The organism is Treponema parvum (assembly GCF_017893965.1).
Taxonomy (GTDB): domain Bacteria; phylum Spirochaetota; class Spirochaetia; order Treponematales; family Treponemataceae; genus Treponema_D; species Treponema_D parvum.
The window spans coordinates 691,345-749,015 of sequence record NZ_CP054142.1 but is presented as its reverse complement, the minus strand read 5'-3'; the positions used below and the strand labels follow the sequence as shown (position 1 = coordinate 749,015).

Annotated in this window: 44 protein-coding genes and 1 tRNA gene (2 of these 45 only partly in view); 19 read left to right on the top strand and 26 right to left on the bottom strand. The window is 45.4% G+C overall.

Annotated elements, in window-relative coordinates; genetic code table 11:
• Both HRQ91_RS03405 and HRQ91_RS03400 read right to left on the bottom strand, forming a co-directional pair.
• A protein-coding gene (locus HRQ91_RS03405) for an Ig-like domain-containing protein (RefSeq protein ID WP_210120270.1) crosses the window boundary here: on the bottom strand, positions 1-1,491 show its beginning. It extends 3,114 nt beyond the left edge of the window; 1,491 of the gene's 4,605 nt are visible here — the first part of the coding sequence; its start codon is at positions 1,489-1,491; the stop codon falls past the left edge of the window.
• A 359-nt stretch (positions 1,492-1,850) separates the two neighbouring features.
• Positions 1,851-2,648: an HAD-IIA family hydrolase gene (locus HRQ91_RS03400; protein WP_210120269.1), complete on the bottom strand. Its 798-nt coding sequence runs from the start codon at positions 2,646-2,648 to the stop codon at positions 1,851-1,853.
• Between the two features lie 307 nt (positions 2,649-2,955).
• On the opposite strand from HRQ91_RS03400, the gene polA reads away from it, so the two are divergent.
• From polA to HRQ91_RS03380, 4 genes are all read left to right on the top strand, one after another.
• On the top strand, positions 2,956-5,832 hold the full coding sequence (gene polA / locus HRQ91_RS03395) for a DNA polymerase I (RefSeq protein ID WP_210120268.1): 2,877 nt from the start codon (positions 2,956-2,958) through the stop codon (positions 5,830-5,832).
• Positions 5,829-6,551: a dephospho-CoA kinase gene (gene coaE / locus HRQ91_RS03390; RefSeq protein WP_210120267.1), complete on the top strand. Its 723-nt coding sequence runs from the start codon at positions 5,829-5,831 to the stop codon at positions 6,549-6,551. The genes polA and coaE overlap by 4 nt, the downstream gene beginning before the upstream one ends.
• A 181-nt stretch (positions 6,552-6,732) precedes the next feature.
• A complete protein-coding gene (locus HRQ91_RS03385; protein WP_210120266.1) occupies positions 6,733-7,599 on the top strand; it encodes an SPOR domain-containing protein in 867 nt (288 codons plus the stop codon).
• Positions 7,600-7,773: 174 nt separating this feature from the next.
• Positions 7,774-9,291, top strand: a complete 1,518-nt coding sequence (locus HRQ91_RS03380) for a hypothetical protein (protein WP_210120265.1) — start codon at positions 7,774-7,776, stop codon at positions 9,289-9,291.
• Between the two features lie 120 nt (positions 9,292-9,411).
• On the opposite strand, the gene nagB is transcribed toward HRQ91_RS03380, so the two are convergent.
• Positions 9,412-10,206 (bottom strand): glucosamine-6-phosphate deaminase, encoded by a 795-nt coding sequence (nagB, locus tag HRQ91_RS03375; protein ID WP_210120264.1) that lies wholly within the window; start codon positions 10,204-10,206, stop codon positions 9,412-9,414.
• A gap of 206 nt (positions 10,207-10,412) precedes the next feature.
• On the opposite strand from nagB, the gene HRQ91_RS03370 reads away from it, so the two are divergent.
• Genes HRQ91_RS03370 through HRQ91_RS03355 form a run of 4 tightly spaced genes read left to right on the top strand, consistent with a single transcriptional unit; the run spans position 10,413 to position 14,954 of the window.
• Entirely contained in the window at positions 10,413-11,444 is a 1,032-nt protein-coding gene (locus HRQ91_RS03370) for a BMP family ABC transporter substrate-binding protein (protein WP_210120263.1), read from the top strand.
• 50 nt (positions 11,445-11,494) lie between these two features.
• A complete protein-coding gene (locus tag HRQ91_RS03365; protein WP_210120262.1) occupies positions 11,495-13,078 on the top strand; it encodes an ATP-binding cassette domain-containing protein in 1,584 nt (527 codons plus the stop codon).
• Entirely contained in the window at positions 13,075-14,130 is a 1,056-nt protein-coding gene (locus tag HRQ91_RS03360) for an ABC transporter permease (RefSeq protein WP_210120261.1), read from the top strand. Before HRQ91_RS03365 ends, HRQ91_RS03360 begins: the two co-directional genes overlap by 4 nt.
• On the top strand, positions 14,127-14,954 hold the full coding sequence (locus tag HRQ91_RS03355) for an ABC transporter permease subunit (RefSeq protein WP_210120260.1): 828 nt from the start codon (positions 14,127-14,129) through the stop codon (positions 14,952-14,954). The genes HRQ91_RS03360 and HRQ91_RS03355 overlap by 4 nt, the downstream gene beginning before the upstream one ends.
• 100 nt (positions 14,955-15,054) lie before the next feature.
• Here the strand turns inward: HRQ91_RS03355 and lysS are convergent, their stop codons facing one another.
• The 15 genes from lysS to HRQ91_RS03280 all read right to left on the bottom strand — a co-directional run bounded on the left by lysS (position 15,055) and on the right by HRQ91_RS03280 (position 33,007).
• Positions 15,055-16,653 carry a lysine--tRNA ligase gene (gene lysS / locus HRQ91_RS03350; RefSeq protein ID WP_210120259.1) on the bottom strand — a complete coding sequence of 533 codons (1,599 nt, stop codon included), beginning with the start codon at positions 16,651-16,653 and terminating at the stop codon, positions 15,055-15,057.
• 38 nt (positions 16,654-16,691) lie between these two features.
• Positions 16,692-17,762 (bottom strand): SPOR domain-containing protein, encoded by a 1,071-nt coding sequence (locus HRQ91_RS03345; RefSeq protein WP_210120258.1) that lies wholly within the window; start codon positions 17,760-17,762, stop codon positions 16,692-16,694.
• 9 nt (positions 17,763-17,771) lie between these two features.
• Positions 17,772-18,098, bottom strand: a complete 327-nt coding sequence (locus tag HRQ91_RS03340; protein ID WP_210120257.1) for a lipopolysaccharide assembly protein LapA domain-containing protein — start codon at positions 18,096-18,098, stop codon at positions 17,772-17,774.
• A 247-nt stretch (positions 18,099-18,345) separates the two neighbouring features.
• Complete coding sequence (gene gltX / locus HRQ91_RS03335; RefSeq protein WP_210120256.1) at positions 18,346-19,920, bottom strand: glutamate--tRNA ligase; 1,575 nt, start codon at positions 19,918-19,920, stop codon at positions 18,346-18,348.
• A 172-nt stretch (positions 19,921-20,092) separates the two neighbouring features.
• A complete protein-coding gene (locus HRQ91_RS03330; RefSeq protein ID WP_210120255.1) occupies positions 20,093-21,694 on the bottom strand; it encodes an insulinase family protein in 1,602 nt (533 codons plus the stop codon).
• A 6-nt stretch (positions 21,695-21,700) separates the two neighbouring features.
• A complete protein-coding gene (locus HRQ91_RS03325; protein WP_210120254.1) occupies positions 21,701-21,892 on the bottom strand; it encodes a heavy-metal-associated domain-containing protein in 192 nt (63 codons plus the stop codon).
• 44 nt (positions 21,893-21,936) lie between these two features.
• Positions 21,937-22,275, bottom strand: a complete 339-nt coding sequence (locus HRQ91_RS03320) for a metal-sensing transcriptional repressor (protein WP_210120253.1) — start codon at positions 22,273-22,275, stop codon at positions 21,937-21,939.
• A gap of 9 nt (positions 22,276-22,284) precedes the next feature.
• Positions 22,285-24,723 (bottom strand): heavy metal translocating P-type ATPase, encoded by a 2,439-nt coding sequence (locus HRQ91_RS03315; protein ID WP_210120252.1) that lies wholly within the window; start codon positions 24,721-24,723, stop codon positions 22,285-22,287.
• Between the two features lie 180 nt (positions 24,724-24,903).
• Positions 24,904-26,358, bottom strand: coding sequence for an ATP-binding cassette domain-containing protein (locus tag HRQ91_RS03310; protein ID WP_210120251.1), 1,455 nt, complete (start codon positions 26,356-26,358; stop codon positions 24,904-24,906).
• The gene (locus HRQ91_RS03305; protein ID WP_210120250.1) at positions 26,355-27,161 is read right to left on the bottom strand and encodes a hypothetical protein; all 807 of its coding nucleotides are present in this window, start codon (positions 27,159-27,161) and stop codon (positions 26,355-26,357) included. The genes HRQ91_RS03310 and HRQ91_RS03305 overlap by 4 nt, the downstream gene beginning before the upstream one ends.
• Positions 27,145-28,029: an ABC transporter permease subunit gene (locus HRQ91_RS03300; RefSeq protein WP_210120249.1), complete on the bottom strand. Its 885-nt coding sequence runs from the start codon at positions 28,027-28,029 to the stop codon at positions 27,145-27,147. The genes HRQ91_RS03305 and HRQ91_RS03300 overlap by 17 nt, the downstream gene beginning before the upstream one ends.
• Before the next feature lie 8 nt (positions 28,030-28,037).
• Positions 28,038-29,630, bottom strand: coding sequence for an ABC transporter substrate-binding protein (locus HRQ91_RS03295; protein ID WP_210120248.1), 1,593 nt, complete (start codon positions 29,628-29,630; stop codon positions 28,038-28,040).
• Positions 29,630-31,081: a hypothetical protein gene (locus HRQ91_RS03290; RefSeq protein ID WP_210120247.1), complete on the bottom strand. Its 1,452-nt coding sequence runs from the start codon at positions 31,079-31,081 to the stop codon at positions 29,630-29,632. Before HRQ91_RS03290 ends, HRQ91_RS03295 begins: the two co-directional genes overlap by 1 nt.
• Positions 31,078-32,703: a formylglycine-generating enzyme family protein gene (locus tag HRQ91_RS03285; RefSeq protein ID WP_210120246.1), complete on the bottom strand. Its 1,626-nt coding sequence runs from the start codon at positions 32,701-32,703 to the stop codon at positions 31,078-31,080. The genes HRQ91_RS03290 and HRQ91_RS03285 overlap by 4 nt, the downstream gene beginning before the upstream one ends.
• A gap of 230 nt (positions 32,704-32,933) precedes the next feature.
• Positions 32,934-33,007, bottom strand: a tRNA-Pro gene (locus HRQ91_RS03280).
• Positions 33,008-33,381: 374 nt separating this feature from the next.
• On the opposite strand from HRQ91_RS03280, the gene HRQ91_RS03275 reads away from it, so the two are divergent.
• The 5 genes from HRQ91_RS03275 (at position 33,382) to HRQ91_RS03255 (ending at position 40,864) form a co-directional block, all read left to right on the top strand.
• Positions 33,382-34,512 carry a 30S ribosomal protein S1 gene (locus HRQ91_RS03275; protein ID WP_246473268.1) on the top strand — a complete coding sequence of 377 codons (1,131 nt, stop codon included), beginning with the start codon at positions 33,382-33,384 and terminating at the stop codon, positions 34,510-34,512.
• Between the two features lie 97 nt (positions 34,513-34,609).
• The gene (locus HRQ91_RS03270; protein WP_210120245.1) at positions 34,610-36,694 is read left to right on the top strand and encodes a sodium-translocating pyrophosphatase; all 2,085 of its coding nucleotides are present in this window, start codon (positions 34,610-34,612) and stop codon (positions 36,692-36,694) included.
• 6 nt (positions 36,695-36,700) lie between these two features.
• Entirely contained in the window at positions 36,701-37,663 is a 963-nt protein-coding gene (gene rsgA / locus HRQ91_RS03265) for a ribosome small subunit-dependent GTPase A (protein ID WP_210120244.1), read from the top strand.
• 6 nt (positions 37,664-37,669) lie between these two features.
• Positions 37,670-40,132: an endonuclease MutS2 gene (locus HRQ91_RS03260; RefSeq protein ID WP_210120243.1), complete on the top strand. Its 2,463-nt coding sequence runs from the start codon at positions 37,670-37,672 to the stop codon at positions 40,130-40,132.
• 261 nt (positions 40,133-40,393) lie between these two features.
• Positions 40,394-40,864 (top strand): arginine repressor, encoded by a 471-nt coding sequence (locus tag HRQ91_RS03255; protein WP_210120242.1) that lies wholly within the window; start codon positions 40,394-40,396, stop codon positions 40,862-40,864.
• Positions 40,865-40,950: 86 nt separating this feature from the next.
• Here the strand turns inward: HRQ91_RS03255 and HRQ91_RS03250 are convergent, their stop codons facing one another.
• The 4 genes from HRQ91_RS03250 to HRQ91_RS03235 form a co-directional block, all read right to left on the bottom strand.
• Complete coding sequence (locus tag HRQ91_RS03250; RefSeq protein WP_210120241.1) at positions 40,951-41,811, bottom strand: TatD family hydrolase; 861 nt, start codon at positions 41,809-41,811, stop codon at positions 40,951-40,953.
• 133 nt (positions 41,812-41,944) lie between these two features.
• Positions 41,945-42,745, bottom strand: coding sequence for a hypothetical protein (locus HRQ91_RS03245; RefSeq protein ID WP_210120240.1), 801 nt, complete (start codon positions 42,743-42,745; stop codon positions 41,945-41,947).
• The gene (locus tag HRQ91_RS03240) at positions 42,742-42,930 is read right to left on the bottom strand and encodes a hypothetical protein (RefSeq protein WP_210120239.1); all 189 of its coding nucleotides are present in this window, start codon (positions 42,928-42,930) and stop codon (positions 42,742-42,744) included. The genes HRQ91_RS03245 and HRQ91_RS03240 overlap by 4 nt, the downstream gene beginning before the upstream one ends.
• A gap of 186 nt (positions 42,931-43,116) precedes the next feature.
• The gene (locus HRQ91_RS03235) at positions 43,117-44,148 is read right to left on the bottom strand and encodes a GumC domain-containing protein (RefSeq protein WP_246473267.1); all 1,032 of its coding nucleotides are present in this window, start codon (positions 44,146-44,148) and stop codon (positions 43,117-43,119) included.
• A 178-nt stretch (positions 44,149-44,326) separates the two neighbouring features.
• Here HRQ91_RS03235 and HRQ91_RS03230 point away from each other — a divergent pair, with 178 nt between their 5' ends.
• A complete protein-coding gene (locus HRQ91_RS03230) occupies positions 44,327-45,331 on the top strand; it encodes a class II fructose-bisphosphate aldolase (protein ID WP_210120238.1) in 1,005 nt (334 codons plus the stop codon).
• A gap of 175 nt (positions 45,332-45,506) precedes the next feature.
• Here the strand turns inward: HRQ91_RS03230 and HRQ91_RS03225 are convergent, their stop codons facing one another.
• Positions 45,507-46,790 (bottom strand): NCS2 family permease, encoded by a 1,284-nt coding sequence (locus tag HRQ91_RS03225; RefSeq protein WP_210120237.1) that lies wholly within the window; start codon positions 46,788-46,790, stop codon positions 45,507-45,509.
• 416 nt (positions 46,791-47,206) lie between these two features.
• Here HRQ91_RS03225 and HRQ91_RS03220 point away from each other — a divergent pair, with 416 nt between their 5' ends.
• Entirely contained in the window at positions 47,207-48,619 is a 1,413-nt protein-coding gene (locus tag HRQ91_RS03220; protein ID WP_210120236.1) for a D-alanyl-D-alanine carboxypeptidase family protein, read from the top strand.
• Positions 48,620-48,755: 136 nt separating this feature from the next.
• Here the strand turns inward: HRQ91_RS03220 and HRQ91_RS03215 are convergent, their stop codons facing one another.
• The 3 genes from HRQ91_RS03215 to HRQ91_RS03205 are packed head-to-tail and all read right to left on the bottom strand — an operon-like array spanning position 48,756 to position 52,503.
• On the bottom strand, positions 48,756-51,014 hold the full coding sequence (locus tag HRQ91_RS03215) for a polysaccharide deacetylase family protein (protein ID WP_210120235.1): 2,259 nt from the start codon (positions 51,012-51,014) through the stop codon (positions 48,756-48,758).
• Positions 51,011-51,256 carry a hypothetical protein gene (locus HRQ91_RS03210; protein ID WP_210116966.1) on the bottom strand — a complete coding sequence of 82 codons (246 nt, stop codon included), beginning with the start codon at positions 51,254-51,256 and terminating at the stop codon, positions 51,011-51,013. Before HRQ91_RS03210 ends, HRQ91_RS03215 begins: the two co-directional genes overlap by 4 nt.
• Positions 51,257-51,264: 8 nt before the next feature.
• Positions 51,265-52,503, bottom strand: a complete 1,239-nt coding sequence (locus tag HRQ91_RS03205) for a peptidoglycan DD-metalloendopeptidase family protein (protein ID WP_210120234.1) — start codon at positions 52,501-52,503, stop codon at positions 51,265-51,267.
• A 47-nt stretch (positions 52,504-52,550) separates the two neighbouring features.
• Between HRQ91_RS03205 and lepB the strand changes: the two genes are divergently transcribed.
• The 4 genes from lepB to HRQ91_RS03185 form a co-directional block, all read left to right on the top strand.
• Positions 52,551-53,060 carry a signal peptidase I gene (gene lepB, locus HRQ91_RS03200; RefSeq protein WP_210120233.1) on the top strand — a complete coding sequence of 170 codons (510 nt, stop codon included), beginning with the start codon at positions 52,551-52,553 and terminating at the stop codon, positions 53,058-53,060.
• Positions 53,051-54,925 carry a penicillin-binding protein gene (locus HRQ91_RS03195; RefSeq protein WP_246473266.1) on the top strand — a complete coding sequence of 625 codons (1,875 nt, stop codon included), beginning with the start codon at positions 53,051-53,053 and terminating at the stop codon, positions 54,923-54,925. Before lepB ends, HRQ91_RS03195 begins: the two co-directional genes overlap by 10 nt.
• Positions 54,906-56,756: a motility associated factor glycosyltransferase family protein gene (locus HRQ91_RS03190; RefSeq protein WP_210120232.1), complete on the top strand. Its 1,851-nt coding sequence runs from the start codon at positions 54,906-54,908 to the stop codon at positions 56,754-56,756. The genes HRQ91_RS03195 and HRQ91_RS03190 overlap by 20 nt, the downstream gene beginning before the upstream one ends.
• Positions 56,757-57,328: 572 nt before the next feature.
• Positions 57,329-57,671, top strand: the start of a protein-coding gene (locus HRQ91_RS03185; RefSeq protein ID WP_210120231.1) for an HD-GYP domain-containing protein. Its footprint extends 866 nt past the window's final position; only the first 343 of its 1,209 coding nucleotides appear in the window; its start codon is at positions 57,329-57,331; the stop codon falls past the right edge of the window.

Sequence of the window (57,671 nt, the reverse complement as noted above, 5' to 3'; positions counted from 1 at the left end):
TCCGCAGTCGGCGGAAACGGAAGTTTCGTATACGGGTTTTAGGGAAGGATCGAGCTGCATTCCATAATGGACGGGCTCAGGTTCACGTCCCGACACTCTTATTCGCGCATCGGAAAAGGATCCTGCAGGGCCTTCGGCGTTAAACGTCACCGTTACAGGATTACCGCTTACGCCGTATTTATCTACGGCACGCACGGTTACGGTGTGTTTTCCTGCAGAAAGACGTTCATTTTCGTCAAGTATGGCACAGAAAACGCCCCGTGTCTGAATAGTCTGTTCGGGACCTGCGTCAAAAGAATATATAACGGATTCTACGGCATCGTCGTCGGTTGCAATGCCTCTCAGAACCACTGATCCTCTGTCGCGGGCAACGGTGTCGGCGGAAGGCGACTGCAAAACAAGCACGGGCTTGTCCGCATTTTGGTTTAATTTTATATTTTTTTGCACCGTCGTCGTATTCCCTGCAAGATCGCGTGCCGTTACCGTAAAACGGATTGAAGACGAACGGTTTGCGGTAGTATCCAATTCCTTAACCCAATAAGGATTACCCGGCGTCAGATCAAAGCTTCCGCTCTGATTATCCGCCGTCCATAAAACTTCTCCCACGCTGACAGCGTCACGCACAAAGCCCGCTACGGAAAAAACGCCGTTCGGTTCGTCACCCTCGGCAGGATAGACTATGGAAACTTCAGGAGCGGTATTGTCAACAAAAAACATGTACGTATATATTCCTTCGGATCTCCACATATCTACGGATTTAAACCAGATTACCGTAGGCCCGTCAGCAAGCTTCCTCGTATCTATTTCAAGTAAAAAACTTACTCCTTCTTTTTTGCGATTAAGTTTTATCTCCTTAAAACGCTGACCGCCGTCAAGCGAATAAAATAAGGATTTAATGCCGTTACCGTCGGAAACGGTACCTTCGAGTTTTACAACTTTGGAAAGTAAAGCGCCTATAGACTGGTTTGTTATTTCGGAAACGGGACCGTGAGGATTAAAACTCCACTGCAAAAAAAGAGGCTTCCCTGAAAGACCGTTTATGTCGACTCCGCGGGCTTCTATAGTATGCAGCCCCTCTTTCATGTTCGAAGTGTCAAGATAATATGACCAGAATTCTTTTCCCTCTGCTCTTACGGGTCTTTCAGTATTGCCGTCCAGAATGAGTTCAACGTATCCTACGCCGTCGTCGTCAACACAAGTTCCTACAATATTAAGATTACCGGTCACATCGATATTCGTATTCGGATTTGTGATACTCACAACAGGAAGATCGGACGCAGGATCTATAAAAATATTGGCGGGTCCCGCAAGCTGCTGTTTTCCGTTTTTACCGGTAACGGTCACTACAAAATTGTATTTTCCGCCTTTTTTATCCGAAATGTCAAATTCTTCATGCCATACGCTTTTTTGTTTTACATCGCGCTCGGTAACATCACGAGCAAAAACAACCAATGAAAACGACATCAAAACCAAAAATAAAGATTTTTTCATAATATTCTCGACTGCAAGATTTATGCCTGCCGGAGGCTTTGCATTTTCAAGCTCCGCAGGAACAAAGGTTCGGTAACTGAAACGGACTTTCCGGCACAAAAATTCTTAGACAACCGGAATTCCGTTTAGATTATTATTATGAGGCTTTGGATATTTTAAATATTTTAGAAATTTTGTCAACAAAACACCCCTTGCCGTATTTTACAAACAAGTCGACACTATATTTTCGGCATAAAAAAGCGCATACATTAGTCTTTTTTAACTCTACTTTTGAGATTATGGATAATAAAAATGACATAGGATATCATCGGCGTTTTTCGGGCAGCAATATCAAGCTATGCCGGCTATAAATAATACTTTCAATCGAGAAGCGAGGCTATCTCTTTAAGATCTTTGAATATCGCGTCGGGTTTGACGTCCGACTTGGCGACATCTTCCATAGTAGCTTCTCCCGTAAGGACAAGCAGCCCGGGCACTCCGTTTTTCACTCCCGTCGCCACATCCGTATACAGTCTGTCGCCGACAAAGGCAAGATCGTGACGGCGCCCGTTCGTATGGGCAAGAATCATTTCTATGGTTTCTTCGCAGGGTTTACCGAAATATCTAGGCTGCCTTCCGCCCGTAGAAAGCGTAATTGCCGCATTAAAAGCGCCGACGTCGGGAATAAATCCGTGCTCCGTAGGACAATTTATATCACAGTGAGTCGCAAAAAAATCGGCGCCGTTTCTTATATAAGTACAGGCTCTTTCAAGCTTTTCATAAGTCAGAGTCGTGTCAAAACCGATGACTACTATATCCGGCATATCCGAAATTAAACGGAGTCCTGCTTCTTTAAAACTTTGCACTAAGGGTTCCGTTCCTACGAGGTAAATAGTTTTTTGCGGAAAATATGTTTTTAAATAACGGATAGTAACGTCTCCTGAAGTCATTATCTGATCGCGAGTAATGTGGCAGTTCATACCCGCCAATTTTTTAATGTAAACTTCAGGCGATTTCGACGAATTATTTGTGAAAAACAGAAATTCCCGCCCGGTTTTTTTTAATTTTTCAATAAATTCAAGAGAGCCGTCGATAATTTCATTTCCCAAATAAAAAGTTCCGTCCATGTCAAGAATAAAATATCTGCATTTTTTCAGAAGTTCTTTGCGACCGTCCATAAAGGTTCTCCTATATATTTTTATTGTATGAAATCTCTAAAAACCGCGAGTCCGCGCGGCTTGTTTTATGTTTCGCGGCGAAACGGCTTATAATGCCTTTTGAAGCGGATCGCAAATCGGTTTTTAGAAACCGCTTATAGTTTAACCCATGTTTGTAACGGGGGCAACCGCACCGTAAAATACATGTTTGACATTATAAAAAAACGGCCCCACTTCCGACAGCGTCCCGCCGCGCATTTTCGCATACATTTTCGTACGTGTTTTAGCACGCATTGAAAACTTTTAAAACTTGCCATACACTTCCCCTATGAATGACTTTGAAGATAAAACCGTTTATATTCTCGATTCTTACGGACTGATCTACCGTTGCTATTTTGCCTTTATCAATCACCCTCTGACAAATGCTGAAGGAAAAAACGTTTCCGCCGTTTTCGGTTTTTTTAGAAATCTGAACATTATCCTTTCACATTACAATCCCAAATACATTATCGCGGCAATGGACTCGCGTACGCCTACGTTCCGCCATCAAATGTACAAGGACTACAAGATCACACGCGCAAAAACGCCGGAAGATCTGCATTCTCAAATCCCGGTCATAGAAGAAATTCTTACGGCGTTGGGCATACCGCTGTTGCGCTGCGACGGTTTTGAAGCGGACGACCTCATAGCGACGATCGCAAAAAAATGTGCCGAAAAGGGACGAAAATGCCGCATATTGTCGGGTGACAAGGATTTGATGCAGCTTGTAAACGATACCGCACAAATTCTAAAACCGGACGCAAACGGCGCATGGAAGGTTGTCGGGAAAGAAGGTGTAAAAGCGGAATGGGGAGTTATGCCCGAGCAGCTGTTGGACTTGCTTTCGTTGTACGGGGACACGGCGGACAATATTCCCGGCGTAAAAGGGATAGGCGTTAAAAGGGCGGGAATGCTCTTGGAACAATACGGATCTTTGGAAGGAATATACGAACACGCCGATGAAATCAAGGGTTCCATGGGCGAAAAAATCCGCTCGGGAAAAGAAAACGCTTTTTTTTCGCAAAAGCTCATCCGCCTGTGCTATGACGTTCCTCTCTCCGAAAAAGACTCGATAAAACCCGTAAATCTTGATTTTGCCTCAGCGGCGAAGCTCCTTCTAAAATACGGGCTTCCGTCTGTGGCAGAACAGTACGAGGCGAACAGTGATGTAAATAATGCTGAAAAAAATCCGGCAGGAAGCGCAGTTCGGGATGCGGCATACGGCACGATAAAAAATGCGGCGCAGGCTGGAAAAGATCCGGCGGAAGATGGGCAGGCGGGAAATGCGGGCAAAACTTATAAAACGCAGGCGCAACAAGATACGGACGACGTTTCTCCTGCGATGATTCCCGTACAAAACAAAGGAGATTACAGGGCCGTCACAAACATAAAAGAACTTTCCGAATTTATCGACTCCGTTTTTGAAATGAAAAAAAATGTCCTATCGTTCGACTGCGAAACTGACAGTCTTGAAACACATTCTGCGCACATGTTAGGATTCAGCCTTTGCGCGGAAAAAGGCAGAGCGATTTACGTTCCTCTTGCCGCACAGGAAGCGCTTTTTGATCGGGAATTTATTTCAAAAAACGATGCGTTTTCGCAGCTCGAAAGGCTTTTTAACGATGAAAATATTACGCTTGTCATGCATAACGGAAAATTCGATTATGAAATTCTTAAAACTAAAATTTCATGCAGAATAGCCGATACGATGATCGCCGCATGGCTTTTAGAGCCGGACCGCAACGGGCGGAATTCCTATTCGCTCGAATTCCTTGCAGAAACAAAACTGGGACTCAAAGGAATCGAATACGACGACATTGTCGCGAAAGGACAGACCTTTGCGGACGTTCCGCTTGAAAAAGCCGTTCCGTACGGAGCGGAAGACGCAGATTTTACCTTTCAGCTATGGCAGTATTTCGAAGGCCGCCTTGAAAAGAACAATCTTACAAAACTTTTTTGGCAAACGGAAATGCGCCTTATTCCGATTCTTGCAAAGATGGAAATGAAAGGCATACATTTGGATAAAAACGCGCTTAACGTTTATAATGAAGAGCTTATAAAACAAATTCACAGCGCCGAGCAGGATATTTACAAAACGGTAGGACACGAATTCAATATCGCTTCCACCAAACAGCTTCAGGAAGTGCTTTTTACGGAACTGGGATTAAAACCCGGAAAAAAGACTAAAACGGGATTTTCTACGGATACGGCCGTTCTTGAAGAACTTGCCGCATGGCATCCGGTTCCCCAGAAAATTCTTGACTACAGAACGCTTACGAAACTGCAATCCACTTACGTTGAAGCGCTGCCGAAGCTGGCCGACGCAAATTCCCGCGTCCACACAAGTTTTATACAGACGGGAACGGCCACGGGACGGCTTTCGAGCCGCGACCCCAATCTGCAAAATATTCCTGTACGGGACGAAGCCGGACGCAAAATAAGGACCGCATTTACGGCCGTTGACAAAACCGTGCTGATATCGGCGGACTATTCGCAGATAGAGCTGGTAGTTCTCGCCCATCTTTCAGGCGATAAAAACATGCGCAAGGCGTTTATGGAAGGAACCGATATACATAGATTTACGGCGGCATTGATTTTTAACGTCGCGCCTAAAGACGTAAGCCCCGAACAAAGACGCTTGGCAAAAACCATAAATTTCGGCGTCATATACGGAATGAGCGCTTTCAGGCTTTCAAACGAGTTGAAAATATCGCGCACGCAGGCACAAGGATTTATAGACAATTATTTTTCCACATTTTCAGCCATACAGGATTTTAAAACCCGCGTGATAGAAGGCGCCGAAAAAAACGGATACGTGGAAACCATATTCGGACGAAAAAGACCGATCCCGACGATAAACAGCCGCAATAAGATGGAAAAATCCGGCGCGGAACGCATAGCGGTAAACACGCCCATACAGGGAAGCGCCGCGGACATTGTAAAACAAGCCATGATCGATGTGGACGATGCGCTGGAACGAAAAAACAACGGAGCTCACCTGCTTTTGCAAGTTCACGACGAATTGATTTTAGAATGTCCCGATGAAAGCCACACAATCGAAGATACTATCAGCCTTGTAAAAGATAAAATGGAAAACGCCGTAAAACTTTCGGTTCCGCTTAAGGTTTCGGTCGAATACGGAAAAAACTGGGGAGAATTCCATTGAAATTAAAAACGTCCGAAAAAGTTCCTGAGAAAAATAAAAACTCGGCATTAAAGACTTTCGCGCCGGCTTCCATGCCGAAAGCTACGGCAGACCGCATGATCCTATGCCTTACCGGGCCGATGGCGGCAGGAAAGAACGCAGCTTCAAGAATATTCGAAAAATACGGTTTTGAATGCATAGACTTTGACACACTTGTGCATAAGGCGATAGAGGAGCGATCAGAACAAATATTTGAAGAATTTTCAAGCGACGCAAAAATTTACGGCATAGACCTTAAAAACAGCGACGGCTCTTTAAACCGAAGAGCCTTAGGTTCTCTGATCTTTAAAGATCAAAAACTTCTTTCAAGGCAAGAGACCATAGTATATCCGGCCGTAACTCACTTTGCAAAAGATTTTATAAAAAAAAATCCGCAAAAAAATATCATCCTTAACGCTACCGTTTTATTTAAAATACCCGAACTTATGGCCGAATGTACGCATACGGTATTTATAAAAGCAAATGTTTTCATACGCCTTTTGCGCGTAAAAAAACGCGACGCCATGCCTTACGATCAAATTTTAGCACGATTTTATTCCCAAAAGGATCTTTTTAAAAATTATAAAAAGTCGGAAATTCCCGTCGTTGTAATAAAAAATTCCGGTTCGATACTTTCGCTTGAAAAACGGATAAAAAAAGCATTCATCGATCATTTCGGTAATTTATCAATAAATACATAAAACAAGTGCGGACTTTATAAAATCCTAAAAGTTTCGCCCGCAAAAACCGTAAACTCAACTTACAACGCCGTCCCAACATTTTTGCTAAAGCTGTTTTTTTAAATACCGATATTGAAAGTATACAAGAGGTAGACGGTTTTTCAATTTTTTTAATACGCCGAATACGTCAAGGATTTTCTTTATGGAACAAAAAAAAATATTATGGATAATCGCCGCGACAGGAGTTTTTTTACTTGTAGTAATAGGAGCGGCAATAATACTTTATTCGCCGAGCAATTATCCCGCGCCGGCAGTCGCGTCTCTTCATGTTCCTGTACAGCCCGCGCCCGGTGCTCAGCCGACGGCGCAGGTGCAAACGCCGACGGATCCTTCTTCAACAGAATTCGTTCCCCGCAATACTTATCCCGAAGCGCCTAGCGGGCAGCTCCAAGGGCAGGATCGGCTTCAGCAGATAGGGGAATTGACAGTAATATCCGGGACGACGAACGTTTACGGCGTAAACGCACCCGACAGAGCTACGACAATCGATCTGAATACGTTAAAAAACATGGACGAAAAAAACGGGTATGCCGCGCAAACAATACCGGAAACGCCGACGGACCCCGTTGTCGATTCAAATAAAACGGTTTCAAAGGCCGTGGACAGAGCAGACAACGTGAAAACACAAAAGCCGGCGGTAAGTGCAAAAACCCCTGTAAAACCCGCCCCAGCAAAGACGGGAAGCGCTTCTTCAACTGCGGCAGGAAAGGCAAAGCCCGTAACCAAATCGACGGTAAAAGCGGCGTCGCCTGCTCCGAAATATTGGGTACAGGCGGCCGCGTTCAGTACAAAAAAATCGGCGGACAATGCTAGAGAAATCCTTTCAGAAAACAAGATTCAGGCGGAAATATTTACATACACGGATTCAAAAAAGCAAGTGGTATACCGCGTACGCATAGGGCCTTACACGACAAAAAGCGAAGCCGAATACTGGAAAAACAAGATCGTGCAAATCGAACAGTTCAAAGATTCAAAGGCTTACATAACCGACAGTTCCGCAGCAAAGTAGGCTGAACGGAACGGCTCGAACCACCGATCCGCCGAATGATGGCGATCGGCGCTTGCACAGCGACACGCAAAATCCCAATTGCAAAAATCGGCCATTTTTAACCGCGCCGGAAACTGCAGGCACTGCACGTGCCGCGCATTGCATGGAATTATAAATCAAACCAATTACTAAGGCATGGTATTTCAAAAACGCTTAAAACATGCCTTAGCCTTATTATTTTTTTTATCCACATATTTAAACCTTGCATTTTCAAAAGACGCGTCGCCTCTTTTTCAATACGCAGACATTTATTCCGGCGCTTCATTTTTATTTTCCGCGTCGGATCTTTTTGACGGGCAAATCAAAAGCGAAAAAAACAAGGCGGTTTCTGGCGTTCACGCAGCGTTTCGCGGGCTCGACGTAAAAGCGTATTCTCGCATTCCTTTTACAGAATCGTTTGCCGAAGATGTGCAAAGCGGATTTTCCGTCGATATAGGAGAGTTTTTAAGGGAAGAAGCTCCCGTCGAATTCTTTTACGGCGACTTGAAATTTTCAAAAAGCATCGCCTTATTAAAAAATCCTTCGCTTTCTTTAACATCAAGCGCCGTAAAGCCTGAGACCGGCCGGCAAACGGGACTCGGAATATCTCTTCCTTCGTCATCGCTTTCAAATTCAAGCGAAAGGACGAATAGAGGGACAGAATCTTCAAAATCAAGCGCAGTGCGTTTTACTCCGGGGAATTTCACATTCGAATGCGTTTGCTTTGACAACCCGCGGTTCTTATTTTCCTGCGCTTATACTTTTAAATACGGCCGTAGATCGCTTATTAAGACAAGCGTTTCGGGCGGAAGATTTTATATCGAAGGCAAACAAGCGGAATCATGGTTCGGCAATTCCAAAATATTTTCTTCCGGATGGTACGACGGCGCAGTTTTTGAAATTATTCTTTCACTGCCCGCGCTGAAAAACCAATTTTCCGTAGGAATCCATAGAAATCCTTTCGGGAATTTCAGATCATGGTTTAGGAATGAAAACAGGATGATCTTCGGCCCGTTTTTGCTAAAGACGGACTTATTCGCAACCGACAATTATATTTTTTCGGACGAAAAAGAAGGATTCTATGCGGCGGACGGCAAACTTAAAAAGACTATAGCGCAAATAAGAATAAACCCGCAAATACGACACAATTTCTCATCCGACAGCCTGCAATTATGCGCGGGAATTGCTACTACGGCGGAAATCGAGCGGCAAAATCTGATGCCAGTAGAACAAAATTCGAATTTCGCTGCGAGCACAGCGGTTGAAATAACTTCGAAAAGATCGGCGTTGGAATTCAATACAAGGGTCGACGGACTTCAAAACATAATTCCGTGTGAAATCTCGCACGAAAATTTTAAAAATTCGCAAAAACACAAAACAATTTACGCGATAAATCTTAAAGGCTCTCATGTTTTTTCAAAGTGGAAGGCTGCCGCAAAAATAAGTTTTTTAAGAACACAAAACGATTCTACGTCGAAAGACGTTCAAAAATATTTTCTTTATGTCTACTTTCCTAAAAAGTTTATTTCTTCGATCGCAGCGGGAACCGTCGTAACGGATCAAACGAGGCAAAAAAAAGCGGACACGGAAATAAATCTTACGATGAGAAAGAACGACGGAAAAATCCGTTTTAAAGGGAAATTGGGGCTTGTGTTTCGACAGCGGATATCATAAGACCTGTGTCGGCGAGCGGCAGAAATGCACGACTGGCCGGAAGCGCCGCACATCTGTCGCAATTGCCGTACCGATCAAAAATGTCGGCACAAGAGTCGAGTTTTCAAAACAACGCCAAGACTAAAACTTTGAATCCTTTTCCATCTCTTTAAAATATTTTACCGTGTTCACTTTGAGCTCTCCGACGGCGTCTTCGTCACAGACAATTATTGCATTTTTATGAAGCTGCAATGCCGTTATAGGCCACATCTGAGAAACAGAATCCTCTACCGCATGCGCGAGCGCATAGGCTTTCGCCCTGCCCGTTACCAAAAACAAAAGTTCGTCCGCATCGCATATAGTGCCGATTCCCACGGTAAGAGCGCGCTCCGGAACCCTTGAAACATCGCCGCCGAAAAAGCGGGAATTCACAATTCGCGTATCTTCAGTCAAAAGCTGCACGTGCGTGCGGGAAGAAAGAGACGTACCGGGTTCGTTAAAAGCTATGTGCCCGTCGTTTCCCACTCCGCCCATAAAAAGCCTTATTCCTCCGGCTTTTTCAATCGCCTTTTCATAATCGCCACATTCTTTGGAAAGATCGGAAGCGCATCCGTTAAGCACATGAGTATTCGGCTTTTTTATATCGACGTGATTGAAAAAAGTGTGATCCATAAAATACCGGTAGCTTTGATCGTTATCGGGGGGCAGGCCCTCGTATTCGTCCATGTTGAAGGAAACTACGTCTTTAAACGAAATCTCTCCCGCTTTGCATTTTTTTATCAGGTTTTCATACGTACCGATCGGCGTGCTTCCCGTAGGAAGACCTATAACGAAGGGCTTACTTTCGGAGGGATTAAAAGTTTTTATGACATGGGCGATATGGTCGGCCGCCCAAGAAGAGCATTCGTCATAATTTTTTTTGATGATTAAACGCATAGAATTTCTCCTTAGAGGATCGGGGCAAACGGCAGAAAAGTCAAACGCGTGTCCGGATCGGCAGGATAATAATACTGCTTGATAAACCCGCGAATCAAGTAGGTCGAATTATTGGCAGTAGGTCGAATATCGGGTTTTCAAAACTCGCCGTTGCTCGAAGTTTAAAATGATTTGACATTTGTTTGATATAAAACTATATTTACCGTATGAAAAGAAAAATATTTTTTTGCAAAACAGCCGGCCGGAAAACCCTTTTATCGATTCTGCTGATTTTATCGGCTCTATTTACCGCATGCGGCGGAAAAAAAGACAAACAGATATCCGTTGCCGTCTTCGCACCGGGCATCTTATCGGACAGTCCGATCTACCAAATGCTCGCCGACGGAGTAAAAGAAGCTGCGGACGAATACAACGGCAAAAAAGGGACTTCCGCCGTCTTAGTGACAATTTTGGAGGCAGGAACAAATCAGGCCGAATGGAGCAGCAAAATCACTTCGCTCGCGGCCGCAGGCAATTTCGACGTGATAATTTCATCAAACCCTTCTTTACCCGATATCGTCCGCCCTCTCACCCGTCAGTTTCCCAATCAAAAATTCATATTGCTTGACGCATACGAGCAGGGAAATCCAAGCGTGGCAACGGTACGTTATAATCAAAGAGAGCAGTCTTATATCACAGGTTACATGGCGGGCCTCATGTCCAAGACCAATAAGATCGGCCTTTTGGCCGCACAGGAATATCCGGTGATGAACGACGTCATCCTTCCCGGCTTTAAAGAAGGAGCTGAAAGCGCAAATAAAGACATTTCTGTGGATTTTAGAATTGTGGGAAACTGGTACGACGCGTCCAAAGGCGCGGAATTGGCGGCGGCCATGTACAATTCAGGATGCGACGTTATTCTTCCGATCTGCGGAGGCGCTTCGCAGGGCGTAATATCGGCCGCAAACGAAAAGGGATTTTACATCACGTGGTTCGACAGCAACGGCTTTAACAAAGCTCCGGGAAGGGTAATTTCAAGCACTTCGATGAAGCAGCAACGCATGGCAAAAGAAATGACGAGTGAATTCCTTGAAGGGAAGACCCAATGGGGAACGGCAAAAACTGTAGGAATTGAACAGGGATATATCGAATTCATACAGGACGATCCGCTTTACATAAGCGCCGTGCCGGAAGAAATAAGAAATAAAATGGCTAAAGTGATTCAATCATTGAACGACGGTTCGTTAAAATTACAGTAATATATTCCGCCGTTTAATTAACGCATTTAGTACCGATATAAGTACTGTTTATGATTGTTTCGCTTAAAAACATCACAGTTTCATTTCCGCGAAAAACTGCGCTGGATAATATATGCCTGTCGTTTACACCCGGCAAAATCCACGCGCTTTTGGGCGAAAACGGAGCCGGAAAATCAACTCTCGCTTCGATCTTGTCCGGCGACATAAGGGCGACATCGGGTCAAATCGTCATAGACGGCGCCGAAGTCGTGTTTAAAGACCCAAGGCAGGCGGCCGATAACGGAATTCAAATAGTTCGGCAACGCCCGCTTTTAGCCCGCGATATAACGGCGCTTGAAAACATACTTCTGGGAAGCGAGCAGTGCAATATTTCCAACCGTTTTATAAAAAGCCGCATAGAAATATATAAAAAACATTGGGCTCCTTCGCTTAAGACAAATTTGCCGGTACGCGATATGGGCGGCGATGAAAGATTTTTCACGGCTCTTCTTTGCGCCTTATGCAGAGAACCGAAAACCTTAATACTGGATGAACCTTCTGTGTTTTTAAACACGGAACAGCGAAGCCGCCTTTATAAAAATCTTAGAGAATCGGCACAAAAAGGTGTTACTGTTATAGTAATCACGCACAGCATGAGCGAAGCGCAAAACAATACGGACACGGTTACCGTGCTGGAAAAAGGAAAAATCATCGCCCGCTACGAAAACAGTTCGGATTTCAAAAGGGGGAGTGCCGGATACTCCGACTTTGAAGTGGGGGCCGAAGAAACTTCATGCCGCATAAAAAATTTTCCGTTCAGCGAAAATTTTATTTCATTAAACGGCGTAACTTTGCGGCCCGTAAACCGCCCCGCCCTATTTGACGTTTCTTTAACTGCAAAAAGCGGAGAGATAACACTCATAGAGGGACTCTCGGAAAGCGGACTGGGAACTCTTGAAGATCTCATGATCGGAATGGAAGACACGCGCGGCAAAGGGAAAATCACTCTCGGCTGCAATACCGGCGCAGGCAAAAGCCGTTTAACAAGCCGACGCCGCATAGCAGCCGAAGCTAAACCTTCGTTCATTGTCGACCTTGCGAAAAAAAATCTTACTTCGGCAATGCTGCGCGGGAAAAAATACGCGACGTGCGCGATGATTCCGTCGGACAGAGTTTTCAGGGCTTCCAACCCAGAACTCACCGTCGAACAGATTCTCACGGTCTATTATAAAGGAAATAATCCTGTGCAATACGCCTATTCCCTTATAAAAAAAGCGGAAGTTTCTATTTCTCCGGCGGAAAAGGCCGTAAATCTTTCGGGAGGAATGCTGCAAAGGCTCATTTTAACCCGCGAATTGGAGCAGAATCCCGAATTTTTAATATTGTGCGAACCGCTTCAAGGGCTGGATTCGCACAGCGCTTCCGCTATGTGCGGCAAACTTTTTAAATATGCCGAAGACGGAAAATGCGTAATCGTTCTATCCGCACAGGATTTTCCGGAAAATTTATGCGGCCGCATATATGTGCTTTCGGACGGAAAGATTAAACAAAAAATTCCAAGTCCTCCTGATGACGCTTCAAGCGAAATTTCAGCCAGAGCGCAGAACGTTACGCAAAATATCATAAATACAAATAACTCAGGATCTGAAAAATGATAAACTTTATAAAAGCAATAAAGGCTTTAAAAGATAAGACGCCGATAACGAACGTAAGGATAAGCGCGGCTGCGGTATCAGCGGGAATTATAATTTCGATCGCATTTCTTTTGTTTTTTTCAAAAAACCCGGCTAAGGCGGCGATGGATTTTATCACGGGAACCACGGCTTCGCGCTATTACTTGGGGAGCTTTTTAAATACAGCCGTTTTATTAATCGTCGCAGGATTGGGCGCAAGCATCGCAATAAAAGGCGGCAATTTAAACCTTGGAGGCGAAGGCCAGATATATGCCGGCGGTTTTTTTGTGGCGGTCATCCTTACCCTGCCCCTGCCGTCTTATGCCCGAAAATTTATCGTGCCGGCCGCATTTTCAGCCGCGTGCGCCGCAGGCGCCTTTCAGGCGATTCTTTCGGCCTTGCTCAGAAAGTTCAAAAAGGCGAACGTCCTTCTTACGTCATTTTTAATTTCTGCGGCAGTAATTCCGTGCATAGATTCTTTGATTGCGGGAAAATTTCGGGATAAAACAGGGAATCTTTTAGCGACCCAATTCATTCCTGAAAATCTGCGTTTGGCGCCGCTATTAAAACCTTCTCCCTTAAACATAAGCATTTTTGCAGCGCCCCTTCTTTGCCTGATCTTTCATTATTTTATCTACCGTACGGAGGCGGGACGCAGATTACGGATATGGGGAATAGCCCCGGAATTTGCACGCTATTGCGGGTATTCGGAGGAAAAATCAATGTTCCTTTCTCTAGCCGCCTCCGGTGCGATGCACGGCCTTGCAGGAGCGATCGCCGTATGCGGAACATATTTTACATGTCATTCGGGATTTTACGCCGGCATGGGCTGGAACGCGCTTTCATGCGCTCTCATAGCACAGTCGGAACCTCTTTTGCTGATTCCGGCAAGTTTAATTCTCTCATGGCTTTACACGTCGTCCGGTCGCGTTGCGCTGATGCAGGAAATACAGTTTGACATATCTTCGCTTATCCAAGGAATAATTCTTTTTTGCATTTCATTTAACTACGTTGCAAGGAGCCGTCGCACATGAACTTTGTTTACGGAATAATTTCCTTATCGGCGCCGCTGCTGTTGGCTTCGATGGGGGCTCTTATAAGCGAGCGGTCGGGCGGAATGGCCTTATTTTTAGACGGAACGATAAACCTTGCGGCGTTTTTGTGCCTTGCGGGCACGGCGCTGTCCAAAAACTTTATCGGAGGAATCGCACTGTCGCTGACTTTTTGTACCGCATTTATTTTACTTTTTGCGCTGGCAGCCGAAAAATTTCGCGCAAATCGTTTTTTAGCCGCCCTCGCTCTGAATCTCATCTGTTCGGCGCTCACAAGCATATTGTCGTCCGTTTTTTTTAAGACAAGGGGAATAATAACTCACCCGGATTTTTACTTTTCTGCGGTAAAAACAAGACTCGTAACGACAGCATCAGCTTATCTTATGTTTTTATTGGGATGGGCGGCGATGAAATTTACAAGACAAGGTTTGTACATAAGAATTTCAGGCAGCGACGCTCCGGTTCTTCGCGCCAGAGGAATAAACGTATCGCATGTAAGGCTTTGGGCGTGGGCGGCGGCGGCCGTGTTCGGAAGCGCGGCGGGATGTATCTTAAGCATGAGGCTTTCGTCGTTTGTGCCGAACATTTCAAGCGGGACAGGCTGGACTGCCCTTGCCGCAGTCTTTTTGGGTAAAAAAAACACATACGCCATACTCGCCGCAGTCCTAATATTTGCCGCCGCCCAATACGTCGCAAACAACCTTCAAAATTTTTCGGTATTCGGTTCCGTGCCGGCGGCCTTTCTTCTTGCCCTGCCGTACATAAGCGCGCTGGTTATGATAGTTTTAGCTCCAAAAAAACCTTAAAGTCAAATTAAGCAACAAGCGGCAAAGTCAGACCTCTACGGCGGGCTTTCGAAAAAGAGCTGTCCCAAAGTTATTCAAAAGCCCTGCAATGGCAGCTTTTTTATAAATAAACTTCCAAAATGGACAAAAGCTTGTCTTTGCCTATGATCTTCATAAAACTCGCAAGGCGCGGCCCCTGATCCTTTCTGATCAAAACCTGATACACGGCGCGGAACATATCCTTGGGCTGCATGTTAAGCTCAGCCGCTATGTCAAAGATCTTTTGATTTAAAGCGCTTTCATTCAGATCGTCCATCGATGGAATGACTTCGTCGTGCAATTTTTTTATGCAGTTTAACTCGCTGCCGGAAAGCTCGACCTTACTTTTATCCGTACATAACGCAAATTTAAATTCTTCGGGAGCACATTCGGTCACCCAATACCACGCGCATTCGGCCCTCCGGCGCAACGCGTCTTTTTGTTCCGGTTTTACACCGCTCAACGAAGCGATGACGGCGTCAATATCGCCGGAATAAGTCTGAAGCAGCGTCGTAAGAAGCCTAAAGCCCACTTGAAAAGGCATAACTTCGGGAAGTTTGTTTTCGATCTGCGAAAGCATGTAAATTCTTTTTTCTTTGTTTAAGACATCGTCGTTTTTTGCCTTTTCAAGTCCCCAAACTATACGCTCGGTCTTATCGTAATCTTCATATACTTTAATAACGTCCAGATCAAAACTTATGGAAAATTCCGTATTAGGCCTAGTACCGGCAAAGATGTAGCGCAAAACCTCAGGCTGATATACTTTTAAAGCGTCCGCAAGGGCTATGACATGGCCTTTGGATGAAGACATCTTTCCGGGAATACCTTTTAACGTTACAAAATCATAACGCATTGTAACGGGCGCGTCCCAACCATAGATCCTTTTTGAAATAAGCTTTGCGGTATCGTAGGAGCCGCCGGGGGAAATATGATCTTTTCCGCCGGGCTCGAAAACAACTTTTTCTTCACTCCAACGCATAGGCCAATCTACGCGCCAGCCTAGTTTAAAACCTTTAAACGAACGAATATCGGCCGTTTCACAGTGTCCGCATTCGCATTTATATGAGAGATTGTATTCATCGTCGTAGCCGGTTATCGAAGTGGTGTCTCTATTGCACTTTGAACAAAAGGCGGAGACGGGCCAATATTCTTCCTGCATTTTATGATCTTCATCGCGGTATTCGTTGAGACAGTCTTTTATCACAAGGCGATCCTGTAAAGCCTTTTTCATGCCTTCCGAATATCGGTTAGCACGGTAACGCTCGGCCTGGTATAAAAATTCAGGCATGATTCCTACACGCGGCAATTCCTGCTCGATGTCGACTTCATGGTGGCGGGCGTAATTTTCGTTTCGCCCTGTGGTGTCGGGAACCATAGTGATGGGAAAGCGAAGATATTTTTCAAGTATTTCAGGATCGGGCATGTTCGCAGGAATTTTACGGAAAACATCGTAATCGTCCCACGAATAAATAAAGCGGACATTTTTTCCGCGATCGCGCAAGGCGCGCACAACAAGGTCGACGGTAATTATCTCACGAAAATTACCTATATGCACGGTGCCGCTCGGCGTAATTCCCGATGCACAGGTGTATAAGGGCAAGTCCCCGCGCTCACGGATAATCTTATCGGCCATCTGATCCGCCCAATGGCACAAAAGCGGATTTTTATTTTCATTACTCATAATTAATTGATTATATTGAAATAAGGAAGGTTATACAATTACTGAAATACGGGATAACAGTCAAATCCCGCCGTACGCAGTTCGGAAGCGACGCTTCCGTCCTCGTAATCTACGGCGACAATGTAATAAGTAGTTCCGCTTTTACGCTTTTCGGAAAGTATTTTTGACGCGAAGCCCTTTTCGACGAGACGCGAAACAAGGGTTTGTGCGTTTTCTCTTTCACGGAACAGACCTAGCTGGAGATAAAGCGGCTTTTCGCTTTCGGAATCCGAAGCGGGGTCGCTTGCGTTCGATGAAGAAGCTGCAGATGCGGATAGCGTTTCGGTCGAAGCCGCCGATCCCGCTGCAGAAGATTTTTCGGCAGAAAATTCATCAATTGCGGAGTCCGTAATTTTTGAAAGCGCCAAAGGAGAATGCGGAACAAAAAACCAAAACGGCGCAGGCATAAGCTGAACCTTGCCGCTTACTATGGCCGCTTCCATGCTTGAAGGAAACTGCTTTTTTAGTTTTGCCGAATATTCTTCTTCTCCCGTAAGATACCACAAAGTCAAAAAAACGGCGGGACGGACCGTTTCCAATGACGGCATTTGAGCGTAAGCTTTTAAAAGAACTACGGTCTCGTCAACTTCAGAAGGCTTATCGGCCTTACAGAGGGAACTCCATTGGGAATACAGTTTTATATAGGCTTGAATTTCCTTGTCGTCGGAATTACGGACGGCCGAATTAAGATAACTGTCCGCAAGGGCTCCGTCGCCAAGTGAAAGAGCGCAGCGCACGGCATCCAAAACAAGCTGTTCATTGCTTTTTTTAGGCATGTTTTCAACGTCGCCCGCGGCAATTCCGGCGGCGGCGGCGTAAGATTCACGTGCCGAATCATATCGCGCAAGCTGCTCGTATAAAGAACCGAGAAAAATATACAAAGCGCGTTTGTCCGCCGCCGCCGTCACCTTGCGTAGGCTTTCTTCAATAAACTCGATTGATTTTTCTACGGTCGCTTTTTTCGCACTTTCAGCTGCAATCTCCGCCGCAGTGTTTTTTGCGGTTTCGCCGGCAAAAATCCGGCTCAGTAAAAAAACACAAGCGCACAGGAACGGCAGTTTATTCTTCATACGCATCCGCTAAAAGTCCGCCTGATTCTGAGACTGCGCCGGCTCCATTCCCGCCGCTTCAGCCTGTTTTTTTAAATTTTTAGCATTTTTTTCGGCAATTTTTTCTTTCGCTTTTCTTTTGCCTGCATTATTTTCGGCCCTGTGTCGTTTTCCTATAGTGAACGGGATCATGAGAATCACTCCGGAAACGAAGGCTACCATGAGGCTGAAAAAAATGGGAACGTCGCTGAACTGCCTGAAAATCAAATTAACATTACATTTGTTGTCGATATTAAACCCTGCAAAAATAGTTACAAGGACAAGCAATATAACGGTTCCTACCAATTTAAGCGGCATACTACGTCTCCTATAGATTTACCGGCGATATAAAAAAGGCCTTTATTTTAGACCTTTTCGGCAAAACAAGCATATTTTATTGTATTAGACTGCAATATGCGCGTCAAGCAAAATTACAGGTCGTGCTACAGAAGTCAAAGGAATCCTTTACGACTAAACGCGCCGACGGAGAATCTTCAATCTCAACATAAATCGCGCCTGCCTTCCGTCGTGCATACGGGCTTTCGAATTTTTAAAAGCCCGAAATTTAAAAAACGCGCAGGGCTTTTTTTATCCTATTGATAGAACGCTCTACGCCTAAGATTAAAATCGAGCCTATAAGCGGCGGACTTACTTTGCTGCCCGTAACGGCCATGCGAATCGTCATCATAAAATCACCTAGCTTTACTTCCAATTTATCGGACATGGAACGGGCAAGTTCTTCCGCTTCTTCGTGGCTGAGAGCGGGAACCGCCTTAATAAAATCTTCGGCGGCCGTAAGGACTTCCTTTGTCTTTTCAAAGTCCAGCCGCTTAGGGATTATCTGGTCGCTTGACAGAATTTCAGGTTCCGAAAATAAAAAATGTACCATTTCGGCGGCATCGGTAAGATAGTGCAGACGTTCCCTTATGAGCGGCATAAGGCGCATAAGAGCGTCTTTAACTTCCGCGCCGCTCATTTTAACAGCCTTGTCCACGCAAACAGGCTCGCCGTCGCTGTCCAACGCTATGCCGGAATATTCGGGCCCCACACGGGGAGCGGGAAATTCCTCCGAAACGTTTACGTCAAGGGCGGCGTCTCCCGTTTTTGTAATAAACGGCAAAGTCAACTTGTACAATTCTTCATCGGAAAGCATCCGTATGTATTGACCGTTGTACCATTCAAGTTTTTTATAGTCAAAAACGGCGGGAGATTTATTTAAGTGTTCAAGTTTAAAAAGTTTTGCAAGTTCGTCAAGCGTGTACATGTCGCGCCCGTCTTCGTAAGAGCAGCCCAGCATAGCAACATAATTTATGATGGCTTGAGGAAGATATCCTCGTGCGCGGAATTCGTTCATTGACGTAGCGCCGTGCCGCTTTGAAAGTTTTTGACCGTCTTTGCCGTTTACCATCGGCAAATGGCAGAATTCCGGATGTTCCCAGCCGAAAGCGCGATACATCTGCACGTGCAGCGGAGTTGAGGGGATCCATTCCTGCGCCCGCATCACATGTGAAATTTTCATAAAATGATCGTCGACTACATTTGCAAGGTGATAAGTAGGAAAACCGTCGCTTTTTAAAAGAACAGGATCGGGGCTTATGTCTTCGTTTTTCCACTCGATACCGCCCAAAAGACGATCGTTAAATTTCGTAACGCCTTCCATGGGAACTTTTAAACGTATGACAAACGGAGTCCCCTTGTCCATGGCGGATTTTACTTCTTCGGCCGTAAGGTGGCGGCAGTTTCTGTCATAACCCGGAGCCATTTTATTTTCCGTCTGAATTTTGCGTATGCGTTCAAGCCGCTCCGAATCGCAAAAGCAATAATAAGCTTCACCTTTTTCTACAAGTTCGTAAGCATATTTTTTATACAGCTCGAAACGCTCCGACTGAACATAGGGCCCGTATTCGCCGCCCTTTTCCCCGCCTTCGTCCCATTCAATGCTGAGCCATTTCATAGTATCGTACAAATTTTTTACGAATTTTTCGTCATAGCGGGTGCGGTCGGTGTCTTCCAAGCGAAGAATAAACTTTCCGCCTTTGGAACGCGCAAAAAGATAATTAAAAAGAGCGGTACGAACACCGCCTATGTGCTGCATTCCCGTAGGAGAAGGAGCATAACGAACTCTTACTTCATCTTGCATAAGATCCTCTATATAAAAATATCTTAAAATATACGGCATTTATTATATCAAAACAACGCCGACGGGTAAATCGGCTGAAAACGGGCTGTCAGATATATTAAGACTTTCGCAGCACCAGGGGTTTCCGGCTTTTATCGATTCTGCCGGCCGATGCAACTTCATACTCCAAACGCTATTTTAATACGAACCATTGAATCGGAGCTTTTTCAATGTAGGTTTCAAACGCGGCAAAAACCTGAGAGGCGCTGACTTCGTTGATCACGGAAGGTCTTCGAGTATACGCTTCCGGTAAAGATAAATATTCCCATGACCTTACCAGACGGAAAAGTTCTCCTTTGCTGCTTTCGCCTGCCCGTACGCTCTGCGAAACAAAATCGCGCTTATATTGAAAAAGGATTCTGTCAAGATCGGATGTGGAAGGGAATGAGGATCTAAGGCTGTTTACGGTTTCCATAACAGTCTCAGCATCCTTTGCTCCGTAGACTGAAATTATTCCCGCCTGCGTTTTCCCCGGAAGCAAAGCGCACCCCGCAGAACGCGCGGCATTTTCTACGCCCAAAAGCGAACGGCGTAGCATATTATTAAAGACCATGAGACAAAGCGAAAAGGCGGGATAATCTTCAGACGAAAAAGCGGGAGCCGCAAAAACGCCTGCCAAAAGTTTTTCATTGTCGCCCAAAGGCATGACGCCGACAATGCCTCGGGCTGCGGGCAAAGTCGGATCTACACCGGCATTTTTACCTGAGGGCGGATCGTCGGGCGAAAAAGAGTCAAGTTCCGTATCCTTTTCCTCTAAAAAGTCGGCTCTATCGAATATCTTTGTGCCTGCGGCAATGTTTAAAAAAGGAAGAGCGACCGATAAAGACGGGGCTTTTGAATGCGGACTTTCGCGATCCTGAGGTTTCAAAGAAGGCGGTGCATCGCCGAACTCCTCAGTGGAAGGTTTTAAATGCCGCAAATTCCCCAAAGATTTTTCCAATTCCGAAGTCAATAAGGCGGCTTGCCTCTCGTCAAAATTTCCCGTTGCAACGACTTTAAGTTTCGCCGGATCTTTTATCGCGGAATATCGAGCCTTAATGTCATTCAATTTTATGTTTTTTAAAGAATCACAAGTCGGATCAGGTGAAATCTCATACGGCGTTCCGGCAAAAATTTCTTTACGGACGGCTTGCATAAACCGTTCGGGCAAAAATCGTCTTTCGCCTATTTTTTTATATTCCCGTTTAAAATCGGACAATTTCTCTTCGGTAAAAGCCGTGTCCGAAAACGAAGTTAAAAAAGCCGATTTTACAGTTTCAAAATATTTTTTCTCAGCGGAAAACCCGAAAAGCGAATAGTCAGGCGTACATTCCACAAACGGTCGCATTATGCCCGTTTTCAGTGTCCCGCCGTCCGTGCCGTTTATAAGATTTTCCGCATTAGATAAGACGAAAGAAAATACAATTTTGTCCGTTCCCGCCGTAGAGTGAGATTGAAGCGAAGATCCGCCTTCAATTAAAAGCGCAAATGCAAAACCGGTTCTGTCGCCGATTCCTTCTTTTATGACGACAGGAATTCCGTTTGAAAGATTTTCTTTAAAAAATCTTCCTTCGCGCATTTTGAATTTCGGATCACTTCGAGCGTTTTTTATGCCCGGTTTTACCGATGCGCAAGAGCCGAATACGAAAAGCGCAAAAAGCAAAAAGCAAAAAGCAAAAAACGGCGCTATAGCTTTAACCCCTGCAGCTTTAAAATATAGGGCGGAGAATCTTCGATGATGACGGCGATAAAACATTACAGGTTATTTTAAGCTTGCAGGGAAACCTATGTCTTCAAGAACGGAACAGGCTTTTTCAACAAAACTATCGGCGACGTCTACCGTCTTTGTTGAAAGATCTACGATCTTGTGTTCTATGCCCGCACTGTCAAACGCCTTTGTTATATTTGCAACGCATTTTTCACAACGCATATCCGGAACGGATAATGTTTTCATAATTCCTCCTGTAAAATTAAACATTCGTGCGCACTTTGCGCAATCTACTTTATAAACTTATACATCGTATTTATGAGCTCATCAACGGCCGAATCGTCTCCCGAACGCACGCTTTCGGCGACGCAGGAACGGACGTGCCTGTCTATTATTTCATGCGAAAAACTCTTTAGCGCCGACTGCACTGCCGACGTTTGTATCAAAATGTCTACGCAGTAGCTGTCCTTTTCGATCATGCGTGAAATTCCGCTTATCTGCCCGGCGATCCTGTTAAGACGGGAAACAAGAAGTTTTTTCGTTTTTTCCGAACGGACCGTCTTTTTTTTACCCGACGCTTCGATAACGGTTCGCTGCGGCTCGGCGCAGCAATTCATTTTATCATTCATGAGCGCACCTTACAGTCGTTTTGTTTTTAGACGAAGCGCATTTAAAACCACGCAAACGCTGCTTAACGACATCGCAAGTCCGCCGAACATGGGCGTTAAAAGAATACCGAATGCGGGAAATAAGGCTCCTGCGGCTATGGGAATCCCTACGACATTGTAGCAGAATGCCCAAAACAAATTTTCTTTTATGTTCGAAATTGTCATACGGCTCAACCTTATGGCGCGCGGAACATCTGAAAGAGAATTTCTCATCAGCACTATATCTCCGCTTTCAACGGCAACGTCGCTGCCCGCCCCTATGGCCGCGCCGACGTCCGCCTGTACCAAGGCGGGTGCGTCGTTTATTCCGTCACCCACCATCATCACCTTTGCGCCTTCTTTTTGCAGATCTTCGATGATGCGCGCCTTATCCTGCGGCAAAACTTCGGCTACAACCCTATCGGTGTTTACCTTTGAACCTATGTAATCTGCGGCTTTTTTATTATCGCCTGTCAAAAGAATAACACGGATTCCTTCTTTTTTTAAACGTCTTATAGCTTCGGCGGAGTCGCTTTTAACCGTATCCGCAACGGCGGCAAAGCCCAAGGCAAGGTTACTCTCGGCTACATAAACAATCGATTTGCCTTGCGCGCCGCATTCCGAGGCCTTTTTTTCAAAAGCACTCACGTCGATGCTGTTTTCGGCCATAAACGCCGCATTTCCTGCAAAAACGTTTTTTTTGTCTCGAAAAGCCCTTACGCCGCGCCCCGGAACGTTTTGCAAGTCCGTGATATCCTCGCCAATGCCGGCGCTAGGGAGCCCCGCTTCAGATGCTCTGCAGATCTCCGCGCCGGGCACACTGCCTCTGTCGGCGGCGCCTGCGTTTTCCCCGCCGCAGTTTTTTTTCTCCGCAAAAGTTTTTGCCGCATCGGTCAAGGCGGCTGCAATTGGATGAACGGAAGTTTTTTCCAAGTCGGCCGCCAATTTTAAAAGCCGCTCTTTTTCTTCTTCCGTGCCGGAAGCTGTTACGACTTCGGTTACAACAGGCTTACCTTCGGTAACGGTACCCGTCTTATCCAAAACAACCGTGTCTATAAAATGCGTCGTCTCAAGGGCTTCGCCGCTTCGTATCAGAATTCCGTTTAAAGCGCCTAGTCCGGTACCGACCATTATAGCCGTAGGCGTCGCCAAGCCGAGCGCGCAGGGACACGCGATCACAAGGACGCTCGTCATCACCCTTAACACAAATCCGACTGAAATATTCCAGCCGGAAGGAAGCTGAATTATACCTCCCGCACCTAAAATACCAATGACCGTCCATAAAAGAGAGGCAAAGAGAGCTATCCCTATCACAAGCGGAACGAAAACTCCTGCAACCCTGTCTGCAAGACGCGATATAGGAGCTTTTTTCCCCTGCGCTTCCTCTACGAACGCTATTATTTTACTTAATACGGTATCGCCTCCGGTCTTAGTCACTCGAACGGTCAAAAGACCGTTCCCGTTAAGGCTTCCGCCTATGACCGCGTCTCCCTGTTTTTTTTCAACCGGCATGGACTCTCCCGTGAGCATGGACTCGTCCGCGCTGCTTAATCCGCTTTCGACAATACCGTCCAAAGGAATTTTTTCACCGGCGCGAACGGAAAGAATCATTCCCGGTAAAATCGCTTCCACCGGAGTTTCAAGCACGGAGCCGTCAGGCTGAATCACGAGCGCCGTATCGGGGACAAGTTCTACCAAACTTTTTATGGCTTCCTTCGTTTTTTCCTTACTGCGTCCTTCAAGAAATTTTCCTATGGAAACAAACGCAATGACCACAGCCGCCGATTCATAAAACAGAGAATGAACGATATGAGAATTGTCTTCGATTAAAAACGTAAGAGAAAGGCTGTATATAAAAGCGACGGAGCTTCCTATGGCAACCAGAGTGTCCATGTCGGGATTGCCGTGGAATAGGGCTTTAAAACCTCTAAAGTAGAATCTTCGCCCTAGGTACATGATCGGGAGCGCAAGAAGAAGTTCAAGCAAAGCAAAATTTACCGGATGTGTGTGCATGTTAAAAATATCCGGCAGCGGCGCTGAAGGAGTCAACATGCTTCCCATCGAAACATATAAAAGGATCGCGGCAAAAAAAAGTGAAACCGCAAGGCTTGTTTTTTGGTCTTTAAGCGCCTTCAAAGCCTTTTTTTCTTCTTCATCCCCGGCTTTTTTACGCGACGCTGCAGCCTTATCGCCTGCTGTATTGCAAGAGTCGTTTTTATAAGGTTTGCAGCCGAAGCCTGCATTTTTTACTTTTTCTATTATCAGTTCGGGAGTGATCGAAGACGGTTCGTACTCGACGCTCATTTTATTGGTCGCCAAATTGACGTCGCTTCTGATCATACCGGGGAGTTTACGCGTTACGCGCTCAACAGCTGCAGAACAAGCGGCGCAAGACATTCCTTCGATTTCATAAATTTCTTTTACGCTCATGCGGCACCTCTTATATACCCTGATGGGGTATATAAGCAATATAGGTACGCACCGCAAAAATGTCAAGCGCACAGCAGTTTGATGCAGCAACTTGACAACCGCCACGTTTACAGCCGCTGCAAAGTGTGCATGAAGCGGTGTGAATAGGAATTGTACAAAAATGCACAATTCCTACGAATTTCAGTTTCCGGTAAACTGACCGACCAGTTCGGGAAAATCGAAACTCTTTTCTACAAAGTAACGCAGATCAAAATCCTCGTGCGTAACGATCACCAAAATCGTCGCATGGACAGCAAGGTATTCTGAAATCGCCTGCATTACTTTAAGGCGGGTTTCAAAGTCGATATGAGCGAACGGCTCGTCGAGAAGCAAAATATCGGGTTTGGCGGTAAGAGCGCGCGCAATATCCATACGCTTCATCTCTCCGGACGACAGCTGATACGGATGCTCGTCAAGGTTTGCGCTCGTAAGCCCAACCTTTTCCAGGTTTTTCTCAAGCTCTTCGATCGTGCCGCCCTGACTTTCCGCAGAAATTTGTTTAAATGAATCGCGGATACTCAAATCGGGAAAAAACGAAAAGCGGGAATCCTGCTGTACAACTGTCATACGCCGGCGGAAAGGCTTAAACGCCTTAGGATCTCTGCCCGTTTCCTTAGGTTTTAAAGCGACCAAATCGGAATCTTCCATGAGAATTTGTCCCTTCGTGCTGTCAAGCAGACGGAGGATCGCCTTGATCGTCGTGGACTTTCCGCAGCCGGAAGGCCCTGTGAGCCCGTAAACGGTAGAACGCTCGAACTTGAGGTTCAGCCCTTTGAACGCCGTAAACGTGCGTTCGCCGAAAATACCGCGCTTAAAATAAGTTTGCGACACGTCTTTAAGCTCGATCGCTGTTCCCGACGCGCCTTTTTTCGCTTCGGGTTTCTCATAGCCTTCCATTTCGGGAAGCTGATCCATCTGTTTTATGATGCCGTCTTGAAGCATAAAAGCCTTATCAAGAGTAAGGCGCTTTATAAAGTCAAGATCGTGGCTCACCATAAGGAAAGTTTTATCCTTAGGCGCAAGTATTTCGTTGTTCAAAAAAGTCACAAAGTGCTTTCTGAGGTTTCGATCGAGGTTTACGGTCGGTTCGTCCAAAAGGATGAGGTTGCCTTTGCGCGACAAAAGAATCATAAGCGTGATGCGCTGCATTTCTCCGCCTGAAATTTCATCGGGGTAGAGACGTGCAAACGCTTCGAAATCTAGCGAAAAATACTTTTTAAGCCGCTCGACTATGACCTGCCTCTGTCCCGGCGCAAGCAAGGCGAGATTTTGATCTAGCGTAAGAGCGGGGTTCATAACCTGTGCGGTTTCCGCCGGCACAAACATAAGTCCCGACTGAGCTATCTTCGCCCACGCGTCAAAATCAAGCTTGCGTCCGTCATAAGCGAGTATGTCGTTTACCTTCATGCTTCCCCCAAATGTAAAAATCTTTGTGGAAAGAATTCCGGCAATAGACTTCAAAAACACGGATTTGCCCGTACCCGTCGGCCCCATGATAACGGAAGATGAATTAGGTTCCAGAGAAAAACTGCAATCTTTGAGGAGTTCACGTTTGTCAAGGTGTATGGAAAAATTATTAAGCGAAACAGGCGTCATGAGTTCCCTCCTCTGTCTTCATTTAATACGATCAAAAACGCGACGCTTATCGCTATGAGCATGATCGACGGAAGCCAAAACAGAATCGGGTCTCCGCCTTCAAACAAAGCGTCTCTGTGTGCGGCTATCAGCGCGCCGGGACTCAAGTGAGCGGGCGTACCGTAGCTTCCGAAGCCCAGCTGAATGATAAAACCGAACGAACAGTCCAGAACAAGAGTTTTAAGTAAAATGCCCGCCGCCACACGGCGGAACGTGCTGCGCATCAAATCGGTACCCATGAGAATTGCAAGAATGCGCATTTTAGGAAATCCGTAAGAACGGAACGACAGGCTGTACTTTCTGTTATACAAATCTATAAGCGGAATGGCGATGCTCCGCACGGCCTCAGGCAGCGTTGTTACCGTCGCAGCAAGCACGAATACGGTAAGCGACATAACCGTCGAAGCCGCGCTCGTGTGCCGCGCAAGGTAGCCAGACACCGGCGCATAACAAAAAAGCGCCACAAGGATCGCCGGAATCGATTCCACCGCGTTGAGAATGTTAGCAAACGTCCTTCCGACGCGCATATTCAATACGCTTATGTAGCCCAAGATAAAGCTCAACAGCATTGCAAACAGCAAAGTCGCCGTAAGCGAAATCGAAAGTTCCCTAAACGATGAAAAAAACGAAGTGAAAAATCCTGAAGACACAATTCTTTCGGGCACAATTTTTGCAAAGTATTCCGACGGAAGCCATGAAAATGCCAAAGGTGACACTAAAAGAATTATGCATACAATTTTAAGAATATTAAATAGCTTTTTCATACCACCTCGGATAAATCAAGAATAGAATAGTCTTTACCAAAAACGACACAATCGCATTCACGCACAAAAGTATAAACACGGAGGCCACAAGCAAATCGGTGTTGGTTGCAAGCAGCGCGTCGAGCAGCGTGCTGCCCAGTCCCGGAAACGAAAAGACGATTTCCGCAATGGTTACCCCGCCGATGATCGCCGGAACCTTACCCGCAAGATACGGAATAAAGCGCGGCAAACTCGATGAAAAAAGGTAACCAGAATACGTATTCGGCATAGGGAAAAGACGCCCCAAACCGTGGCCGAGCGTCGAAAACACAATAGCGTGAGTTGAATTGACCTGCCTGAGCATATCGGTTTTAAGAAAGTTGGTCGCATCCCACGAAAGTCCGCCTAAAACAACGGTGATAAACGCGATGATGATGAGCGGGGCGTTGCTTCCGAACACATTTGCCAAAACCCAAAAACCGATAAACAGCGGTACCGCCGCAAGAACGGATATGACCAAATTCATAAATTTACCGAAGCGCTCCGCTCCGAAATATTCATGATGCTCGGCCATGTACTGCCCGGTTACGGCGTACGCAGATCCCGCAAGGGCGATGGCGGCCAAAAGACACAGCGAAAACAGCGTCAGCGGTAAGGTGACGGCCGCTCCCGATGCGATAATCTGGCCGGAACTAAAGCCCGGGTGAGCAATGGAAAAGTCTTCCGAACCCGAAATAAGCAATAAAAAGGAACGCGCCGCTTCGGCGTAGCTTTCAGCCGGAGCGCCGATCGAAAGCAAATAAAACGCCGAAAGCAGTACGGTTCCCGCCACGGCAAATATAATGCCGTGCAGGATAAATTCCCTCATTAAAAAGCGAAAAAAACGCATGACACTTCCTATTTAAGCTTCCAGTTTTCAACTGAAAGGAATGGATTGTCGGTTGCGATAGCAACGTTTTCCAAACCGCGGGAATACACATCTTTTTCCAAAGAACATAAAAACAATGCAGGCGAAAGCTCGCAAATGCGTTTGTCTATCTGGAGGGTAAGATCGATCCAATTTGAAGTAACAATTTCTTTTTCCCAGTCGTCGAAAAGCGAATTGAGCTTGCTGTCCGCCACGCCGGTAATATTTTTTTCGCCGTTGGAACGGTACCAGTCGCCCAAACTCGAATAAAGGTTGTCAAAACCTTCGCAGTACACGAGCGCAAGCTCGTAAGATTTTTCTGTATTAACCATGCGGGAAAAAACTCTGTCGCCGGTTCGTTTGGCTTCAACATTCAAACCGATCGCCGCAAGCTGGCTCACAATGCCGTTAGCCATTTTGTCGCCGAATTCGCCCATAGAATCGGGGTATAAAAGAATCGCATTCTGACCTGCGACTCCGCCCGAAGCGGCGAGAAGTTTCGCCTTCTGAATATTGTACGGAATATTGTTGGGCATGGGGCGGTTTACATATTCTGGAATATTGGCCGAAAACAGGTTCGATGGGAACGGACCGTAATTCAAAATAACGCCTGTATCCCTGTCGGTGATCGACGGGATAAGAGACGATCTGTCCAAAGCCATAGCCATAGCCTCGCGTCCTTCCGCGTTCGGGAACAGCTTTGTGTTTATGGCAACTTGATAAAAAGCATACGGAATGTATGAATTCACGTCGACATTAGGAATTTTTTCAACTTCGGCTCTGTCCATCGGATTCGTTTCAAGAATCAAATTTACGCGGCCTTGGCGCATTTCGTTTATGCGGATAAGGGGGTCGATGACGCGTTTCATAACAAGGCTTGACGTCTGCGGTGTATTTTTAAAATACATGCCGTTAGCTTCAAAAGTCAACCATTTTCCTATTTCCCACGTTGCAAGTTTAAACGGACCGGTTCCGATCGGGGCGGTAGCGAATTTTCGCTCGTTTTCACCGGCTCTCATGTTTACCTGCATTGCCTGCCCGCCGTATCGTGCCGGGATAATTTTAAACGTTAGTACGGGATACGCGCGGAATTCGGGAATCGGATTGATGAATTCGATCTTTACCGTTTTTTCGTCCTCAGCCGTAACGCTCTTGATAAACGACATAAGGTAGTCGCGTTTGGGAGAATTGTTTGCTTCATCCGTGTATGCGGCGAACGAATAAACGACGTCTTCGGAAGTAACCGGAGTATTGTCGTGCCACATTACGTCGCGCAGCATTACCGTATACGTTTTTTTGTCTACGGGATTTTGCATGATGCTTTCGGCAAGGGCTAGATCGGAATAAAGCGAACCGCTGGCTTTATCAACTTCAAAATTCACAAGACCGTCGAACAAGAGTTCGTCGGCGTTCAAACCGGATATATTTTGTTCCAATACGGGGTTTAAGGAATCCGGCAGCATAGAAACCGCGACCGTGGCTCCCTTAGGCTGCGCTCTCCAAATTAAGAACCCAGCGGCAGAGCCCAATACGATAACGGCTATGATGATAACGGCAATAATGCCTTTTTTATTAAATTTCATTAACGCATCCTCACAATAAATGAACTATAGACGACAACTTCGCCTTCGTAATCGTTGGTTTTACCTTTTTGAATTTCAAAAAAGTATTTGTTGGTCGTTAGCTGGTTGCCCGCATTGAGAACCGGCCACGAATTACCGACCTTCGCGCTGCGGTTAACGAGATCCTTCATGTTGTTTTTTTCGATGAGTCTGCCGCTTTTTGTATTTTCGGAGAAAACGCGAACAGAACGGTTATCTTTCAAAGTGATAACGAGGTCGTTCATTTGTCCTTTCGGAATGGAAACCATGCCCCACCAGTACTCGTTGCCCTTTGCGTTCTTGGCACTGAATTTTGCCGGGCGGCTCTTTTTGCTTTCCGCCGTAGAACGCGGGTCGGGGTTGAAAAGACCGATCATAAGAGGCATGACGACCTTACCGCGGCTTGCGATTTCCTGAGCAGTGCGGATTTCAGAGTTGACTTGAGCGATTTTCGCTTCAAGATCTTTTTTCTGCGCGTTTATATCGTCAAGGATGTCTTGGCCGATGTCGTTCGGATACTTTGCCGCAAAACCGAGCAAGTCCTGATAGATCGCATCGATGTTTGTCTGAACCGACTGATAGTGAGCAAGAATCGCTTCAAGAGACATTTTTCCGCTGTCTCCGCCATTATCGGGAGTGCGGGCGAATTCCTCGTCGATTTTAGTCTTATACTCGTATGCGCGCTCACGGATGGTTGAAGCCCGTTCGATCGCAAGGTCCTGACGGAGCTTTTTAAAATTGCGGATATTCACGGAAACGCCCGCCGTTTTTGCAACGCCGGCGGAAGCTGCGGTCGCATCCAAGTCTTTTTCGGCTTTTGCATAAGAAGCGATGGCCGAATCGTATGCGGCAATTTTGTCTTCAAACGGCTGGTCGGCACGAGCCTTGTCCGCTTCAGGTTTAAGGGCATTCTGTTTTGAATATACGGCGCTGACGACATCGATTTCTTTGTGCGCATTGACAAGTTCATCGCTCGTTCCGTACACCTTTACAGTAGAATCGTACAATTTTCTTGCCGCTGTCAATTTTCCTGATGCAACAAGAGCGTCAAGCCGCTTCGCCGAAAGAGAAACGCCTTTGTCACGAATATCTTGCGAAAGATTTAAAGCGGGATCAAGAGCGCTGAATTTATCCAGCGCCTTATTGCAAGCCGCAAGCAGCTTGGCTTCGTTTGTAGCCTTAATCGAATCGGTGCTGTCAAGAGCCTCGACGCCGGCTTTATATAAATCAATATAATTTAGATATTGCTTTTGTAATTTTCCATCTTCAATCATATTCCAATACGTCGCGGCCGCTTCAGGTTCGCGGCTGTTCCACGCTTTTACGCCTTCGTCGATCGCTTTTTGATCCGCGGTCGCCTGATCGGGAGCGCTGGCGCAGGATATCAATATAACGGCTAAAAGCGCCGAAATAATGCTCATACATTTTTTCATTCGGAAACCTCCTTAACTAAACGGAAACCGACATCGGCATATCCGTTTTGGCTGTCAATATTTCGAAAATTAGAAATACGCAATTCGGTCGGACCGTCCATCCATGATCCTCCCTTTACGGTGCGAAGATTCGTTTCACCGTCAATACCGTGAGCGGACGAAGTCCACTCAGCTACGTTGCCGGCCATATCCGTAAGCCCCCAAGCGTTGTTGCCGTTTTCATAAGACCCTACGGGCGACGGTTTTGAAAATTTACCGTTACCCTTGTAGTTCGCTCTTACATCGTCGGTCGGACTTTGATCTCCCCACGGATAAATCACGTCCGCTCCCGCACGGGCAGCTTTTTCCCATTCTTCTTCCGTAGGAAGTCTGTAAGTAACTCCAAGCTTTTCGGAAAGCCATGCCGCATACGCTTCTACGTCTTTGAGGCTTATGCCCACTACCGGCTGTTTTCCCTGATTGTAATCGGGGTTATCAAAGTAATCGGGAGCGCTGTCGCTTTGCGTAAGATAAAGATACGCTCCATAGCGCGCATTGGTTACCGGCGTAAGGTCGATAGCGTAGGCACCTGTAGAAGCTGTGTGAGACACTTCTTTTTTCTGCGCTCTCGTATCCTGCGGAACCGCTCCGGCATTGAATTCGCCTTCCGGAATATCGACTGAAGGGAATGATGCCGCCAAATCGGTAAAATGCACGTAGCGGCCTTCAACCGCGCTCTGGGCATCCAATTTTTTAAGCAAAGACGACGACGGAAGCTGGCGCGTTAAAGCGCTCGTTACGGTAAGCATAACGGCTCTGTCGCGGAAGTCTTCTGCAACGGGATAATCTATAACCGCATTGCCGAGCGCATCGGTTTTGAAAATTGCGCTGACGCCGCCCTGAATGTCGATTGAATCGGCGTCGGCCGGAACGTCGGGGATTTCCCACACTGCGGCAACGGAAAGGCCGGCGGCGGCGTTACCGGAAGAATCGGCAACCTTAACCGCAAACTGAGTGGAAGGTCCGACAAAACCGTCTTCTACGGAAAGCGTAAATACAAGACTTTTGCTTACGTCCGAGCAAAGCGTTTCGGCTCTGCGTGAAAGAAGTTCGGTGCCGTCCGGCTGAGCGGAAAGCAAATCCGTTTCGCCTTCGTCAATAAGTCTTATAAGAATTTCAATGGCTCCGGTAATCTTATCGGCAGGATTCTTTTTATTCCTGCTGCTGTTGAGCTTCGCCGCCAAATCCGAGCGAAGATTGTCCGTATAGACTTTTTCTCTCTTTTCCCAATCGGCGAATTTTATTCTGTACGTAACCACAGGCGGCTCGTTCTTTTTAGACTGAGCGTACGGCTTAACGTCCGTAAGGCGCGCCTTTACAGAATCGTCGCTCAGTTCGAGCTTCGGCGACCGCACGTTCGCAGCTTTTAACTCCGCGGCCAAGGCGTTTTCTATGAGGTCGCGTTTTGCCGCCAAATCTGCCTCAGCCATGGTAGAACCCTTACCGTAGCCGTAATAAAAACCTTCTTCCTGTTTTACAAGTTCGGGGACAGCTTTTTTAGCAAAAACCGTCCAATCAGTCAGAACAAAAAAAACGGAAAATAAAAGAATCGCAAGTCGATTCCGTTTCATCGCTGTACTCATTTTACATCTCCCATAAAAAAAATTATAGCAATTTAGTCAATTTAAAAACAATTTTTCAAGGCGTGGCTATTATACCGTCAAGTCCATTGACATATCAATCGAAATACATACTTTTTTTAAAAATTGTAGTAGGAAATACGGATTACAGGCTTATTTTACGAAAAAAAACGGTTTTACTACAAAAAAAAGCATAAAAAAAGCTGTCCCTAACGTTTGGAACAGCTTTTAAGTCGGGCAACCGGAATTTGAATCCGGGACCTCGTGCCCCCCAGACACGCACGCTAACCAGCTGCGCTATTGCCCGATGTTCTTTTAACTATACCGAAAAATAAGCTCCCGGTCAATAATTTATGAAAAGCTTTTACACATCTTATCCTTCAAACCTCGTACAACTTTTGCAAGCGCAATACGCTCTACCCTATCGGTTTTGTCAAAAAAGGCTCGTCAAAAAACATTTCAAAAGATTTTATCACAGACATGATTTTCTTTAAATGCTATAATTTTAAAGATAAAAGAAGGTTTAACTTCGACCGCTGAGACATTGCGGTCTCGTTAAACGACGAGTTTCGGATAAAGCCGAAACGTCGCTGATTATAGCTGTGCGCAAAATGCGCACGAATTCAACAGCCTCCAAAATTGATATTTTGTTCGACTGCTGAATTTTAAAGAAGGTTTAACATGAATGAAGCTGATCTTGAAAAATACGAGCAAAGAAATTTGAAAAAACTTTTGCCCGGACAGGAAATTTCCACCGCCGTAGCGGCGATTTCGGGAGATACCGTATTCCTTGATTTAAACGCCAAAAGCGAAGGAATTCTGGACGCGGCGGAATTAAAAGACAAGGATGGGAACCTTACCGTAAAAGAAGGCGACGTCATAAAGGTTTTTTATATCGGCCTTAAAAACGGTGAAATGCAATTTACTACAAAAATTGCGGGAGATAATGCGGATAATTCCATGCTCGAAAACGCCTACAAAAACGGAATTCCCGTAGAAGGATACGTAGAAAAAGAGATCAACGGCGGATTCGAAGTCAAAATAGGAACTTCCAGAGCATTCTGTCCGTATTCGCAGATGGGCTTCCGTCAAAAAGCCGAGCCTTCCGAATTTACAGGTAAAAATTTAACTTTTATGATATTGGAATTTAAAGACGGGGGAAAAAATCTTTTAGTTTCAAACCGAAAGATCCTTGAAAAAGAGCATGAAAAGAAACTTGAAGACCTTTCTCAAACTTTAAAATGCGGAATGACCGTAAAAGGAAAAGTGACGGCACTGCACGATTACGGAGCCTTCGTAGATATAGACGGCTTTCAGGCTCTTTTGCCGATTTCCGAAATTTCGCTCGATCGCATTTCGGACATAAATTCCGCACTCAAAGCGGGACAGGAAATAAAGGCTGAAATAATCAAAACCGACTGGAAAAACGAACGAGTATCGTTAAGTATGAAAAGCCTTCTCGCAGATCCGTGGAAAAACGCCGTGAAAAAATATCCGGTAGAATCGAAACACGAAGGAGTGATTTCACGCATAGCGGACTTCGGACTTTTTGTAAACCTTGAGCCGGGGATCGACGGGCTCATCCATATTTCCGCGCTTGAAAACGTCGAACGCAATTCAAACCTGAAAAAACTGTACAATACAGGGACAAAAATGACAGTTAGCGTTAAAAGCGTAGACGCTGTAAACCGCCGCATCGCGCTATTACCCACAACTTCAACGGAACAGGACAAAACGGCCGCAAAATACATGGACAGCCAATCTTCCGACGGCGAATCTTACAATCCGTTCGCCGCTCTTTTAAAAAAATAGCCGCCGGTTCCGCTGGCGCATTTTTTTATTGCACTATTGTTTAAAGATATTATAAAATTGATATAATAAAGATCTGATTTCACGGAGGAAGCGTATAATGGAAAATTTATTTTCATTCGGTTTTATCGGCGCCTTTACCGCGCTGTTGTTTGCGATAGTTCAGCAAAAAAAAGTAATGCGTTTTTCCGAAGGAACGGATAAAATGAAAAAGATCGCCGCCTCAATCAGAAAAGGCGCGAATGCATATTTAAAACAGCAGTACATGACCGTTTTTAAAGTCTTTATAATAGTTTTTATCATACTGCTGATTATGGCCTTCGCCTCAAAAGGGAAAATGCTTACGATTTTCACTCCGTTTGCGTTTTTAACCGGAGGAATATGGTCGATGTTTGCAGGCCTCATAGGAATGAAAATTGCAACGCAGGCAAATTCCCGCACCGCTCAGGCGGCTTCCGAAAGTCTTAACAAGGGGCTACGGGTCGCTTTTTCGTCCGGATCGGTTATGGGATTTACCGTAGTGGGACTTGGGATGCTAGACATTTCCATATGGTTTCATATTTTGTTTTATTTATTCGGCATAAAAGATGTTTCTCTCCTTGCGAACATAATGGTAATGAACGGAATGGGAGCCTCCTTTATGGCATTATTTGCGCGCGTAGGCGGCGGAATTTACACTAAGGCGGCGGACGTGGGGGCAGATCTCGTGGGAAAGGTGGAAGCCGGCATTCCCGAAGACGATCCCCGAAATCCTGCGACAATAGCGGATAACGTGGGCGACAACGTCGGAGACGTAGCCGGCATGGGAGCCGATCTTTACGAATCTTATGTAGGATCAATCCTTGCGACATTTGCATTGAGCGCCGCCGCAGGATACGGGTTTTCAGGCATGGCGCTGCCGATCCTGATCGCCGTATGCGGCATTGTCTGTTCGATAATCGGCTCTTTTTTTGTTAAAACAAAAGAAGACGCGACTCAACTCTCTCTTCTTAACTCTTTGCGCACGGGAACTTATCTTTCGGCAGCTCTGTCGGCGGTTGCGGCGGCGCCGCTCACCTACCTTACCGTAGGAAGTTGGGGAATCTATACGGCCATTCTGTCCGGACTTTTGGGCGGAGCTGCGGTAGGATATTTTACCGAATATTACACGTCCGATAATTACAAGCCCACGCAAAAACTCGCCGCTTCTTCGCAAACAGGTTCGGCCACAGTAATAATAGGCGGCCTGTCTTTAGGAATGAAGTCCACGTCGGCTTCAATACTCATAATCATTGCCGTAGTTATCGTAAGTTTTTTTACATCCGGGGGAAGCGTAAACTACAACAGCGGTCTTTACGGAATAGGTATTGCGGCCGTAGGAATGCTTTCCACATTGGGAATTACGCTTGCTACCGACGCTTACGGCCCCGTAGCCGACAACGCAGGGGGAATAGCGCAGATGACGGGCTTGCCAAAGGACGTGCGCGAGCGTACCGACGCGCTGGACTCTCTCGGCAACACTACGGCTGCGACGGGCAAAGGCTTTGCGATAGGTTCGGCTTCTTTGACGGCTCTCGCCCTTCTGATCTCTTATGTAAACATCGTAAAAGAAAAAGGCTACGGCATGGATTTGTCGCTTACAAACCCTGCGATAATGTCGGGGCTTTTTATCGGCGCTATGGTAACATTCGTTTTTTCAGCCTTTACGATGAGCGCGGTTCAGGCCGCAGCGCAATCGATCGTAGTGGAAGTGCGCAGGCAGTTTAAGGAAATAGCGGGAATAATGGAAGGAAAGGCGGATCCTGACTACGCAACGTGCGTAAGCTTATGCACAAAGGGCGCTTTACGTGAAATGGTCGCGCCGGCTGTTCTGGCCATAATCGCGCCGCTTGCGACAGGTTTTGTACTCGGCCCCGAAGGAGTGATCGGACTGCTCGGAGGAGTTTCGGTTACGGGATTCGCCATGGCCGTATTTATGTCCAATTCCGGCGGAGCGTGGGATAACGCAAAAAAATACATAGAGTCCGGTAATTTCGGCGGGAAGGGTTCCGACTGCCACAAGGCTGCGGTTTCAGGCGATACCGTAGGAGATCCTTTTAAAGACACCGCCGGGCCTTCGCTTAACATATTGATAAAACTGTGTTCGACGGTTTCAATAGTATTTTCAGGCCTCATAATTTCATTCAATCTTATGAATCTTTTGTAAACGGATATGCAGGGATTGGTTCTTGACGGCTCTAACAACACTTTCACGGTAGAATGCTATGACAAAATAAAACGGCAATGTTCCCTGAAAGGCAAAAAATTAAAGTCGGATATAAAATATTACAATCCTCTTGCGCCCGGAGACATTGTATCCGTAGAAATCGACAAGCTCGATGAAAAAAGGGGACAGATACTCGATCTTCATCCTCGAAAAAACGTTTTTGTCCGCTGGAACGTAAAGGGTCGGTCGCCGCAGCTTTTGGCTGCAAATCTCGATTACCTTATCCTTGTAACAACTCCCGACGAGCCTCCGTTTCGGCCGCGCTTCGTAGACAGAGAATTGGCTCAGGCGGAATACCAAAACATCGAGCCTATAATACTCTGTAACAAATACGACTTAAAAGCCGCTTCGGACGCGGATCTTCAAAGCAGGCTTTCCTGCTGGGAAGAGTTGGGATATACGGTGATCCGTGTTTCGGCAAAAACGGGCGAAGGGCTTTTCGATCTTGTAAAAATTATAAAAGACAAGGTCTCAGCCTTTGTGGGACAATCGGGCGTGGGCAAGTCAAGCCTCATAAACGTGCTTGACGACTCTTGCGTTTTAAAAACGGGAAGCCTTTCGCAAAAATACGGACGGGGAACCCACACCACAACAAAGGGCAACCTTTTAAGGCTGCATATAAACGAATCGCTTACGGGCGGCATAAAAAACGTAGAAACTTCAATAATAGACACCCCCGGCATAAGGCGTTTTGTTTTAAACGATATTCATCCCGATGATCTTGCATTATATTTCAGGGAATTCAAACCGCTCATAGGCAAATGTTCGTTCGGAATGTCGTGCAAGCACATAACGGAACCCGGCTGTAAAATTCTTGAAGCCGTAAACGCCGGGGTCATAAGCGAAGAACGCTACGAAAGCTGGTTAAGGATTCGTGAAGAAATGATCACGGGAAACTGGGAAGACTAGGCATTGATGAACATAAAAACACTTACCGAATTGGATTATTTTCGCGTGCGCGACATTATTTCCGGGCATTGCGTAAGCGAAGAAGGCGCATTATTACTTAGAGAGCGCACGCCTCTCACCGATACGAAAAAAATAAATACATTAAAACTGTACGGGCGCGAATGGTATTCATATCTGACTTCCGAAAAACAGGCGGCGATGTCTTCGTGGAATCCCGTTTCCGAAATTCTACCCGTCATAAACACTCCCGGGGCGGCCGTCTCGCAGGAACAGGCTTTTTCGCTGCTCCAATTCTGCGAAGCGCAAAAAAAAGTAAAATCGGCGATAGAGAGCGCAAAGGATATTTTAAATTTGGAAAACCTGTCGGAACTCGTTCAAACATTGCCGGATCTTTCCGCTCCGTATTCGCAAATTTCAAGCGTAATAGACAAGACGGGGGAACTTAAAGACCTTCCGTGTTTGCGTTCGATAAGAGCGAGAATCTTAAGCTTTAAACGTGAAATAAATAATTTAATGAAAAAGTACGCAAACGATCCTAACCTTTCGAACGCGCTTGAATCGAACGTTCCAGCTTTTAGGGCAAACAGACAGGTTTTAGCGGTAAAATCCGGCCGAAGAAGCGCGATCAGGGGAATTATTCATGAAATGTCGCAGAGCGGACAAACTGTTTACATAGAACCTGAAGACGTAGTACGAAAAAACAACGAGCTGATCCAAGAAGAATTTAATCTGCAGGCGGAGATAAAACGTATATTCCGTGAACTTACGGCCGAACTTATGCCTCATGCAAGATCGTTTACGCTCGCCCTGCCGATTATGACAGAACTTGACATAAGCTATGCCGCCGCAAAATGGGGAAAAGAAAACCGCTGTTGCTATGCCGCAAACTGCGCTTCGGACAGCGGCGAAGCGCCTCTCATATTAAAGGCTCGCCATCCGATCTTAGGAGAAAAAGCGGTTCCCGTTGACGTACGCTTTATGAGCGGCAAACGAATCCTTATCATAACGGGGCCCAACACGGGCGGAAAAACCGTAACTCTTAAAACGATCGCGCTTTTTGCAATGTTGAACCAAAGCGGATTCCCCCTTCCCGCCGAAGAAGGAACACGATTGCCGATATTTTCGAACGTGTTTGCGGACATAGGCGATTCCCAGTCCCTAGATCAATCGCTTTCGACTTTCAGCGGACACATGAAAAACATTGCCGAATCGTTGGAAGGAGCCGATCGCAATTCTCTTGTTCTCTTGGACGAGCTCGGCAGCGGAACCGACCCGCTTGAAGGCGGTGCCATAGCAATGGCCGTTTTGGACGCTCTCATAGAAAAAGATTCCTTTGTTCTGGTCACAACTCATCACGGGATATTAAAAAATTACGGCTATACGCATCCGTCATGCGTAAACGCCAGCGTGGAATTCGACAAAAACACTCTTTCGCCCACATACCGTCTTATCATGGGAGTTCCGGGCGAAAGCCGCGCTCTCGACATAGCTAGCCGTTCCGGGCTCGGCGAAAAAGTATGCCGAAAGGCGTGTTCCTACATTGCAAACGAAAGCTCCGACGTTTCGTCTTTGATCAAGGGACTTATAGCAAAGCATACGGAATTGGAAAACATTTACAAAGACTTGAACACTAAAAAACACGAACTTATCGAGCAAAAACGTAAAGCAGGTTTACACGAACTCAAATTGCGGCAAAAAGAGGCGGAATTAAAAAAAGAAGGCTATAGGGAATCGCAAAAATTTTTGTCAGAAAGCAGAAAAAAACTGGAAAATCTTGTACGAGAGATAAAAGAAGGCGAAATAACCAGAAAAAAAACTTTGGGCGTAAAGTCGTTTATAAGCGATCTCGAAACGAACGTTTATGCTCAAGAAAAGTCGATAGAAAGCGAAGAAAAGGAACTTTCGAAATACCTTGCCCCAGCGGAAAACCCGGCCTTATGCGAATCTCACACAGTGCAAGAAGACGAACAAAAAAATCTCGAATTTAAAGCCGGCGCAAAAGTAAGCGTAAAAAATATAAAACAGCCGGGAATTCTTGTACGCATGGAGCGCAAAGGCACGTGGAGCGTACAACTGGGCAATGTAAAAATGAATATAAAGCAAAAAGAACTTACCCTTATTCCCCCTGATAAAGATGTGCAGTCCGAACTTCCTTCAATAACGATAGATTTGGCGGACAATACGAAAAACGGCGCAGGCGACGTCTATTTTAAGGGAGGAAAGCCGCAGTTTGAACTCAGACTTTTAGGTCTTTATACGGACGAAGCGCTCAAACTGCTTGAACGCCAGCTTGATCTGTGCACGGTTCATAACTTTAACCGCTTCAGCATAATTCACGGAAAAGGAAGCGGAGCCTTACAGCAGGCCGTGCAGGACTATCTTTCGCATTATCCGGGAATAGCGAATTTTTACTTTGCGCCGCCGGAAGAAGGCGGAAGCGGCAAAACCTACGTGGAAATGGCAAAATAAGTTTTATTCGTGCGGAGGACTCGATCTCCTGACACTGCTTGAAGCTTCGCTGCAAATCTGCGGCGATGTTGTTGATTCAAGGACATGACGCGACGGACGGCGCTACGTCTCCGGCGGATTGCACGGAATTTTCGACACGATGCGCTCGTTGCATCGTATCGGCGTCCTGCTTATACGCTTCATGACAGAGCGCTTCTTGACACATTCCGTATTTTTATCCATATTTGTGTTATAAATATTCATTTTCAAGGAAACACAAACGTGAAAGAGCGTCTTACGCGACTGAAAAGCATCCGTAAATTTATAAAAAATTACCGTATTGAAAGCCAAGAAACGCTTTTGGGGCATTTGCAAAAAGAAGGATATGAAGTAACTCAGGCGACTCTTTCGCGCGATCTGAAACTTTTAAAAGTAGGCAAGGTTTCGGACGGCCGTTCAGGCTACGTGTATACATTGCCGAGCGAAGACGAAAGGCAGGATTCAGAGCAAATTTTTGCACGTGATTTTTTACGCGGATATATAAGTATCGAATACAACGGCAATATCGTTGTGATAAAGACCTTTCCCGGCCATGCGGATTCCGTTTCAAACGCGCTGGACAGCCTTAACATGGACGAGCTCATAGGCACGATCGCCGGTGAAAATTGTATTTTTGCCTGTCTCAGGGAAGGCGTCTCAGGCAAACAGTTTCTTGCCGCCCTTAAACAAAAAATCCCCGAAATAGAAGAATGATACGGTTCGCATATAAATAAAGCAAACCGGCCGAAGTTTTTGAACAGACGGTTTTTCATCCCGGGCAAGGCTGAACAAGACTCCTGTTAATTTTTAAACAGAGCCCTGCAATTATTATCGACCAGATCGCATAAATATTCCGTTTTAACGCCGCGGATCCCCGCTATAAAATCGTAAGTGAGGTTTATGAAATTCGGCGTGTTAGGCTTTCCGCGGAAAGGAACGGGTGCAAGATAAGGCGCGTCCGTTTCCAATAGAAGGCGGTCTTCGGGAATGTAGCGGACAATATCGACCAATTCGCTCATCTTCGCTTTTTTAGCGTATGTTACGCCGCCGCCTAAAGCGATGTACCAACCGCGCCCGACAAAGACCTTTGCCGCTTTAAGGTCGTATGAATAACAGTGTATCACTCCTCTGTCATAATTTGAATTTTTTATGCAATCCACGGTCTGCTCAAAGGCGTCGCGGCTGTGAACGACTACCGGCAGGGAAAGCCGCTTCGCAATATCAAGCTGCATTTCAAACAATTCTTTTTCGGCGGCAAAGTCAAAGCCTTCCGCTTCTTCCCTGTTCCAATGATGATCCAAACCGCATTCGCCTACGGCCGAAATTTTTTTAAAAAGCGGATCTTCCGACGAAAGCGCTTCAAGTATGTTCGTTTCAAGAATTTTTACCTGTTCTTCCGCTGCAAGAATAGCCTGTCTTGAAGGCCATATGCCGGCGGAAAAGTGAATAAATTTTTGAACCTTTTCTTTTAATTCGGGTTCACGGATATTATTAAGAGCGGATTCGACACACAGAATTCTTTCGCCAAGGTCGTCGCATTCGGTTCCTATATCCAAGGCAAAAGAAACGTCGTTTAACGCCATTTTAGAAAGCTCGGCGCTTCCGTCGAAGGCGTGATCCTTTACCATAGATCGAAAATGAAAATGAGTATCCGAAAACATAAAGTTATTGTAGCGTTTACGGCAAAATTTTTACAGCGTTTGCCTGCTATAATATAAGACGTACGACTATTCATATGTCTTATCAATCGGGAAATATAAAAATCCCGACTTAAAAGCTGTGATAAAACGGTTTTTATCCTATTGATTTAATTATTGTTTCGAGAAATTCTTCTACTATCCTTTGTTGGATAAAATGTTGACTTAAAGCCTTTGCCGTTGACAAAGGTTCTATAACAGACACTAACACTTGTACAGCTTCTCTCCTTTTTCCCTGTTTAATCAAATCATTGAAATCTTGCAATTTTTCTTTATTGAAAAAATTATCTTCACAAAATAAATCATAAGATAAAAGAAAATTTCTTAAAAGGTTTTCGTATGAATCCGGAAAATCTTCTCCACCTGTTCTGAAGTGCTCATCCGGAAAAATTGAAGGCGTTTTCAATTTTTCTTCAAAAGACATTGTTAATTCTTTAAATAAACTTTCAAGGTCTTCTTTATTTAATACATGAAATGTTTTTGACATTCTTGTGTTTAAAAGATCGATTAGAGCCGGAGTCTGTAAACGGGAAAATGTAAGCATTGCAGCTACGCAATGTGTAAATTCATGAACGCCCGTTGCTTTTCTTTTTATTCTCAGCTCCATTTCTTCATTTGTATATAATTCTTCATTAAGAATTATATGGAGTGCGTAGAAATTAGTTGCAGAATCATATTGCCAGACAAAAGCACCGAGACCATCAGAATTATCAAATCTTTTGCATTTCACGACAATGACACAATTTGCCATATGATAGCGATTAAATAAAGGATATTTTGAAGAAAACTCAATAAAAGGTTTATTTTTGATTTCTTGTAATTTTAACTTTTGAAGGAGAGGTCTAAAAGTTCTTAAAGCCCAAGTTACAGTCTTTTCATCTATGTTACTTGAAATCATCTCGTAGCAGCAGCTGAAAATTGTTTAGATTTTTCAGCCAGCTCCTTGAAATTAAGGTTTGTTTCCTTAACCGCATCAATCGCATCTCTGAGCAAGCCAATAGAGAGGTCTCCGTCTGCTTCAATATTAAGGATTCCAAGAGACTTCATTTCCTTTTGTAATTCTTTGATTTCTTTACTTTCCATAGGACACCTCCTTCCATAAAGAATAATACCGGAAAATATCTCTCTCGTATTTCTTATTATATCTCTATTATCGAAACTTAGCGATAATTAATATATCACTTTATATCCAATTCGTCTACTTTAGTAACCATTCTTCATAAGAATTGTTACACTTTACCTTTTCCTTTCTTTTACTTTATTTTAAAATTATTTTATCCGATTTTTACCAAACGAAGCGGAAAGCTTTTTTACGGCTTCAGGATCACGCTTGATATTTTCCACCGCATTCAATGCAAAGGCTATAAATATCGCAATGAAAAAAGCGGCGAAAATGGCTACGATGCACAGCTTGACACGAGAGGGTTTTGACTTTTTATCCGGTACTTCCGCTCTTTCCAATATTTGAAAAACAGGCATTTCGTTTGACATTTGCACTTTCAAAAACTCATACTGCGTCTTAAGCTGCTTGTATACCTGTTCCTGCGCTTCCAATTCCAAAACGAGTACCGCGTTTTCCGCAACATCGTTCGGATTGTAGCGGTAAGAAGCCGTGTTTTCATTTTCTCGAATCCGCTTCGACAGCGAAAGGATTTGCTTGTAGCTCATATCGATGTTTTCTTCGAGGTTCTTCTTTTCAAGTTCGTACTTATCGGTAAAAAGAGATGCAACAACGATTTTCATATAGTCCGCAGCAAAGTTTGCGACGGATGCGGCAAAAACCGGATCCGTATCCGAAAACGCAAGCGAAAAGACGCCTGATTTATTATCGAAATTTACGTCCATATTTTGCTTTAAAGCTTCTCTTATTTCAGTATTTTTAAGTTTATAGCGCTCGCCAAGATCGAATTTGTCGATAATCTCATCAAGGTAGTTATTCGTTCCTGCAATTTCGACGGCAAGCGCACCGAATATCGAAAGATTCGAAAGTCCGATAGTGCTTCCGAGTCCGCTCTTCGCGCTCGAATTCAAGAGTGAAGAAAGAGAGCCGTCCGAAGACGACGAATCGTTTATGATCATACGCGCTTCAGATGTATATATATTAGGAAGCGGAGACTTTTCAGGCGGAAGGATGATCGACAGCGCGGAAAACGAAAGGACAGCTACGGCGACGGAAGCCGTTATCAAAATGATAAGTTTTCTATACTGCAGCAAAACGGCAAACAGATCGATAAGCGAAATCTCGTCATCCTGCAAAGATTGCGATATATTTTTTTGTTCCGGACAATTTTCCATATCCATAATGGAATTCATTATATAAAAAACACGGGATTTTGCAACACGCCCCCGCACAGGGCAAAAGAGCGACTTAAGCATTTCTTTCATGATGAAGATGCGGACATCCAAACTCTTTTACTTGCAACTTTACGTATTTTGCCATAGGATATATAAAACAGTCACAAATGATACGGAGGCAATCATGGTAAGTTATAAAGAGTTAGGGCTGGTGAATTCCATCGATATATTTAAAAAAGCTATGGCAGGACATTATGCGATTCCTGCCTACAACTTTAACAATATGGAACAGTTGCAGGCTATCATTCAGGCCTGCGTAGAGACAAAGTCACCCGTAATATTGCAGGTTTCAAACGGAGCGCGCAATTACGCAAACAAATACCTTTTGCGCAATATGGCGCGCGGCGCTGTAGAATATGCCCATGAGTTGGGCTGCGATATTCCGATCGTGCTGCATCTCGACCACGGAAGTTCTTATGAAATGTGCGTGGATTGCATTGAAAACGGATTTTCTTCAGTGATGATAGACGGTTCCGCTCTTCCTTATGATGAAAACGTTGCATTAACAAAAAAAGTCTGTGAATACGCTCACTCGCGAAAAGATTATGTAACGGTGGAAGGAGAACTTGGAGTGCTGGCGGGAGTTGAAGATGAAGTTTCCGCCGAAGCAAGTCACTATACGAAACCCGAAGAAGTTCAGGACTTTGTAAAAAAGACGGGCGTAGATTCCCTTGCGATTTCCATAGGAACCAGCCACGGGCGCTGCAAATTCACCCCCGAACAGTGCACCCGCACTCCCGACGGTGTTTTAATTCCGCCGCCTTTGGCGTTCGATATTCTTGAAGAAATTGAAAAAAAGCTTCCGGGCTTCCCCATAGTCCTGCACGGATCTTCTTCGGTACCGATAAAATATGTCAGAGAAATTGAAAAATTCGGCGGAAAGATTCCCGATTCCGTGGGTATTCCGGAAGATCAGCTTCGTAAAGCGGCAAAATCCGCAGTCTGCAAGATCAACATAGACTCCGACGGCCGCCTTGCGATGACGGCGGCGATTCGCCGGGTTCTTGCGGAAAATCCTGGAGAATTCGATCCCAGAAAATATTTGGGACCGGCACGCGACGAACTTAAAAACATGTATGCGGAAAAAAACAAGAACGTCTTAGGTTCCGCAGGTCACGCATTAGACTGATAAAAAACGGCGGCAAAATCTTGCCGCCGTGTCTTTTTTTAAAGCGAAGCCGAACTTACCGATGCGCGCCCGGCCTTAACCAAGAACCTCGCTGCAGATCCGCAGCGAGGCTTCAAGCGGCGTCGTGACACTGTTTACAGCGCCGAAGATACTGAACCCTCCGCACGAATAAAAACTATTTTAACACCCATCTTAAAATGAAGATGAAAAACAAAATCCATCCCACGATCGTCACTGACTTGGCCTTTCCGGTTACGACTTTAAGGATGACATAGGAAACAAGTCCCCAAACTATACCTTCGGCAACGGAATATGCGAAAGGCATTGTGATTATACAGATAAAAGCCGGAATTCCTTCGGTAGGATCGGCAAAGTTTATGTCTACTACACAGCGGAGCATAAAAAAGCCGACGATTATCAAAGCCGGAGCCGTCGCAGCGCTCGGCACAAGAAGGAAAAGCGGGCTTAAAAACAGAGCTAGGAAAAATAAAATTCCGGTTACGGCCGACGTAAGACCTGTGCGTCCGCCTGCGGCTACGCCCGACGTGCTTTCAACAAAACTTGTAACCGTAGAAGTTCCAAGCATTGCTCCGGCAACCGTTCCGATCGCGTCTGAAAGCAAAGCTTCTTTTACGTGCGGAATTTTTCCGTTTTTTGCAAGGCCGGCTTCGGTAGTAACGCCGACCAATGTTCCTATCGTGTCAAAAACATCCACAAAGAAAAAGGTAAAAAATACCGTAAAGAATTTTACGGTGAGAATTTGACTGAATTCGAATTTGCAGAAAATGGGAGATGCAGGAAGAGAGACCGGCGAGAAGTTTTGGGGAATCTTTGTTACCCCGAAAGGAACGCCGATTACAGTCGTTATTATTATTCCGAGAAGAATGGAACCGGGTACCTTGCAGCAGTAAAGGATGCAGGTTACGGCAAGCCCGATCACCGCTACAAGCGGCGCGCCGTTCAGATCCGCAAAACCTATGATCGTTCCCGTTTGAGACGAAACGATTCCCGCGTTTGTTAATCCTATCAGGGCTATAAAAAGTCCTATTCCGACGGAAATCGCTTTTTTAAGACCGTTCGGGATAGCATCGATTATTTTTTCTCTGACATTGAAAAATGAGAGAACTATAAACACGACGCCTTCGATAAAGACCGCCGTAAGGGCGAGCTGCCAGCTGTAACCCATTCCCATGACAACCGTAAAGGTAAAAAAAGCGTTAAGTCCCATTCCAGGCGCAAGTGCTACCGGAAGGTTTGCCAGAAACGCCATAACAAGGGTTGCTATTCCCGCAGAAAGAGCCGTCGCTGTAAACACGCCTTTAATCGGCATACCGGTCTGTGAAAGCATTCCCGGGTTTACCGCTAAAATGTACGCCATCGCAAGGAACGTAGTGATTCCGGCAATTACTTCAGTGCGAACCGTAGTTCCATGCGCCTTCAGTTTGAACATCTTCTCCATTTTTAAACTCCCTTAAAATTGCACAGCGAGTAAATTTTCAAATTTAGGAGCCGGGCAATTCGTGCGCTCTTTGCGCACAGATAATAAGCGATGTTTCGGCTTTGTCCGAAACTCGAAGTTAAATTGAACAGCGATATTTCAGACGTTCAATTTAAACCTCCCATTTTGCTATTTTACATAAGAAGTTCGTATTCGGCTGATCGCTTCGGCGACACAGCTTTCGCCGTTTACGCTTCAGGCAGCCGCTTAAAACTTCAAATAAAAATAGCGAACGATCTTTGTCGTTAATAAAATATTTTTTATTATACCATAATTTATTGTGGGGTGGCAATCAGAGTTTCGACAGAGGGTTTCGGCGAGCGTCAGGATGCGGAGCGCTTTTTGTTTTTAGCGTTTTTCGTTAAAATCTCTTTATTATGAATAAACATCCTGCTGAAAAAATTACTGATAACCGCTCAAAACGGCGCGCCCGTTTTTTATACATCGCAAATGCGTTTTCCGCCCTGCTCGTTCTGACAGGCGCCTTATTTTTCTTTTACGTGCGCTCATTTAAAACACTTAAAGAACCTGCGCCTCTGACGGCCGAAGAGCAAAACACTCTTGAAGCCGCCCTTGACGCTGCATTTCATGAACGCCTAAAACACATACATCCGCTGCCGTATTCGGTAATACCCGCAAAAATTTCCGTTTCGGCAAAAAACGCAATCCTCATAGACACTGCGACGGGGTCCGTTTTATTTGAAAAAAATGCCGACGAAAAAGTTCCTCCCGCTTCGATGACAAAACTTGTGGTCATGTACATAGTTTTTAAAGAAATCGAAAAAGGAAAAATTTCTTTGTCCGACGTAGTGCCGCTGCCTCCCGAAAGCTGGACAAGAAATTTGCCGCCGGACGCCTCGCGCATGTTTCTAGACCAGGGCCAGACGGTAACGCTGGAAGATTTAATGACAGGGCTCGCCGTTTCTTCAGGGAACGACGCCGCCGTCGCCGTAGCCTCATATATAAGCGGCGGCGTAAAAGCCTTTACCGACCGCATGAACGAGGAAGTTTTAGAGCTGGGGCTTTTAAACACGCATTTTGAAGAACCGTCCGGCTACAGCGAAAAAAACATTACGACTGCGCGCGAATTCGCTTCTTTTTCCCGCGTATATATTGAGCGTTTTCCCGAATCGCTTGAAAAATTTCATTCCAAAAAAGAATTTGTTTTTCCCCTCGAAAAAAATCTTCCCTCATGGCAGACGGCAAACGCGGAAAAACTCGCCGTCGCTCAATACAATACCAACAAACTATTGTGGTACTTGGACGGCTGCGACGGATTAAAGACGGGATTTATTTATGAAAGCGGTTACAATTTGGCGCTCACGGCAAAGCGGGGACAAACGAGATTCTTATCCGTAACCATGAACGGCGCAGGGAACGGAACCGCAGAAGGCAACAGCAACAGGATAAAAGACGGTACGACTCTCATGGAATGGGCTTTTTCAAGTTTCGCGGACTATTTTAACTTTGAAGCGCTCCGTTACACAGTGGCCGTTCCGGGAGGAAAGTCAAAATTTGTAAACCTTGTGCCCGCAATCGACAGCTCGGCTCTCACGGTTCCTTTTATCACGGGTTCAAGTCCACAAGAAGCTGCGGCAAAAGTGATCGTAAGAACTGAAATTCCGCCCTACATTCTTTTTCAAACCCGCGCGGGGCAAATTCACGGCAAACTTGTTTATTCGCTTGAAGGAAAAGATCTTCAGACTATTCCGCTCGTGTGCGACAGGACTGTAAAAAAAGCGTTTTTCCCGTTTGATATTTTAGGAAAATTCGCTTCACTGTTTTTGTAGCATTTTGCGGCATTGGGCGATATTTATAAGATTTTGCGGCACGGGCAGGCGACATTTCGCTGTGCTGGGCGGCTACAGTCTTTTTTTGCAGCTGTAAAGCTCTCGCGTCCGCACATAAAAACATAAAAGGCGGATCTTACAGTCCCAAGTCGCTCACGGGCACAACTTCATATCCTGAATCAAGCAAAAGACTTATCAGAAGGCCGAGCTTTTCGTACAGATAATCGCCCCTAGTGCCGTGCAGAATTCCTACGGAAACGGGAATAATAGAAGCGGACGCTCCGCCGGATGCCAGTTCTCTCATGTAGTCTTCAATTAATTGCGCGGCGCTTTTATAGTAATCCGAAAACTGCTCAAAAACCACGCGGTCGCGGTTTCCGCCCGGAACATCCACATATGTGTAGCCGGCTTTCTGCCCCGTACGTCTTATAGCCGAATCGCTTTTAAAAAACGGCGCATGCCAAAACAGGGTCAATTCTTTACCGGTACAGGCGTAAAAATCGTCTTCGTTTCGGGCGAGTCCTTTTCGTATAAAATCTTCGTCCATTACAAATCTTTTTTCGGTAAGATCCGAAGCCGTATGAAACATGGAAGCGCATTCAAAACCGCTTTTCGCTATTTGAAGAGTTTCGCCCGGGTATCGGCGGATAAATTCTCCGTTTATAAAAAACGTTGCTCTCACGCCGCGCGCACTGAGGGCGGAAAGAATTTCAGGTAAACCGTCTGCGCAGTCAAGCGCGTCAAAAACGACGGAAACTTTTTTGGGCGGAGGAGCGTTTCGTGAGCTTTCTTCGATCAAGGGGAAGGTATAAGCCTTTCCCGCCATAGACCGTACATATAAGGCGTTTTCATACTTTCCGTTTTTGGCGTCGGCAATGTACGCTCTAAAACGGCCGTTTTGAACGATGCTTTTGTCGGGGAACGGATTAGAAATATCCGGCTTCCATACTTTTTTTTGTTCGTCGTAGGAATATACGGCAAAAGACGTTTTTGCCTGAACTGTATTCGCTTCGGAATTCCAAAGGACTTTTTCTGCGGAAGACAAAAACAAGGTTTTACAAGTTTTACCCGAGTCGTTTTCCGCCGCAGCCTTTTCTAAAACATTCCACAAACGCACGGTCTCTTTGCCGCCTAAAATCAATGTACCGTTATCCTTCCATAGAGCGCATACCACATGTTCCGACGGCATAACCGCCGTGCGTTTCCAATTCGACGTATCAAAAACGCAGACAAATCCTCCTGAATAGTAAGCCGCTCTGTTCCCTGACGGATTTACGGCAAAACACGAAGGATTTTCCAAGGAAAGGACTTCGCGCAATGCGCCCGAGACGCCGTCAAATGTGTAAATTTTAAAGCTTCTTTCGTTTTCGGCAAGCGAAAGAATTTCAAGCTGCAGAACCGGAAGCGACTTTTTGCCTTCAGGCCAAATAACGGCTGCTCCCAGAACCGTTGCGGAATTTTTTAATAGAGAACCTGTGTATTCCACATTTATGTATGAAAACCTGTCCGCCTTTATGCTGTAATAAGAAACGCTCTTGTTGTTTTTTATCACGACAAATCGAGTTACGTCGTCGTTTACAAAAAAACGGTCTCTCCCGGGCATATATGTTTCAGGTAAGCGCGCAACGGCCGTTCCTATTCCCACGTATGAAGAATAAAGTCCCGCAGTGTGCAGTTCTCCGGTTCTTAAGCAATAGACTATATCGCCGTCAACGTACACGAGCTGCCGTCCTCGCGTAAACGAAACGGAATTTATGTTTCCCTTTACGACCGTGCGGAATTTTTCATCGATTTGAATCTGCTTTAAAGCGGCGTCGGGATCGGCAAAACAAACGGAATCTCCCCTTTCGTACAAAACCACGGAACTGTCCGAAGACCATTTTACGGGAACTTCGTCATAGCTGAATTCCGCGTTGTCCGAAATAATAACGCTCCGGCCGCTTTCCGTATTCTGCAAAATAAGCTCGCCTGAAACAAATCCCTTGCGCCTTATAAAACAGCTCCAGCGTCCGTCGGGACTTACCGAAACTGGCGCCGGCACGGGCAAAACAAAGGTGTTAAAGTCCGTCTTCTCAGAATAAACCAGCGATGAAGAAGCGAACGAATAAAGCGCCGTTCCGTAGCGATTTCGTATACGCAATATTGAATTTTCTGAAAGCAGCTCCATCTTTTCAGGAAAGCAGGTGAGAATTTCATAAGATTTTGAGGGCGCCCCGTTTTCAAGCCGCGTGCGAAAGGCCGTGCGGTACGGATAAGTTCCCGCCGCTTTATTTTCTACGGTGAATAATAATTCATCGTCCTTATTCAGATCGGGATTGTCGAATACAACTCCCGCAAAACAGCGAAAAGACAATATCCAGATTAAAAACACCAAAAAACGGCGTCTTCCTTTCATTTATGCATCTCCGCGCTCAAAACAAGGCTGTCAAGCTCTTTTTCAAGTTCATCAAGCTGCTCATGCATTTTTGCAATTTTATCTTCGTTGGCAGAATCTTGCAAAGCGGATGATTGTTTTAAAACGGCGTCGAAAGATTGCGGAACTTTGTCTTTTATGCAAGAAATTCCGCACCAAGGGCAATATATAAAGCCGCCGTCGATCGTCCGTCCGCAGCCGCAGCACACATGAACTTTAGTCATTATTTACCTCAATTTTTAAGAACTGTCAAAGGATCTACAAGCTTACCGTTTTTATATACCGTAAAATGCAGATGCGGGCCGGTGGAATATCCGGTAGAACCTACAAGCCCTATTTTTTCACCTTGATCGATACGGTCGCCCGTCTTTGCAAGCGATCGTGACAGATGGGCATACAAAGTTTGATAACCGTTGCCATGATTTATTATAATGTAATTACCGTAGACGTTTGTAAAGCCCACGGCGGCTACTTTTCCGCTCATGGAAGCATAAACCGGGCTTCCGGTAGGCATTGCCATGTCAAGCCCTGTATGAAAAGACCTTACGCCCGTAAACGGATCGGAGCGGAACCCGAACAGAGACGTTCTTCTCCACTTTCCTTTTAGAGGATATATGAACATTTCGCCCATGGCAAGCCGGATAGCGTCGGAAGAAAGCTTCGCGCCTGGAATAAACAGCTTTGCGCCTATCAAAAGGTTGTGGCTCTCAAGATCGTTCACGTCTAAAAGATCCTCTACGGGCACGTGATATTGTACGGAAAGCGCGTTAAGGCTGTCTCCCGGCTTTACCGTATGCACCAAACCGTCCATCGACGGAACGACTAATTTTTGGCCGAAGCGCAGGCGGCGGACGTTCGCAATATCGTTTACTGCGATCAAAGTGGAAATATTCGACAGTCCGAAACGCCGTGTTATGCCTAATATGGTGTCCCCTGACTGAACAACATAGGTTCGATAAGAAACGGGCTGGCGGAAATTTATTTCGGAAGGAGAAGCTGAAAACCCGTCCGCATTTAAAACATCGCCGTTTTCATCGAATTCGTTTGAACGCTCCAAGGCAAAATCGGCCATAATTTTGTTGAGTATTTCAAGTTCTTCCGCCGGAACGTCTTCCAAGACGAGAGGATTTGCAAAACTCGATAAATATGATGAGGCGATTTTAACGGCATATGGTATGACAATGCAGCAGAGCAAAAGGGCTATCAGATGTAAATTGCGGACAAGAGCGTCGGCAAGATCGCCTATATTGATCAAAAATCCGCGAAACGAAAATTCCTGCTTTGTGCGAAAAGACGGTACACGAAAAGCCGCAACGTTTGCGCTAAAAGTTTTTTGTTCGGTACTAAACTTTTTTGAACGTGCATAAAAAAAATTCGGAAGTTCCGCGCATATCGGACGGATGAACGCCAAAGTGTTGAAAAAACGACCAGGGCCGTGCCGATTACTTACCGCACAATTAATTATTTCCATAAATTATCTATCGACATAAAATTAAGCTCATATTAGAATAAACCGTTATGCCTAAGAAAAAAATGAAGTTTCCGGCGTTGTTTTTGCTCATGTCCGGCATAATAGTCGGAATAGTGTTTAAATTGTTCGTCATCGATTTTTTGAGAGTCTCAGGCACATCTATGGAAAGCGCAATACGGAATAATTCGATAATTGCGGTAAACAAACTTGCTTTCGGCATTGCGCTGCCGTTCGGCGACAAACTGCTTTTACAGTGGAACACGCCTAAGCGCAACGACGTCGTCATCTACCTGTATGACAATAAAATAGTTGTAAAACGCTGCATCGCCGTATCGGGCGACCGTCTGGAATATTTATCCGATCCGGAATACAGTCTTTTATCGGAGGGAAAAAAAGTAAGCTTATCAAAAGAACAGTATGAACAGATGAAAACCAATACCCTCGTGCCTGACGGTTACATACTCGCCGTAGGCGACAATTACAAGCAATCCATAGATTCGCGCACTTACGGTTTCGTTCCCGTAAAAAACATTTTAGGAAAAATTTTATGGAAATGAACGATTTTTTTAAGAAGACTAGGCTTTGGATATCCGCCGCGGCAGCCATTATTTTTATAGCCGTAATAATAGTGCAATACGCGCGCATAGCCCTTACTCCCGCGCAGAAAATCACCGTACGCCAAGTCTCGTCGGAACGCGGTTCCATCGTAGACAGAAACGGAAAACCTCTGGCCGTTCAGACAAATTTTTATCACGTAGGAGTTACACCTTCTTCGGTAAAGAATGCGGAAAAACTGGCCCACGACTGCGCCTTGGTTTTAGGAATGGACGAAGCGGAAATAATAAATAAGATAAACGGAGCCGAAAATTCACCGTTCATATACATCAAAAAAAAGATTTCGCAAAACACTTACGACGAATTAAGCACTCTGATAAATGAAAAAGGATACACCGGTATAAGGTTTGACAGAATTCCCGGCCGCGCTTATCCTGAAAATGCGCTGGCTTCGCAGCTCATAGGTTATATGGGCGACGACGGCAGCGGCCTTGCCGGCATTGAATACTCCAGACAAAACGTCCTAAGCCCGGTACAGAAACCGGGAGAAGCGGCGGTACACGGAAACAACATATATCTGACCATAGACGCAAACCTTCAGTATAAACTTGAAAAAATTGCGCGCAACACCATGGAAACTACGCAGGCCGCAAACATGATGCTCATAGCCGCACAGGCAAAGACAGGCGAAATACTCTCTTATATCAGCCTTCCTTCCGTAAACCTTAACGAATACGCTACGGCTTCGAGGGAAGAAACGATAGATCGACCCGCGATGACAGCCTATGAACCCGGTTCCGTATTTAAAATTTTCACGGTCGCTTCCGCGCTCGACGCGGGAGTCATAAGCACGAACGAAATCTTTGTGTGCGACGGCATATATGAAAAAAAACTGCCGTACGGCGGGCATATTCGCATAACCTGTCTCGGCAGGCACGGTCCTGTAACCGCCAGGGAAGCGCTTCAGTATTCCTGCAACGACGCCTTGGCGCAGATCGCCGAAAAAATGAATACGGACAACTTTTTGGGAAGGCTGCGCTTGATGGGTTTCGGTTCGAGAACTGGAATAGAATTGCCGGGAGAAACGGCAGGCTCCGTAAAAAGTCCGAACGATAAATTGTGGTCGGCGCGTTCAAAGCCTACGATGGCCATAGGTCAGGAGATAAGTGTTTCCGCACTCCAGATGGTACAAGCCGCAACGGGCATTGCAAATGAAGGAATCCCCGTAAATTTAACCGTAATAAACAAAATAACGGATAACGAAGGCAATATTGTTTTTGAACACACTCCCGTCTATAAAGACAGAACTTTCGGGAAGGCCGCCGCCGACTACGTTTTAAGCTGCATGGAAACTACGGCGGAAGCAGGAACGGGTTCGCGCGCCCGGCTAGGCGACATTTCAATAGGCGTAAAAACGGGAACTGCGCAGATGGCGGACACTGTGCACGGAGGTTACAGTACGACAGACTTTCTTTCAAACTGTCTTGCAATCTTTCCGATTGAAGATCCTGAGATAATTTTATACATAGTGATAGAAAAGGCAAAAGGCGAAACTTACGCGGGCAGAATCGTAGCTCCCGTTATCGCTGAAGCGGCCGATACTATCATAGACCATCTCGGGATAAGCCGCGGGAACGCCGCGTCTCTGGCGCATTCGGGAAGAGTGTCGATAAAAGACACTTCTCCAGCTGTACTCGGAACCACCCTCCCCGATTTTAAAGGAATGTCCAAACGCGACCTCATCCCCATCCTCGAGCGAAAGGATCTTCAAGTGCGCATAAGCGGAACCGGTTGGGTGGTAAGTCAAGAGCCGCCGCCCGGAACTCCCGTAACGCAAGGTATGAATATTGAACTCACTTTGGAATAAAAACAAGAACCTTTTTTTTACCCGTTTTCCCGCGTTAGCCTCTTCCCTAGAAGATCAAATAAAAAAGGCGGAAACCGATTTTTCGGAAGGTAAAAATCCTTTTTCCTTTTGGTCGATAGAAGACGCCAAAAACGGCAGTCTTACGGTTCGCGAAAACGGAATGCTTTTACACTCATCTTACGATCCGCTAAAAGAGGCGAATCAGACGGCGGCTTCTTTTAAGGAATCGGATACGGGCGCGGCGGTTTTTATGTCGTTCGGGCTCGGCTATTTGCCGTCCGCCTTTGCAAAAATGCACAAAAACATAATTCTCGTGCTCATAGAACCCGACGCTGTGCGTTTTTTAGCCTCGATGTGTTTTTTCGATTGGGAAGACATATTAACTCATGCGGAATGTGTTTTAGCCCTAGCTTGCCGGCAGGATGAAATAATAAAAATTATTGACCGAATAGGAATAAATAATTGCGCGTTTTTTTTACAGCGAAGTCAAACTTCTCACGCCATAGAATATTTCGACTCTTTACAAATTCTTTTGGAGAGGAACCGCAAAAAAGCACAGATAAACGCCAGCACACTCGAACGCTTTGCGGGTCTTTGGCTTCGTAACGGCTGCCGCAATTTACGATACTTGGCAAAACTTGACGGGATAGATCTTTACAAAGACAGGGCGAAAAATCTTCCGGCGGTCGTCCTTGCGGCAGGGCCTTCTCTAAACACTATTCTTCCGCATCTGGCTGAAATAAAAAAACGTTCCGTCGTTATCTGCGTAGACACGGCGCTCCGTTCCTGCCTTAAAGCAAAGGTGGAACCGGATTTTATCATCCTGATCGACCCGCAATATTGGGCGGCAGCGCACATAAAGGATCTTAGGTCTCCGTCTTCAGTTCTCATAACCGAGTCGGCAGCCTATCCTTCAGTTTACCGCTTTGAATGCCGCAAGATCGTCCTTTGTTCGCCGCTTTTCCCATTGGGAAAATATTTTGAAAAACAGCTCGGCGTAAAAGGAATTATAGGTGCGGGCGGAAGCGTTTCTACAAGCGCGTGGGATTTTGCGCGCATTATCGGCGTCGAAGAAATTTTTATGGCCGGGCTTGACCTAAGTTACCCCAAAAAAAATACGCACATAAAAGGATCGACTTTTGAAGAAGACGCCCATAAAAATTCTTTGCGAATATCTACTGCGGAAACTGCCGGAGTGCGCTCCTTGTATGCAATAAATTGCGAGTACGCAGAAGATTATACCGGCGAAAAAGTTTTGACCGACAGGCGCATGAAACTTTTTGCATGGTGGTTTGAAAGCAGGCTTGCGTCTCCCGACGCCGTAAAGACATTCACATTCTGTCCGCAAAACCTAGCAGTTCCGGGTATAAAAGTCGCACGCCTCGAAGATTTTTTAAAAAAACCGGAAAAAATTGAAGAGCGCAAAAAATTCTTTAAAACAGCCGAAGATCATTCTTTGTCCGAAGAAAAAATAATGCAAAACGAACTTAATTTCGATCGCATCCTTAAAACACTGATTGATTCGCTGACATCCCTTTATAAAACGGCTAAAGACGCGATGCAACTGTGTAAAAAAGCATTGTCTAATTCAAAAAACAATTATTCGGACATTTTTAAAAAACTTTCGATCGCGGATAACGCCATCATGACCAGCGGCAGCAAAGAAATAGTCTCTTTGATTTTTCCCTCGAAAGACAAGCTGGAATCCATATTTGCAAACGAAACTTTGCCGAACGAAGCGGCAAAAGCTTCAATTTTCCGTTCTATGATAATTTACAAGGAAATTTGCCGCGCCGTAGACGAATATCTGAAACACCTTTCCGAAGTTTAAAAGTCCGTGCAAAATATAAAAGACTCGTCGGCATAAGCCGGCATAAACGGTTAAATCCGTCGCCGGCAATGAAAAAAAACGCCGTAACGAGACGAAAATTGCATTTAGCGATTTTTTTAAATTTTTTTGCAATCACAGCTAAACTTTTTGTGTAAAATTCCGATATTAAAAATGTGCAGCGCATAATTTTGCGGGCGGTTGACATCCAGACGCCTGCATATGCAGAGTCTGCTCCATGATATTTTTAAAGTTGAAAAACAGTGTGAGGTTTTTCAACTTTTTTTTTGCTTGCGGACTGTGTTTTCCAAGCACACCGTTTCATTGAAAAACAAAAGAGTCGGAGAATCCCCTATTCACACATAATTTTAATATTTCATTTATTCGCTATATTTGATATAATTGATATAAAGCATTTTGAGAGGCGGCGATATTTTCCGGCAGCTTTTCTTAAATCCATTTGCGGCGTATTTTAAATACTCGCAGCGCACTAATTCAACAGTCTCCAAAATTGACATTTTGTTCAACTGTTGAATTTAAACGTACGTTAAATTCGGGAGTCGTATACATTATAGATGAATACATTTAATATAGATACCCTGCAGGAAGGCGTATATTTTACAGATAAAGTGTTCCTCGACAAGACATTTTTACTGTTCGACTCCGCTACGCCCATAACAAAAAAACTTCTTGAAGAACTTGATGAATGGGGTTTTAAACAGATTTCGTGCGAGGGAATGATCAGCGTCGCAAATATTCCCAAAGAACCGGTAACTGAAAAGCCGCAGGAAAACAATACTAAAACAGCCGAAAAAGCGGAAAACGAAATAAAATCCATACTAGCGCAGGCAAGCGATCTGAGCCGTTTTTCCGATGAAGATCGCATAAAACTTGCGGAAAAGGTTTACAACGGCTATC

What these genes read in the sequence shown, in the direction of transcription:
- HRQ91_RS03400 (WP_210120269.1), bottom strand. Translation starts at nt 2,648, where the DNA reads ATGGACGGTCGCAAAGAACTTCTGAAAAAATGCAGATATTTTATTCTT.
- polA (WP_210120268.1), top strand. Translation starts at nt 2,956, where the DNA reads ATGAATGACTTTGAAGATAAAACCGTTTATATTCTCGATTCTTACGGA.
- HRQ91_RS03385 (WP_210120266.1), top strand. Translation starts at nt 6,733, where the DNA reads ATGGAACAAAAAAAAATATTATGGATAATCGCCGCGACAGGAGTTTTT.
- HRQ91_RS03380 (WP_210120265.1), top strand. Translation starts at nt 7,774, where the DNA reads ATGGTATTTCAAAAACGCTTAAAACATGCCTTAGCCTTATTATTTTTT.
- nagB (WP_210120264.1), bottom strand. Translation starts at nt 10,206, where the DNA reads ATGCGTTTAATCATCAAAAAAAATTATGACGAATGCTCTTCTTGGGCG.
- HRQ91_RS03370 (WP_210120263.1), top strand. Translation starts at nt 10,413, where the DNA reads ATGAAAAGAAAAATATTTTTTTGCAAAACAGCCGGCCGGAAAACCCTT.
- HRQ91_RS03365 (WP_210120262.1), top strand. Translation starts at nt 11,495, where the DNA reads ATGATTGTTTCGCTTAAAAACATCACAGTTTCATTTCCGCGAAAAACT.
- HRQ91_RS03360 (WP_210120261.1), top strand. Translation starts at nt 13,075, where the DNA reads ATGATAAACTTTATAAAAGCAATAAAGGCTTTAAAAGATAAGACGCCG.
- HRQ91_RS03355 (WP_210120260.1), top strand. Translation starts at nt 14,127, where the DNA reads ATGAACTTTGTTTACGGAATAATTTCCTTATCGGCGCCGCTGCTGTTG.
- lysS (WP_210120259.1), bottom strand. Translation starts at nt 16,653, where the DNA reads ATGAGTAATGAAAATAAAAATCCGCTTTTGTGCCATTGGGCGGATCAG.
- HRQ91_RS03345 (WP_210120258.1), bottom strand. Translation starts at nt 17,762, where the DNA reads ATGAAGAATAAACTGCCGTTCCTGTGCGCTTGTGTTTTTTTACTGAGC.
- HRQ91_RS03340 (WP_210120257.1), bottom strand. Translation starts at nt 18,098, where the DNA reads ATGCCGCTTAAATTGGTAGGAACCGTTATATTGCTTGTCCTTGTAACT.
- gltX (WP_210120256.1), bottom strand. Translation starts at nt 19,920, where the DNA reads ATGCAAGATGAAGTAAGAGTTCGTTATGCTCCTTCTCCTACGGGAATG.
- HRQ91_RS03330 (WP_210120255.1), bottom strand. Translation starts at nt 21,694, where the DNA reads ATGTTTTATCGCCGTCATCATCGAAGATTCTCCGCCCTATATTTTAAA.
- HRQ91_RS03325 (WP_210120254.1), bottom strand. Translation starts at nt 21,892, where the DNA reads ATGAAAACATTATCCGTTCCGGATATGCGTTGTGAAAAATGCGTTGCA.
- HRQ91_RS03320 (WP_210120253.1), bottom strand. Translation starts at nt 22,275, where the DNA reads ATGAATGATAAAATGAATTGCTGCGCCGAGCCGCAGCGAACCGTTATC.
- HRQ91_RS03315 (WP_210120252.1), bottom strand. Translation starts at nt 24,723, where the DNA reads ATGAGCGTAAAAGAAATTTATGAAATCGAAGGAATGTCTTGCGCCGCT.
- HRQ91_RS03310 (WP_210120251.1), bottom strand. Translation starts at nt 26,358, where the DNA reads ATGACGCCTGTTTCGCTTAATAATTTTTCCATACACCTTGACAAACGT.
- HRQ91_RS03305 (WP_210120250.1), bottom strand. Translation starts at nt 27,161, where the DNA reads ATGAAAAAGCTATTTAATATTCTTAAAATTGTATGCATAATTCTTTTA.
- HRQ91_RS03300 (WP_210120249.1), bottom strand. Translation starts at nt 28,029, where the DNA reads ATGCGTTTTTTTCGCTTTTTAATGAGGGAATTTATCCTGCACGGCATT.
- HRQ91_RS03295 (WP_210120248.1), bottom strand. Translation starts at nt 29,630, where the DNA reads ATGAAATTTAATAAAAAAGGCATTATTGCCGTTATCATCATAGCCGTT.
- HRQ91_RS03290 (WP_210120247.1), bottom strand. Translation starts at nt 31,081, where the DNA reads ATGAAAAAATGTATGAGCATTATTTCGGCGCTTTTAGCCGTTATATTG.
- HRQ91_RS03285 (WP_210120246.1), bottom strand. Translation starts at nt 32,703, where the DNA reads ATGAGTACAGCGATGAAACGGAATCGACTTGCGATTCTTTTATTTTCC.
- HRQ91_RS03275 (WP_246473268.1), top strand. Translation starts at nt 33,382, where the DNA reads ATGAATGAAGCTGATCTTGAAAAATACGAGCAAAGAAATTTGAAAAAA.
- HRQ91_RS03270 (WP_210120245.1), top strand. Translation starts at nt 34,610, where the DNA reads ATGGAAAATTTATTTTCATTCGGTTTTATCGGCGCCTTTACCGCGCTG.
- rsgA (WP_210120244.1), top strand. Translation starts at nt 36,701, where the DNA reads ATGCAGGGATTGGTTCTTGACGGCTCTAACAACACTTTCACGGTAGAA.
- HRQ91_RS03260 (WP_210120243.1), top strand. Translation starts at nt 37,670, where the DNA reads ATGAACATAAAAACACTTACCGAATTGGATTATTTTCGCGTGCGCGAC.
- HRQ91_RS03250 (WP_210120241.1), bottom strand. Translation starts at nt 41,811, where the DNA reads ATGTTTTCGGATACTCATTTTCATTTTCGATCTATGGTAAAGGATCAC.
- HRQ91_RS03245 (WP_210120240.1), bottom strand. Translation starts at nt 42,745, where the DNA reads ATGATTTCAAGTAACATAGATGAAAAGACTGTAACTTGGGCTTTAAGA.
- HRQ91_RS03240 (WP_210120239.1), bottom strand. Translation starts at nt 42,930, where the DNA reads ATGGAAAGTAAAGAAATCAAAGAATTACAAAAGGAAATGAAGTCTCTT.
- HRQ91_RS03235 (WP_246473267.1), bottom strand. Translation starts at nt 44,148, where the DNA reads ATGGATATGGAAAATTGTCCGGAACAAAAAAATATATCGCAATCTTTG.
- HRQ91_RS03230 (WP_210120238.1), top strand. Translation starts at nt 44,327, where the DNA reads ATGGTAAGTTATAAAGAGTTAGGGCTGGTGAATTCCATCGATATATTT.
- HRQ91_RS03225 (WP_210120237.1), bottom strand. Translation starts at nt 46,790, where the DNA reads ATGGAGAAGATGTTCAAACTGAAGGCGCATGGAACTACGGTTCGCACT.
- HRQ91_RS03220 (WP_210120236.1), top strand. Translation starts at nt 47,207, where the DNA reads ATGAATAAACATCCTGCTGAAAAAATTACTGATAACCGCTCAAAACGG.
- HRQ91_RS03215 (WP_210120235.1), bottom strand. Translation starts at nt 51,014, where the DNA reads ATGAAAGGAAGACGCCGTTTTTTGGTGTTTTTAATCTGGATATTGTCT.
- HRQ91_RS03210 (WP_210116966.1), bottom strand. Translation starts at nt 51,256, where the DNA reads ATGACTAAAGTTCATGTGTGCTGCGGCTGCGGACGGACGATCGACGGC.
- HRQ91_RS03205 (WP_210120234.1), bottom strand. Translation starts at nt 52,503, where the DNA reads ATGGAAATAATTAATTGTGCGGTAAGTAATCGGCACGGCCCTGGTCGT.
- lepB (WP_210120233.1), top strand. Translation starts at nt 52,551, where the DNA reads ATGCCTAAGAAAAAAATGAAGTTTCCGGCGTTGTTTTTGCTCATGTCC.
- HRQ91_RS03195 (WP_246473266.1), top strand. Translation starts at nt 53,051, where the DNA reads ATGGAAATGAACGATTTTTTTAAGAAGACTAGGCTTTGGATATCCGCC.